General features: G+C 72.9%; 50 protein-coding genes and 2 pseudogenes (1 of these 52 running past the window's edge). 21 read left to right on the top strand and 31 right to left on the bottom strand.

Going from position 1 to position 55658, the window contains the following annotated elements; all coding sequences use genetic code 11:
* Nucleotides 1-691, bottom strand: the 5' portion of a protein-coding gene (locus J7E94_RS05490) for a PAS domain-containing protein (protein WP_215012825.1). It extends 620 nt beyond the left edge of the window; only the first 691 of its 1311 coding nucleotides appear in the window; it begins with the start codon at nt 689-691; the stop codon falls past the left edge of the window.
* A gap of 397 nt (nt 692-1088) precedes the next feature.
* Complete coding sequence (gene pdxH / locus J7E94_RS05485; RefSeq protein ID WP_215012824.1) at nt 1089-1751, bottom strand: pyridoxamine 5'-phosphate oxidase; 663 nt, start codon at nt 1749-1751, stop codon at nt 1089-1091.
* Between the two features lie 200 nt (nt 1752-1951).
* On the opposite strand from pdxH, the gene J7E94_RS05480 reads away from it, so the two are divergent.
* Nucleotides 1952-3058 (top strand): citrate synthase 2, encoded by a 1107-nt coding sequence (locus tag J7E94_RS05480; RefSeq protein ID WP_215012822.1) that lies wholly within the window; start codon nt 1952-1954, stop codon nt 3056-3058.
* A gap of 73 nt (nt 3059-3131) precedes the next feature.
* Here J7E94_RS05480 and J7E94_RS05475 read toward each other — a convergent pair whose 3' ends face one another.
* A complete protein-coding gene (locus J7E94_RS05475) occupies nt 3132-3713 on the bottom strand; it encodes a TetR/AcrR family transcriptional regulator (protein WP_215012820.1) in 582 nt (193 codons plus the stop codon).
* A gap of 144 nt (nt 3714-3857) precedes the next feature.
* On the opposite strand from J7E94_RS05475, the gene J7E94_RS05470 reads away from it, so the two are divergent.
* A complete protein-coding gene (locus tag J7E94_RS05470; protein WP_215012818.1) occupies nt 3858-4592 on the top strand; it encodes a zinc ribbon domain-containing protein in 735 nt (244 codons plus the stop codon).
* Nucleotides 4593-4643: 51 nt separating this feature from the next.
* Here J7E94_RS05470 and J7E94_RS05465 read toward each other — a convergent pair whose 3' ends face one another.
* From J7E94_RS05465 to J7E94_RS05440, 6 genes are all read right to left on the bottom strand, one after another.
* Nucleotides 4644-5381 (bottom strand): enoyl-CoA hydratase family protein, encoded by a 738-nt coding sequence (locus J7E94_RS05465; RefSeq protein WP_215012816.1) that lies wholly within the window; start codon nt 5379-5381, stop codon nt 4644-4646.
* Nucleotides 5382-5543: 162 nt separating this feature from the next.
* Nucleotides 5544-6704, bottom strand: a complete 1161-nt coding sequence (locus J7E94_RS05460; protein WP_215012815.1) for an acyl-CoA dehydrogenase family protein — start codon at nt 6702-6704, stop codon at nt 5544-5546.
* Nucleotides 6701-8641 carry a biotin carboxylase N-terminal domain-containing protein gene (locus J7E94_RS05455; protein WP_215012814.1) on the bottom strand — a complete coding sequence of 647 codons (1941 nt, stop codon included), beginning with the start codon at nt 8639-8641 and terminating at the stop codon, nt 6701-6703. The genes J7E94_RS05460 and J7E94_RS05455 overlap by 4 nt, the downstream gene beginning before the upstream one ends.
* A gap of 8 nt (nt 8642-8649) precedes the next feature.
* A complete protein-coding gene (locus J7E94_RS05450) occupies nt 8650-10248 on the bottom strand; it encodes an acyl-CoA carboxylase subunit beta (protein ID WP_215012813.1) in 1599 nt (532 codons plus the stop codon).
* Entirely contained in the window at nt 10245-12068 is a 1824-nt protein-coding gene (locus tag J7E94_RS05445; RefSeq protein WP_251056184.1) for an acyclic terpene utilization AtuA family protein, read from the bottom strand. Before J7E94_RS05445 ends, J7E94_RS05450 begins: the two co-directional genes overlap by 4 nt.
* A gap of 68 nt (nt 12069-12136) precedes the next feature.
* The gene (locus J7E94_RS05440) at nt 12137-12961 is read right to left on the bottom strand and encodes a TIGR03084 family metal-binding protein (protein ID WP_308344588.1); all 825 of its coding nucleotides are present in this window, start codon (nt 12959-12961) and stop codon (nt 12137-12139) included.
* Nucleotides 12962-13215: 254 nt separating this feature from the next.
* Here J7E94_RS05440 and J7E94_RS05435 point away from each other — a divergent pair, with 254 nt between their 5' ends.
* On the top strand, nt 13216-13557 hold the full coding sequence (locus tag J7E94_RS05435; RefSeq protein WP_215012811.1) for a DoxX family protein: 342 nt from the start codon (nt 13216-13218) through the stop codon (nt 13555-13557).
* Nucleotides 13558-13602: 45 nt separating this feature from the next.
* Here J7E94_RS05435 and J7E94_RS05430 read toward each other — a convergent pair whose 3' ends face one another.
* Together J7E94_RS05430 and J7E94_RS05425 are read right to left on the bottom strand one after the other, a co-directional pair.
* The gene (locus J7E94_RS05430) at nt 13603-14598 is read right to left on the bottom strand and encodes a DMT family transporter (RefSeq protein ID WP_215012810.1); all 996 of its coding nucleotides are present in this window, start codon (nt 14596-14598) and stop codon (nt 13603-13605) included.
* 61 nt (nt 14599-14659) lie between these two features.
* Entirely contained in the window at nt 14660-17536 is a 2877-nt protein-coding gene (locus J7E94_RS05425) for an FAD-binding and (Fe-S)-binding domain-containing protein (RefSeq protein WP_215012866.1), read from the bottom strand.
* Nucleotides 17537-17641: 105 nt separating this feature from the next.
* Between J7E94_RS05425 and serC the strand changes: the two genes are divergently transcribed.
* Together serC and J7E94_RS05415 are read left to right on the top strand one after the other, a co-directional pair.
* Nucleotides 17642-18760 (top strand): phosphoserine transaminase, encoded by a 1119-nt coding sequence (gene serC / locus J7E94_RS05420; RefSeq protein ID WP_215012809.1) that lies wholly within the window; start codon nt 17642-17644, stop codon nt 18758-18760.
* Nucleotides 18761-18963: 203 nt separating this feature from the next.
* Nucleotides 18964-22167, top strand: a complete 3204-nt coding sequence (locus J7E94_RS05415) for a molecular chaperone Hsp90 (protein ID WP_215012807.1) — start codon at nt 18964-18966, stop codon at nt 22165-22167.
* On the opposite strand, the gene J7E94_RS05410 is transcribed toward J7E94_RS05415, so the two are convergent.
* The 6 genes and pseudogenes from J7E94_RS05410 to J7E94_RS05385 form a co-directional block, all read right to left on the bottom strand.
* Complete coding sequence (locus tag J7E94_RS05410; RefSeq protein WP_215012805.1) at nt 22164-22472, bottom strand: hypothetical protein; 309 nt, start codon at nt 22470-22472, stop codon at nt 22164-22166. The two genes, J7E94_RS05415 and J7E94_RS05410, sit on opposite strands and share 4 nt — an antisense overlap.
* 67 nt (nt 22473-22539) lie before the next feature.
* Nucleotides 22540-22728: pseudogene (locus J7E94_RS05405) on the bottom strand (IS5/IS1182 family transposase); the annotation flags it as partial.
* 125 nt (nt 22729-22853) lie between these two features.
* On the bottom strand, nt 22854-23249 hold the full coding sequence (locus J7E94_RS05400) for a hypothetical protein (RefSeq protein WP_308344587.1): 396 nt from the start codon (nt 23247-23249) through the stop codon (nt 22854-22856).
* Nucleotides 23250-23293: 44 nt separating this feature from the next.
* The gene (locus J7E94_RS05395; protein ID WP_215012802.1) at nt 23294-23581 is read right to left on the bottom strand and encodes a hypothetical protein; all 288 of its coding nucleotides are present in this window, start codon (nt 23579-23581) and stop codon (nt 23294-23296) included.
* A 67-nt stretch (nt 23582-23648) separates the two neighbouring features.
* Nucleotides 23649-26186, bottom strand: coding sequence for a cation-translocating P-type ATPase (locus J7E94_RS05390; protein WP_251056176.1), 2538 nt, complete (start codon nt 26184-26186; stop codon nt 23649-23651).
* Between the two features lie 125 nt (nt 26187-26311).
* Entirely contained in the window at nt 26312-26689 is a 378-nt protein-coding gene (locus J7E94_RS05385) for a DUF2530 domain-containing protein (protein WP_251056175.1), read from the bottom strand.
* A gap of 127 nt (nt 26690-26816) precedes the next feature.
* On the opposite strand from J7E94_RS05385, the gene J7E94_RS05380 reads away from it, so the two are divergent.
* Entirely contained in the window at nt 26817-28277 is a 1461-nt protein-coding gene (locus tag J7E94_RS05380) for an NCS2 family permease (RefSeq protein ID WP_215012801.1), read from the top strand.
* Nucleotides 28278-28317: 40 nt separating this feature from the next.
* Here the strand turns inward: J7E94_RS05380 and J7E94_RS05375 are convergent, their stop codons facing one another.
* On the bottom strand, nt 28318-28500 hold the full coding sequence (locus tag J7E94_RS05375; RefSeq protein ID WP_030156886.1) for a hypothetical protein: 183 nt from the start codon (nt 28498-28500) through the stop codon (nt 28318-28320).
* A gap of 133 nt (nt 28501-28633) precedes the next feature.
* Here J7E94_RS05375 and J7E94_RS05370 point away from each other — a divergent pair, with 133 nt between their 5' ends.
* The 3 genes from J7E94_RS05370 (at nt 28634) to thpR (ending at nt 31194) form a co-directional block, all read left to right on the top strand.
* On the top strand, nt 28634-29071 hold the full coding sequence (locus J7E94_RS05370; RefSeq protein WP_215012800.1) for a MarR family winged helix-turn-helix transcriptional regulator: 438 nt from the start codon (nt 28634-28636) through the stop codon (nt 29069-29071).
* 26 nt (nt 29072-29097) lie between these two features.
* Nucleotides 29098-30501 (top strand): MFS transporter, encoded by a 1404-nt coding sequence (locus tag J7E94_RS05365; protein WP_215012799.1) that lies wholly within the window; start codon nt 29098-29100, stop codon nt 30499-30501.
* Between the two features lie 138 nt (nt 30502-30639).
* Entirely contained in the window at nt 30640-31194 is a 555-nt protein-coding gene (thpR, locus tag J7E94_RS05360; protein WP_215012798.1) for an RNA 2',3'-cyclic phosphodiesterase, read from the top strand.
* Between the two features lie 166 nt (nt 31195-31360).
* Here the strand turns inward: thpR and J7E94_RS05355 are convergent, their stop codons facing one another.
* On the bottom strand, nt 31361-32350 hold the full coding sequence (locus J7E94_RS05355; protein ID WP_215012797.1) for an aldo/keto reductase: 990 nt from the start codon (nt 32348-32350) through the stop codon (nt 31361-31363).
* Nucleotides 32351-32405: 55 nt separating this feature from the next.
* Nucleotides 32406-33089: a GDSL-type esterase/lipase family protein gene (locus J7E94_RS05350; RefSeq protein ID WP_215012796.1), complete on the bottom strand. Its 684-nt coding sequence runs from the start codon at nt 33087-33089 to the stop codon at nt 32406-32408.
* A 76-nt stretch (nt 33090-33165) separates the two neighbouring features.
* Here J7E94_RS05350 and J7E94_RS05345 point away from each other — a divergent pair, with 76 nt between their 5' ends.
* The gene (locus J7E94_RS05345) at nt 33166-34179 is read left to right on the top strand and encodes a WD40 repeat domain-containing protein (protein ID WP_215012794.1); all 1014 of its coding nucleotides are present in this window, start codon (nt 33166-33168) and stop codon (nt 34177-34179) included.
* 428 nt (nt 34180-34607) lie between these two features.
* On the opposite strand, the gene J7E94_RS05340 is transcribed toward J7E94_RS05345, so the two are convergent.
* The 3 genes from J7E94_RS05340 to J7E94_RS05330 form a co-directional block, all read right to left on the bottom strand.
* Nucleotides 34608-36068, bottom strand: a complete 1461-nt coding sequence (locus J7E94_RS05340; RefSeq protein ID WP_251056174.1) for a flotillin family protein — start codon at nt 36066-36068, stop codon at nt 34608-34610.
* Between the two features lie 123 nt (nt 36069-36191).
* Nucleotides 36192-36413 carry a hypothetical protein gene (locus J7E94_RS05335; RefSeq protein ID WP_215012790.1) on the bottom strand — a complete coding sequence of 74 codons (222 nt, stop codon included), beginning with the start codon at nt 36411-36413 and terminating at the stop codon, nt 36192-36194.
* A gap of 147 nt (nt 36414-36560) precedes the next feature.
* Nucleotides 36561-37493 carry a DUF3027 domain-containing protein gene (locus tag J7E94_RS05330; RefSeq protein ID WP_215012789.1) on the bottom strand — a complete coding sequence of 311 codons (933 nt, stop codon included), beginning with the start codon at nt 37491-37493 and terminating at the stop codon, nt 36561-36563.
* Nucleotides 37494-37819: 326 nt separating this feature from the next.
* Between J7E94_RS05330 and J7E94_RS05325 the strand changes: the two genes are divergently transcribed.
* From J7E94_RS05325 to J7E94_RS05310, 4 genes are all read left to right on the top strand, one after another.
* Nucleotides 37820-39193, top strand: coding sequence for an MFS transporter (locus J7E94_RS05325; RefSeq protein ID WP_215012788.1), 1374 nt, complete (start codon nt 37820-37822; stop codon nt 39191-39193).
* 510 nt (nt 39194-39703) lie between these two features.
* Nucleotides 39704-40192 carry a DUF2771 domain-containing protein gene (locus J7E94_RS05320; RefSeq protein ID WP_215012787.1) on the top strand — a complete coding sequence of 163 codons (489 nt, stop codon included), beginning with the start codon at nt 39704-39706 and terminating at the stop codon, nt 40190-40192.
* Nucleotides 40193-40205: 13 nt separating this feature from the next.
* On the top strand, nt 40206-40937 hold the full coding sequence (locus J7E94_RS05315) for a futalosine hydrolase (RefSeq protein ID WP_215012786.1): 732 nt from the start codon (nt 40206-40208) through the stop codon (nt 40935-40937).
* The gene (locus J7E94_RS05310; protein ID WP_215012785.1) at nt 40927-41820 is read left to right on the top strand and encodes a 1,4-dihydroxy-6-naphthoate synthase; all 894 of its coding nucleotides are present in this window, start codon (nt 40927-40929) and stop codon (nt 41818-41820) included. The genes J7E94_RS05315 and J7E94_RS05310 overlap by 11 nt, the downstream gene beginning before the upstream one ends.
* A 220-nt stretch (nt 41821-42040) precedes the next feature.
* On the opposite strand, the gene J7E94_RS35335 is transcribed toward J7E94_RS05310, so the two are convergent.
* From J7E94_RS35335 to J7E94_RS34215, 3 genes and pseudogenes are all read right to left on the bottom strand, one after another.
* On the bottom strand, nt 42041-42424 hold the full coding sequence (locus tag J7E94_RS35335) for a cold-shock protein (RefSeq protein ID WP_215012862.1): 384 nt from the start codon (nt 42422-42424) through the stop codon (nt 42041-42043).
* A gap of 287 nt (nt 42425-42711) precedes the next feature.
* The gene (locus J7E94_RS34220; protein ID WP_251056177.1) at nt 42712-43620 is read right to left on the bottom strand and encodes a zinc ribbon domain-containing protein; all 909 of its coding nucleotides are present in this window, start codon (nt 43618-43620) and stop codon (nt 42712-42714) included.
* Nucleotides 43621-44001: 381 nt separating this feature from the next.
* Nucleotides 44002-44304: pseudogene (locus tag J7E94_RS34215) on the bottom strand (recombinase family protein); the annotation flags it as partial.
* A 79-nt stretch (nt 44305-44383) separates the two neighbouring features.
* On the opposite strand from J7E94_RS34215, the gene J7E94_RS05295 reads away from it, so the two are divergent.
* Complete coding sequence (locus J7E94_RS05295) at nt 44384-44650, top strand: hypothetical protein (RefSeq protein WP_215012783.1); 267 nt, start codon at nt 44384-44386, stop codon at nt 44648-44650.
* Here J7E94_RS05295 and J7E94_RS05290 read toward each other — a convergent pair.
* Nucleotides 44647-45291 (bottom strand): HAD family hydrolase, encoded by a 645-nt coding sequence (locus tag J7E94_RS05290; protein WP_215012781.1) that lies wholly within the window; start codon nt 45289-45291, stop codon nt 44647-44649. The genes J7E94_RS05295 and J7E94_RS05290 overlap by 4 nt on opposite strands.
* A 232-nt stretch (nt 45292-45523) precedes the next feature.
* Between J7E94_RS05290 and J7E94_RS05285 the strand changes: the two genes are divergently transcribed.
* Nucleotides 45524-46036 carry a SigE family RNA polymerase sigma factor gene (locus tag J7E94_RS05285; protein ID WP_215012779.1) on the top strand — a complete coding sequence of 171 codons (513 nt, stop codon included), beginning with the start codon at nt 45524-45526 and terminating at the stop codon, nt 46034-46036.
* Nucleotides 46037-46054: 18 nt separating this feature from the next.
* Nucleotides 46055-46870: a hypothetical protein gene (locus tag J7E94_RS05280; protein ID WP_215012777.1), complete on the top strand. Its 816-nt coding sequence runs from the start codon at nt 46055-46057 to the stop codon at nt 46868-46870.
* Between the two features lies 1 nt (nt 46871).
* On the opposite strand, the gene J7E94_RS05275 is transcribed toward J7E94_RS05280, so the two are convergent.
* Complete coding sequence (locus J7E94_RS05275; RefSeq protein ID WP_215012775.1) at nt 46872-47876, bottom strand: hypothetical protein; 1005 nt, start codon at nt 47874-47876, stop codon at nt 46872-46874.
* A gap of 86 nt (nt 47877-47962) precedes the next feature.
* On the opposite strand from J7E94_RS05275, the gene J7E94_RS05270 reads away from it, so the two are divergent.
* Nucleotides 47963-50446 (top strand): helicase C-terminal domain-containing protein, encoded by a 2484-nt coding sequence (locus J7E94_RS05270; protein WP_215012772.1) that lies wholly within the window; start codon nt 47963-47965, stop codon nt 50444-50446.
* 53 nt (nt 50447-50499) lie between these two features.
* Nucleotides 50500-51153 (top strand): DUF4291 domain-containing protein, encoded by a 654-nt coding sequence (locus J7E94_RS05265; protein WP_215012770.1) that lies wholly within the window; start codon nt 50500-50502, stop codon nt 51151-51153.
* Here the strand turns inward: J7E94_RS05265 and J7E94_RS05260 are convergent.
* Nucleotides 51138-51602: an N-acetyltransferase gene (locus J7E94_RS05260; protein WP_215012768.1), complete on the bottom strand. Its 465-nt coding sequence runs from the start codon at nt 51600-51602 to the stop codon at nt 51138-51140. The two genes, J7E94_RS05265 and J7E94_RS05260, sit on opposite strands and share 16 nt — an antisense overlap.
* Nucleotides 51599-52174 carry a peroxiredoxin-like family protein gene (locus J7E94_RS05255; protein ID WP_215012766.1) on the bottom strand — a complete coding sequence of 192 codons (576 nt, stop codon included), beginning with the start codon at nt 52172-52174 and terminating at the stop codon, nt 51599-51601. Before J7E94_RS05255 ends, J7E94_RS05260 begins: the two co-directional genes overlap by 4 nt.
* 102 nt (nt 52175-52276) lie before the next feature.
* Between J7E94_RS05255 and J7E94_RS05250 the strand changes: the two genes are divergently transcribed.
* Nucleotides 52277-52891: a TetR/AcrR family transcriptional regulator gene (locus J7E94_RS05250; protein WP_215012764.1), complete on the top strand. Its 615-nt coding sequence runs from the start codon at nt 52277-52279 to the stop codon at nt 52889-52891.
* Nucleotides 52892-53030: 139 nt separating this feature from the next.
* Nucleotides 53031-54674 carry a DNA repair helicase XPB gene (locus tag J7E94_RS05245; protein ID WP_215012762.1) on the top strand — a complete coding sequence of 548 codons (1644 nt, stop codon included), beginning with the start codon at nt 53031-53033 and terminating at the stop codon, nt 54672-54674.
* Here the strand turns inward: J7E94_RS05245 and J7E94_RS05240 are convergent.
* Nucleotides 54640-55377 carry a glycosyltransferase family 87 protein gene (locus tag J7E94_RS05240; protein ID WP_215012760.1) on the bottom strand — a complete coding sequence of 246 codons (738 nt, stop codon included), beginning with the start codon at nt 55375-55377 and terminating at the stop codon, nt 54640-54642. The genes J7E94_RS05245 and J7E94_RS05240 overlap by 35 nt on opposite strands.
* Nucleotides 55378-55658 lie beyond the last annotated feature (281 nt).

Here is a 55658-nt window from a genome sequence, read left to right as displayed (position 1 = left end):
GGAACCCGCACCGCCAGCACCTGCGCCGCACCCCCTCCGGCGTGCGCACCGACACCCACAGCTCCACCGGCGCCGGCGGGGCCCCCTCGGCGAGCACGTGCTGGAGGGCGCCCTCCAGCTCCTCCACGCCCTGGGTCAGCAGCTCCCCGAGCGGGCGGCCGAGGAGGGCGGTGCGGCCCGAGCCGAAGGCGCGGGCCGCATGCGCGTTGACGACGGCCGGGCGCAGGTCCACGTCGACGAGGACGACGCCCCACGAGGCGTCGTCCAGCAGGGCCTCGCTCAGCGCGATGGACCGCTCCAGGTCGATCTGGGCGTGCACCTCGCTGAAGGCGCAGTACACCCCGGCGGGATTCCCGTCGGCCCCCGGCACCCCGGCCGACTGGGTCCGTACGAGGACGCGCCCGCCGTCCTTGGTCAGCAGTGCGAACTCGTGCACCTGCCGCCCGGGCACGTCCTGGGCGGCCATGAGCCTGTCCTGCACGTCCTGCGCGTCGGCGGCCCGCACCGCCCATCCCTCGAACCCCTTGCGCCCCACGGCCTCGGCCGCGGACCAGCCCAGGATCCGCTCGGCCTCGCGGTTCCAGTGGGTGATCACGCCGTCGGAGTCGAACGCGCACAGGGCGGCGTCCATCCCGTCCAGCAGCGCTGCGAGCAGATCGTCGGCGGTCTCGCTACGTCCGGAAGCACTCACCTGGCACCCCCTGCAGGTGTTCGCGTGTGCGGCACGTCAGATCATTCAACTGGAACGTGACGCAGCCCACACCGCTTTCCGTGGATTCGGCACACGGAAATAAATGGTTGTGGCGGCCCAGGCAGGTGCCTAGGCTCTGACGTACACGAGAAGGGAGGTGGTTCCCGAAATGTACGGAAACCGGACGCGTGAGGTGGCTGCGGGCTAAGCGCCCGTCGTCGCACGCACCCAGTGCGGTGCCCGGCGGATCGCCTGGCGCCAATCCACAGCAGTCACCCGACCCGCGGGCTCGCCGGTACGTCCGGCCGGCCTCTCCCACTGCAGGGGAGAGACCCGAGCCCGCGGGTCGCCTGCTTTTCCGGCGTTTTCAGCCGCCGCGGGCGGACCGCGGGCAGGACTACGGACAGAGGCGTTCGACGCGCCACTTGTCCGCGTCCAGGACGTAGCGCAGGCGGTCGTGGAGGCGGTTCTCGTGGCCCTGCCAGAACTCGACCTCTTCCGGGGTGACCCGGTAGCCGCCCCACTGGGGCGGGACCGGGACCTGTTCGCCCTCCGGGTAGCGGGCGGCGAGCTCGGCGTAGCGCCGGTCCAGTTCCGCGCGGGAGCCGATCACGCTGGACTGCTCGCTCGCCCAGGCGCCCAGCTGCGAGCCGTGGGGGCGGGAGCGGAAGTACGCGGCCGTTTCGTCGCGGCCGATACGGGCCGCCGTGCCGGTGACGACGACCTGGCGGGCGATCGGGTGCCAGGGGAAGAGCAGGGCGATGTGCGGGTTCTGGTCGAGTTCCCGGCCCTTGCGGGACGCGTAGTTCGTGAAGAAGACGAAGCCGCGCTCGTCGAACTGCTTCAGCAGCACCGTGCGGGAGCTGGGGCGGCCGTCGGCGGTCGCCGTCGAGACGATCATCGCGTTCGGTTCGAAGACCTGCGCGTCGGCGGCCTGCTGGAACCACCGGGCGAACTGCCGCATCGGGTCCCCGGCGAGGCTCTCCTCGTCGACGATCTGCGAGCGGTACTGCTTGCGCATGGTGGCGGGATCAAGGTCCTGGTCGGTCACGCGGGCCATCCTGCCGCAGGAACCCCGCCGGGGGTGTGCCGTATGTCACGCTTCCACAGTTCATCGGGAACGGACAAAATCTTGGGGCCGGTCCGAGGGTTCCCACACGGGTGACCATCGGCCGTGCCGGGCATCAACGGGGATGACCGCGCCGGACCGCGAATCACGCCGGGAGCCGCGCGTGTTCGCACTATTTGAGGAGCCGCCTGATGTCCGACTTCGTACCCGGGCTCGAAGGGGTCGTCGCGTTCGAGACGGAGATCGCCGAACCCGACAAGGAAGGCGGTGCGCTCCGCTACCGCGGGGTCGACATCGAGGACCTCGTCGGTCACGTGTCCTTCGGGAACGTGTGGGGCCTGCTGGTCGACGGTGCGTTCAACCCCGGCCTGCCGGCCGCCGAGCCGTTCCCCATCCCGGTCCACTCCGGTGACATCCGCGTCGACGTGCAGTCGGCGCTCGCCATGCTCGCCCCCGTGTGGGGTCTGAAACCGCTGCTCGACATCGACGCCCAGACCGCCCGCGACGACCTCGCGCGCGCGGCCGTGATGGCGCTGTCGTACGTCGCCCAGTCCGCCCGCGGCCAGGGCCTGCCGATGGTGCCGCAGAGGGAGATCGACAAGGCCGAGTCCGTCGTCGAGCGGTTCATGATCCGCTGGCGGGGCGAGCCGGACCCCAAGCACGTCAAGGCCGTCGACGCGTACTGGACCTCGGCCGCCGAACACGGGATGAACGCCTCCACCTTCACCGCGCGGGTGATCGCCTCCACCGGGGCGGACGTGGCCGCCGCGCTCTCCGGGGCCGTCGGCGCGATGTCCGGGCCGCTGCACGGCGGGGCGCCGTCCCGCGTGCTCGGCATGATCGAGGAGATCGAGCGCACCGGCGACGCCGTGGCGTACGTGAAGAAGGCCCTCGACAAGGGCGAGCGGCTGATGGGCTTCGGGCACCGCGTCTACCGTGCCGAGGACCCGCGCGCCCGCGTGCTGCGGCGCACGGCCAAGGAGCTGGACGCGCCGCGCTACGAGGTCGCCGCCGCCCTGGAGAAGGCCGCGCTGGAGGAGCTGCACGCGCGGCGCCCCGACCGGGTGCTCGCCACGAACGTGGAGTTCTGGGCCGCGATCATGCTGGACTTCGCGGAGGTCCCGGCGCACATGTTCACCTCGATGTTCAGCTGCGCCCGTACCGCCGGCTGGTCGGCGCACATCCTGGAGCAGAAGCGCACCGGCCGCCTGGTACGGCCGTCGGCCCGCTACATCGGGCCGGGGCGCCGCAGCCCCCAGGAGATCGAGGGCTACGCGGACATCGCGGAGACCGCCTGATCCCGCCGCCTGCGCTGCCGGCACCTGCTGGGCGCCGTATCCCGTCGTTCCGGGGTGCGGCGCCCTCGCGCGTTCAGGGGGTCAGCGTCGCCTCGACGATGCGGGACCACTGGGCGACGACGCGGGCCCGGCGGGCCGTGTCGTCGGTCAGGACATTGGCCAGGCCCAGGCCGCGGGCCATGTCCAGGAGCCCCTGCACGGTCTCCCGTACGCCGGGCACGGACTCGTCGGCGCCCAGCAGTTCCACGGCGATGCGGTGGGTCTCGCGGCCGACCCGGGTCTCCAGCTCGGAGACGCGGGGGCGCAGCTGCTCCTCGTTGGAGGCGGCGACCCAGAGCTGGAGCGCGGCCCGGAAGAGGGTGCCCGTGTACAGGTCGACCAGCGCTTCCACGACGGCGGGGCGGGCGGCCGGGCCGGCCTGGAAGAGCTCGCGCAGGGCCGTGGAGCGTTCCTCGGCGACGTACTCGACGGCGGCGGTGAACAGGTCCTCGCGGGTGGGGAAGTGGTGCTGGGCCGCGCCCCGGGACACGCCGGCCCGTTCGGCGACCACGGCGACGGTGGAGCCGGCCCAGCCGTGTTCGGCCAGGCAGGAGACGGCCGCCTCCAAGAGGTGGCGGCGGGTGACGCGGCTGCGGGCCTGCTTGGGGCCGGTCACCTGATTTCTCCCAGGAGGCCCCGGCCTTCGGGCCGGGGAGGAATGGGTCCTCGGGGCGGAGCCGCGAAGCGGCGGAGTTCTCTGCACATCTGCTGTGACCGGTACTTTCTGTCGTTGTCAGTGGTGGCGGGTACGTTGAGCTTCATGACGGCGCCGACGCAGACGGCGCAGGGAACCGGGCAGGCCCGGTACACCTACCGGTTGCGCGTGTCGTCCACGGCGCTCGCCGCCCTCGATGCGGAGTGGGCGCGGTGCCGGTGGGTGTGGAACGAGTGCGTGGCGATGTCCCGCAAGGTCCACGGCCTGAACAAGGGAGCCATCGAAAAGTTCACGTGCGGTCCGGCACAGCTCGACAAGTTGCTGACGGGGGCCCGCCGTTCGATGGCGTGGCTGCGTGAGGGCGCGTCGGTGCCGCAGCAGCAGGTCATCCGGGACTTCGCCAAGTCCCGCGCCCTGGCGGCGAAGGTGTCGAAGAAGATCGCCCGGCAGCGGCAGGACACCGGCCGCAAATGGGCCAAGAAGGTCGTGCGGGACCATGACGCCCTCGCGGTCGAGGATTTCCGCCCGAAGTTCCTGGCCAAGTCGACCATGGCCCGTAAGGCCGCTGACGCCGCGATCGGTGCGACGAAGGCCGCGCTGATCGAGATGGGCCGCAAGCACGGGCGCACCCTGCACCTGGTGCACCCCGCGCACACCACCATGGACTGCGCACAGTGCGGAGCGAGAACCAAGCACGCACTCCCCCTCTCCGAGAGAACGTATACCTGCACCGCGTGCGGAATCGTGTCCCCCAGGGACAAGAACTCCGCACGCGTGATGCTGGTCCGGGCGGGTCTCAACCCGGCTAGTGCTGATCTTGTAAGCCCCGCCACCTGCTAGGTGTCAGGCGAAGTGAGCTAGGAATCCCCGTCCTTCAAGACGGGGAGGATGTCAAAGTGCCCATGACGGCTCCCGGCGTTCGAAGCGGGCGGTGATGCCTTCGCGGGCCTCGGCGGAGGCGAAGAGTCCTGCGGACAGCTCGGTGAGGCGGGAGCCGTCGCGGGCGAGGGCCTCGCGTACGGCGGCGGAGGTCAGCGCCTTTGTCGCGGCCAGGCCCTGGGGGGAGGCGGCCCGGAGACCGGCGAAGACGGGCGCCAGCGCCTCGTCCACGTCCTCCGCGTGCAGGGTGAGCAGGCCGATGCGGGCGGCCTCGGCGGCGTCGAAACGCTCGGCAGTGAGGAAGTAGCGGGCGGCGGCGCGCGGGTCGAGGCGCGGGAGCAGCGGCATGGAGATCACCGCGGGGGCGAGACCGAGGTGGGTCTCGGTGAAGGCGTACGAGGACTGCGGCCCGGCGGCGGCGATGTCGCAGACGCCGAGCAGCCCGAGGCCGCCGGCCCGGACGTGTCCGGTGACGCGGGCGATGACCGGCTTGGTCAGCTCGGCGATCTCGCGGAGGAGGGCGACGAAGTCGGCGGGGTCGCAGGGGGATGTGAGGTCGGCGCCGGCGCAGAAGGTGCTGCCGGTGTGGGTGAGGACGACGGCCCGGACCGCCGGGTCCGCCCCCGCGTCGGCGAGGGCCGCGCGGAGCTCGCCGACGAGGGCGGCGGAGAGGGCGTTGCGGTTGGCCGGGGAGTCGAGGGTGAGGCCGGCAATACCGGTCGCCTTGGCGGCGTGCACGACGGGGGGCATGTCTCCTCCGGAGGGGGTGGGGGTCCTCCCGAGGGAGGCTATGCGGTACCGGCTGCGCCGGGCTTGGCGGGGGCTCGGCGGTGCACGGCTCCAGCCGGCAGCCTGCCGGCCGCCCCGGGGCTCCGCCCCGGACCCCGCGCCTCAGGTGGGGCAGAGCCGCGGCTAATAGGACTTGGGCAGGCCCAGGGTTTGGTGGGAGATGAAGTTGAGGATCATCTCGCGGCTGACCGGGGCGATGCGCGCCACGCGCGAGGCGGTGATCAGGGAGGCCAGCCCGTACTCGCGGGTGAGGCCGTTGCCGCCGAGGGTGTGGACCGACTGGTCCACCGCTCGGACGCAGGCCTCGCCCGCCGCGTACTTGGCCATGTTCGCCGCCTCGCCCGCCCCCATGTCGTCTCCCGAGTCGTACAGCAGCGCAGCCTTCCGCATCATCAGGCCGGCCAGTTCCAGCTCGACGTGGGCTGCCGCCAGCGGGTGCGCGATCGCCTGGTGGGCGCCGATCGGGTCCTTCCACACCTGCCGGGTCTTCGCGTAGTCCACGGCCTTGGCCAGCGCGTACCGGCCCATCCCGATGGCGAAGGCGGCCGTCATGATGCGCTCGGGGTTGAGGCCCGCGAAGAGCTGGAGCAACCCCGCGTCCTCGTCGCCGACCAGCGCCTCCGCCGGCAGCCGCACCTCGTCCAGCACGAGTTCGAACTGCTTCTCCGCCGCCTGGAGTTCCATGTCGATGACCGTGCGGGAGAAGCCCGGCGCATCCCGCGGGACGATGAACAGGCACGGCTTGAGGCGCCCCGACCGGGCGTCCTCGGTGCGGCCGACGATGAGGGTGGCGTCGGCGATGTCTACACCGGAGATGAAGACCTTGCGGCCGGTGAGGATCCAGTCGTCGCCGTCACGGCGGGCCGTGGTGGTGATGCGGTGGGAGTTGGAACCGGCGTCGGGTTCGGTGATGCCGAAGGCCATGGTGCGGCTGCCGTCGGCGAGGCCGGGCAGCCAGGCCCGCTTCTGGGCCTCGGTGCCGAAGCGGGCGATGACCGTGCCGCAGATGGCGGGCGAGACGACCATCATGAGGAGGGGGCAGCCGGCGGCGCCCAGTTCCTCCAGGACGATCGAGAGTTCGGTGATGCCGCCGCCTCCGCCGCCGTACTCCTCGGGCAGGTTGACCCCGAGGTAGCCGAGCTGGGCGGCGTCGGCCCACAGCTCGTCGGGGTGGCCGCCCGCGCGGGCGACGCGGGCGAGGTACTCGCGGCCGTACTTCTGGCCGAGGGCGGCGACCGCCGTGCGCAGCGCCTTGTGTTCCTGGGATTCGATGACGGAGCTCATGCTTGCGGTTCCTCCTGGACTACGGCGAGCAGGGCGCCGAACTCGACCTGTTGGCCGGTGGCGGCGTGGAGCGCGGTGAGCGTGCCGGAGGCGGGCGCGAGGATGCGGTGTTCCATCTTCATGGCCTCCAGCCAGAGCAGGGGCTGCCCGGCGGTGACGGGAATGCCGGGGGCCAGGCCCTCGGCGACACGGACGACGGTGCCGGGCATGGGGGCGAGCAGGGAGCCTGGTTCGGTGCGGTCAGCCCTGTCGGCGGGGCTCGCGAACCGGGGGACGGGGGTGAGGGTGTGGGCGCCGAGCGCGGAGTCGACGTAGACCTCCGGCTTGTTCGAATTTTGTTTCACGTGGAACATCCGTCGGATTCCCTCGGCTTCGAGCGTGACGAGGGTGGGTTCGACGGACAGGACCCGGACTCCGGGGTGGTTCACGGGGTGGTACTGGACCTCGTACTCGGCCCCGGCCGCGGTGTAGCGCCGGGTGTGCGGCTGGGAGCGGACGTTGCGCCAGCCGCCGAGGCGGGCGGCGAGCGGGGCGTCCGGAGCCGGGGCGGCTGCGGCGAGGGCGGCGGCGAGGGCGGACAGGGTGGCGTCCGGGGCGGCTGCGGTGAGGGCGGTGAGGGCGGTGAGGTGGCGTTCGTAGAAGCCGGTGTCGAGCTGCCCGGCGGTGAACTCCGGGTGCCGCAGGGAGCGTACGAGCAGCTCGCGGTTGGTGGTCAGGCCGTGGATCCGGGCTCCGGACAGGGCGTGGGCGAGGACGCGGACGGCCTCGGCGCGGGTGGGGGCGTGGGCGATGACCTTGGCGAGCATGGGGTCGTAGTGGATGCCGACGGTGTCCCCGTCGGCGAAGCCGGTGTCCACGCGGACCGCGCCGGGGATGGCGAGGGTGTGCAGGACGCCGGTCTGGGGGCGCCAGTCCTGGGCGGGGTCCTCGGCGTAGAGGCGGGCCTCGACGGCGTGGCCGGTGGGCTGCGGGGGTGTCAGGGGCAGGGCGGCGCCCGCGGCGATGCGCAGCTGGAGGGCGACGAGGTCGAGGCCGAAGACGGCTTCGGTGACGGGGTGTTCCACCTGCAGGCGCGTGTTCATCTCCAGGAAGTACGGGCGCCCGTCGGCGGTGACGAGGAACTCGACCGTGCCCGCGCCCTCGTACGAGACCGCGCGGGCCGCGGCGACGGCGGCCTCGTGGAGGGTGGTGCGCAGGGCCTCGGGGAGGCCGGGCGCGGGGGCTTCCTCGATGACCTTCTGGTGGCGCCGCTGGAGGGAGCAGTCGCGGGTGCCGAGCGTCCATACGGTGCCGTGCGCGTCGGCGAGGATCTGGACCTCGACGTGGCGGGCGCGCTCCACGTAGGGCTCGGCGAAGACCTCTGCGTCGCCGAAGGCGGAGCGGGCCTCGGCGGAGGCCGCGTCGAGGGCCTCCTTGAGGCCGTCGAGCTCGCGGACCACACGCATGCCCCGGCCGCCTCCCCCGGCGGCGGCCTTGAGGAGGAGGGGCAGGTCGGCGGCGGTGGCGGTGGCCGGGTCGACGGGTTCGAGGAGCGGGACCCCGGCGGCGCGCATCAGCTCCTTGGCCCGGGTCTTGGAGGCCATGGCCTCGATGGCCTCGGGCGGCGGGCCGATCCAGGCGAGGCCGGCGGCGCGTACCTCGCGGGCGAAGGCGGCGTTCTCGGAGAGGAAGCCGTAGCCGGGGTGGACGGCGTCGGCCCCGGCCGCGAGGGCGGCCTTGATGATCAGGTCGCCGCGCAGGTAGGTGTCGGCGGGGGCGGCGCCGGGCAGGCGTACGGCCGCGTCGGCCTCGCGGACGTGCAGCGCGTCGGCGTCGGGGTCGGAGTGGACGGCGACCGTGTCCAGGCCCATGGCGCGGGCGGTCCGGAAGACGCGGACGGCGATCTCGCCGCGGTTGGCGACGAGCACGGCCGACAGGAGTGTGCTGGGCAGGGTCATGTGCGGGCTCACATCCGGAAGACGCCGAAGCCGCCACGGGCGCCCTCGACGGGGGCGTTGTGGACGGCCGACAGGCACAGGCCGAGGACGGTACGGGTGTCGCGCGGGTCGATGACCCCGTCGTCGTACAGCCGCCCGGACAGGAACATCGGCAGGGACTCGGACTCGATCTGCGCCTCGACGAAGGCGCGCATCCCGGCATCGGCCTCCTCGTCGTAGGGCTGCCCCTTGGCCGCGGCGGACTGCCGGGACACGATCGAGAGCACGCCGGCGAGCTGGGCCGGGCCCATGACGGCGGACTTGGCGCTGGGCCAGGCGAAGAGGAAGCGGGGCTCGTAGGCGCGGCCGCACATGCCGTAGTGGCCGGCGCCGTAGGAGGCGCCGATCAGGACGGAGAGGTGCGGGACGCGGGAGTTCGCGACCGCGTTGATCATCATCGAGCCGTGCTTGATGATGCCGCCCTGCTCGTACTCCTTGCCGACCATGTAGCCGGTGGTGTTGTGGAGGAAGAGGAGCGGGATGTCGCGCTGGTTGGCGAGCTGGATGAACTGGGCGGCCTTCTGCGACTCGGCGCTGAACAGCACCCCTTGGGCGTTGGCGAGGATGCCGACCGGGTAGCCGTGGAGGGTGGCCCAGCCGGTGACGAGGCTGGTGCCGTAGAGCGGCTTGAACTCGTCGAAGTCGGAGGCGTCGACGATGCGGGCGATGACCTCGCGGGGGTCGAAGGGGGTCTTCAGGTCGGGCGGGACGATGCCGAGGAGTTCCTCGGGGTCGTACAGGGGCTCGTCGGCCTTCGGCGGGTCCGCGTACGGCTTGCGGTGGCACAGGCGGGCGACCACCCGGCGGGCCTGGCGGATCGCGTCGTGCTCGTCGAGGGCGTAGTAGTCCGCCAGTCCGGAGGTGCGGGCGTGCATGTCGGCTCCGCCGAGGGACTCGTCGTCGCTCTCCTCGCCGGTGGCCATCTTGACCAGGGGCGGCCCGCCGAGGAACACCTTGGAGCGGTCTTTGATCATGATGGTGTGGTCCGACATGCCGGGGATGTACGCGCCTCCGGCGGTGGAGTTGCCGAAGACGACGGCGATGGTCGGGATCCCGTCGGCCGACAGCCGGGTGATGTCGCGGAAGATCGCGCCGCCCGGGATGAAGATCTCCTTCTGGGAGGGCAGGTCGGCGCCGCCGGACTCCACGAGGCTGATGCAGGGGAGCCGGTTCTGGCGGGCGATCTCGTTGGCCCGCAGGGCCTTCTTCAGGGTCCAGGGGTTGCTGGCACCGCCGCGGACGGTGGGGTCGTTGGCGGTGACCAGGCACTCGACGCCCTCGACCGTGCCGATGCCGGTGACCATGGAGGCGCCGACGGGGTAGTCGCTGCCCCAGGCGGCGAGCGGGGACAGCTCCAGGAAGGGCGTGTCCGGATCGAGGAGCAGCTCGATGCGCTCGCGGGCGAGCAGCTTGCCGCGGGCCTTGTGGCGGGCGGTGTACTTCTCGCCGCCGCCGGCGAGGGCCTTGGCGTGCTCGGCGTCGAGGGCGGCGAGGCGTTCGAGGGCGGCGGTACGGGCCTGCGCGTGCCCGGGGGCGTGGGGGTCGACGGTGGTGGCGAGGCGGGTCATGGGCGGTTCCCCTCCGGGGCGGGCGGCAGGAGGCGGGTCGGTATGTCGAGGTGGCGGGCGCGGAGCCATTCGCCGAGGGCCTTGGCCTGGGGGTCGAAGCGGTGACCTGAGGCGGCGCCGTCGCCGAGGATGCCGGTGATCGTGAAGTTGAGGGCGCGGAGGTTCGGGAGCTCGTGGCGGGCCACCGCGTGGGCCGCGGTCTCGGGGAGCAGGGCCGTGAAGGCCTCGGTCGTGAGGATGTGGCGCAGCCAGTGCCAGGCGGCGTCGGTCTGCACCCAGACCCCGACGTTGGCGTCGCCGCCCTTGTCGCCGCTGCGGGCCCCGGCCACCGCCCCCAGGGGAGCGCGCGTGACCCCCGCGGGGCCGTCCTCCCGGGGCTCCGCCCCGGACCCGGCGGGGGTTCCGCCCCCGGGCCCTCTCCCGGCTACCGCTGGGGGTGCCCCCAGCGCCTCACACGCCGGCGCGGCCGGCTGTGCCGTTTCAGCCCCGCCGGCGTGTGAGGCGCGGGTCCGGGCAGAGCCCGGTGGGGGGCCCGGGGCGGGGCCCCGAGGGCGGCGGCCGGGGTCGCAAGCCCCGGTTTCGGGAAGGGGCGGGGCGGGGGGAAGGATCCGTGCAGCGGGGATCGGTACCCGGGTGCCGTCCGGGAGGGTCGCCGTGTGGGGGACCGAATCCGACGGGACGAGGGCTGAGGTGAAGACCCCGTACGGCTGGGCCGGGCCCGGCGGGGAGGTGACGTGGAAGCCCGGGTAGCTGCCCAGGGCGAGTTCGATGGCCGCCGAGGTCAGGACGCGGCCCACCCGGTCCGGGGAGGGGTCGCGGACCACCAGGCGCAGGAGGGCGCTGGCCGTCTCCTCCGTCGGGGCGTCCTCGTGGTCCGTTCGGGACAAGGTCCAGGCGGCGTCGGCCACGCCCTCCAGGGCCTCGGAGAGCTGCGCACGGACGAGCTCCGCCTTGGCCTCGACGTCCAGGCCGGTCAGGACGAAGACCACCTCGTTGCGCCAGCCGCCGATGCGGGTGACGCCCACCTTGAGGCAGGGCGGGGGAGCCTCGCCCCGCACGCCCGAGACGCGGACGCGGTCCGCTCCCTCCTCGGACAGCCGGACCGTGTCCAGCCGGGCCGTCACGTCCGGGCCGAGATAGCGCAGGCCCTGGGTCTCATAGAGGAGTTGGGCCGTCACCGTGCCCACCGACACCACCCCGCCCGTGCCCGGATGCTTGGTGATCACCGCCGAGCCGTCCTGCGAGACCTCGGCCAGCGGAAACCCCGGCCGCCGGACGTCGTGCGCAGTGAAGAAGGAGTAGTTCCCGCCGGTGGCCTGCGTTCCGCACTCCAGGACGTGGCCCGCAACCACCGCCCCCGCCAGCCGGTCGTAGTCGTCCGGCGCCCAGTCGAACCACCAGGCCGCCGGGCCGCTGACCAGCGCCGCGTCCGTGACCCGGCCGGTCACGACCACGTCCGCGCCCGCCCGCAGGCAGGCGGTGATCCCGGCACCGCCGAGGTAGGCGTTGGCCGTCAGCGCCCCCTCCTCGTACGGCATCAGGTCGTCGCCCTCGACGTGCGCGACCGTCACCGGCACGCCCGCCTTGGCCGCCAACGCCCGTACGGCATCGGCGAGCCCCGCCGGGTTCAGGCCGCCGGCGTTCGCGACGATCCGTACGCCCCGCTCGTGCGCGAGCCCGAGGCCCTCCTCCAGCTGGCGCAGGAAGGTCTTGGCATAGCCGAGGTCCGGGTTCTTCAGGCGGTCGCGGCCGAGGATCAGCATGGTCAGCTCGGCCAGGTAGTCCCCGGTCACCACGTCCAGCGGGCCGCCGGTCAGCATCTCGCGCAGGGCGTCGAAGCGGTCCCCGTAGAAGCCGGAGGCATTGCCGATGCGCAACGGGCGGCGGGTCACCGCGCGGCCCCCGGCTCGCGGCCCGGGCCGGCCGGGCCCGCGAAGGCCTGGGCGATGTCGAGCCAGCGGTCGGCGTCGGGGCCGGTGGCGGTGAGGGCGAGATCGGCGCGGTGGGCGCGCTGCGTCACCAGCAGGCAGAAGTCGAGCGCCGGGCCCGTGACGCGCTGCGGGGCCTGCGCCGGGCCGTACTGCCAGCTCTCCGAGCCGTCGGGCGCCGTGAGCTCCACCCGGAACTCCCCCTCCGGCGCGGGCAGCCCGCGTACGGCGTAGGCGTAGTCGCGGGCCCGTACGCCGATGCGCGCCACGTGCCGCAGCCGCGCGGTCGGCGTGCGGCGTACGCCGAGCGCGTCGGCGACGTCCTGGCCGTGCGCCCAGGTCTCCATCAGCCGGGCACTGGCCATCGAGGCGGCCTTCATCGGCGGCCCGTACCAGGGGAAGCGGGCGTCGGGCGAGGCGGCGGCGAGCGCCGCGTCGAGGGCGGCTCGCCCGGCCCGCCAGCGGGCGAGCAGCTCGACGGGCGGCAGTTTCGCCCCCTCCTCGGCGCCTTCGTCGACGAAGGAGTCGGGGGCCTTGAGGGCTTCCTCGACCATGCGGCCGAAGCCGGCGGCGTCGGTGAGGGAGAGGTGGGCGGCCCGGTCGGTCCAGTGCAGGTGGGCGATCTGGTGGGCGATGCTCCAGCGGGGCGCGGGGGTGGGCCGGGCCCAGTCGGGGCCGGACAATCCCGCGACCAGGCAGTCCAGTTCGCGCCCCTCCTCCCGCAGATCGACGAAGACGGCGGCGGCAGCCAGGGCATCCGCAGCGGCGGTGGACGGATCGGGCACGGGGTGCTCCCCTCTCGGCGTGAGGGGAAGACTGGCAGCCTCCGCAAAAACAATCAAGCATGCTTGCATGATTTGGCGGGAAGGCGGCACGTTCCCGCCCCGCACCGCAACCGCGGGGCACCACAAGGGTGTTGTCGCGCCACCGGCCGGACGCAGAAACAATTTTTTCGCCGGGCGGTCACATTCCCCGTCCGCGGCGGGTCAGAGAAGCAAGAGCAACTCGTCAGCCCAGCCGCCCGACAGGAGCACGCGCCATGTCCACCACCGCCACCGTCGTCACCCTCATCGCCGCCTTCATGGCCGGCTTCTCCGGAGCTTCGATCTTCTTCCGCGCCACGTTCGTCGTCGAGCCCCTGGCCGAGTACGGCGTCCCCCGCACCTGGTGGAACCGGCTCGGCGCCGCCAAGCTCGCCGGCTCGGCAGGCCTCGTCGTCGGCCTCTTCGTCCCGGCCATCGGCATCGCCGCCGCCATCGGCCTCATCCTCTACTTCACCGGCGCCGTCATCACCGTCCTGCGGGCCCGCTCCTACGCCCACGTCCCCTTCCCGCTCCTCTACGCCGCCCCCGTCATCGGCGCCCTTGCCCTCGGCTTCTGAACCCCCGGCGGCCCCCGCCTCACAGGCGGCAGGTGCCGGCGTCCGTCAGGCCGGCTGCTTTCGGGTCTGGGAGCGGACCGCCCCCATGCTGGCCGCGATCACGAGGGCGATGGCCAGGGCGTCCGGGGCGGACAGCGCCTGGTTCAGGACGAGGAAGCCGGCGGTGGCCGCGATGGCCGGCTCCAGGCTCATCAGGATCGCGAAGGTCGGGGCCGGAAGCCGGCGCAGGGCGAGCAGTTCGAGGGTGTACGGGAGTACGGAGGACAGTACGGCCACTCCGACGCCCAGGGCGAGGGTGCTCGGCACGATGAGGGCCGAGCCCGCCTGGACCACGCCCAGCGGGAGGGAGATCACCGCGGCCACCGCCATCGCCAGGGCCAGGCCGTCTGCCTGCGGGAAGCGGCGGCCGGTACGGGCGCTGAAGACGATGTACGCCGCCCACATCGCGCCCGCTCCGAGCGCGAAGGCGGCGCCCGCCGGGTCGAGGGCGCCGAAGCCGAAACCGCCACCGCCACCACCGCCGTGCCCGGAGAGGAGGACCACGCCGGCCAGGGCGAGGCCGGCCCAGAGCAGGTTCACCAGGCGGCGGGAGACGAAGACGGACAGGGCGAGCGGGCCGAGGACCTCCAGGGTGACGGCCGGGCCGAGCGGGATGCGGTCCACGGCCTGGTAGAAGAGGCCGTTCATCCCGGCCAGGGTGACGCCGAAGGCGAGCACCGTGCCCCAGTCCGCGCGGGAGTAGCCGCGCACCTTGGGGCGGCACAGGAGCAGCAGCACGAGGGCGGCGGCCGCGAGGCGCAGCGTGACCACGCCTGCCGCGCCCGCCTTCGGCATGACCATGACCGCGAGGGCGGCGCCGAACTGCACCGAGATGCCCGCCGAGATCACCAGGGCCACCGGGCCGAACCGGGCGCCGGGTCCGCGTCCCGCGGGGGTGGCGGGAGCGGGCACGGCCGTCGGTGACGAGGTGGCGGCGGAGGCGGCGGCGGGGGCGGGTGCCGGGGTGGGCGGGGGAGTGGGCGCGGGAGTGGACGCGGTCATTCCTCCAGACTAGGGGGTCGTAAGGAGTGTGGCTGCAGGTCTTGCCTTACAGCGAGCTGCCTCACAGCCCCTCCGCCAGGAGTTCGGCCAGGTGGCGGCCCCGGATCCCGCCGCCCAGCTGGGCGATCTGCGTACGGCAGGAGAAGCCGTCCGCCTGGACCAGCGCGTCCTGCGGGGCTTCGCGGAGGGACGGCAGCAACTGCTCCTCGGCGCATGCCACGGACACGGCGTGGTGGCCCGGCTCGAAGCCGAAGTTCCCGGCGAGCCCGCAACAGCCGCCGCTGAGCGCGCCGGTCAGGCCGGCGCGCTCGCGCAGGCGCCGGTCGGCGGCGTCGCCGAGAACCGCGTGCTGGTGGCAGTGGGTCTGGCCGACGACCGGCCGGTCGATTCGGGGCGGCTGCCAGGAGGGGGCGTACTCCTCCAGCGTCTCGGCGAAGGTCCGGACGGCGGCGGCCAGGCGGGGCGCGCGGGGGTCGTCGGGGAGCAGCGCGGGAAGGTCGGTGCGCAGGGCGGCGGCGCAGCTGGGTTCGAGGACGAGCACGGGAGCCCGTACGTCCCCGATGGCGTCCAGGGTGCGGCGCAGGACCTTGCGGGCGCGGTCGAGGCGGCCGGTGGAGAGATGGGTCAGGCCGCAGCACACGCGCCCCCGGGGCAGGCCCACGGTCAGGCCGGCAGCCTCCAGCACGTGCACCGCTGCGCGGCCGGTCCGGGGGGACAGGTACTCGGTGAAGGTGTCGGGCCAGAGCGTGACCGCGGGGGCGGAGGCGGAGGCGGAGGCGGGGCCCTGCGGGCGGCTTCCCCCGCCCCGCCCCTTCCCGAAACCGGGGCTCCGCCCCAGACCCCGCGCCTCGAACGCCGGCGCGGCCGGATCCTCCGGTGCCCCCGGGACCCGGCGAGCCTGCTCTGCCGCCGCCTCCCCCCGGCGTCGGCTGCGCCACCACCGGGTGAACGGCTCCGACGCCAGGGCAGGCAAGGGCCGGTCCCGTGTCAGACCCGGCACCCCCACCCACCGGGCCGCCGCGTTCGCCGCGGCCGGCAGGCGGAGGGCGGCGATCAGGCGGAGCCAGGACGGGAGGCCGCCCAGGGTGTAGTGGGACAGGGGGCGGATGCGGCCCGCCCAGTGGTGGTGCAGGAATTCCGATTTGTAGGTGGCCATGTCCACGCCCACCGGGCAGTCGCTGAGGCATCCCTTGCAGCCCAGGCACAGGTCCAGCGCCTCCGCGACCTCCGGCGAGCGCCAGCCGCCGGTGATCACCTCGCCCGCCAGCATCTCGTGCAGCAGCCGGGCCCGCCCCCGCGTGGAGTGCTGCTCCTCCCCCGTGGCCCGGTACGACGGGCACATGACCGCAGGTCCGCCGGCCACCTGCGTCGACCGGCACTTCGCGACGCCGACGCATTTCGCCACCTCCCCCGCCAGAGAGGAGTCCGGCAGCACCTCGAAGCGGAGGTTCTCGTCGAGCCGCCCCGGCCGGACCAGCATCCCCGGGTTCATCCCGCCCGCCGGGTCCCACACGTCCTTGTACGCGCCGAAGAGGGCGATGACCGACGGTCGGTACATCCGCGGCAGCAGCTCCGCCCGCGCCTGGCCGTCCCCGTGCTCCCCCGACAGCGAGCCCCCGTGGGCGACGACCAGGTCCGCCAGCTCCGAGGAGAACGCGCGGAAGCCCGCCACGCCCTTCGCCGACGCCAGGTCGAAGTCGATCCGTACGTGCACGCAGCCCTCGCCGAAGTGCCCGTACGGTGTCCCCCGCAGCCCGTGCGCCGCCAGCAGGGCGCGGAAATCCCGCAGGTACGCCCCCAGCCGGGCCGGCGGCACCGCGCAGTCCTCCCACCCCGGCCAGGCCATCCCCCCTTCCGGCATCCGCGTCGCCGTGCCCGCCGCGTCCTCGCGGATCCGCCACAGCGCCCGCTGCCCCGCCGGGTCCGTGACCACCACCGCGTCGAGCGCGTCGGCGGCCCGTACGAGCGCGCGCGCACCGCCCTCCTCCGGCATCTCCACGAACAGCCAGGCCCGGCCCCGCGGCAGCCCGGCGGCGGCTGTGGCCGCGCCTGTGGCCGTGGCCGTCGTCCTGACCAGGTCCTCCGCCATGCCCTCCACCGTCAGCGGGCCGTACGGAAGCAGCCCCGCCGCCGCGTCCGCCGCCGCGCTCTCGTCCGCATACCCGAGGACGGCCAGGACCGGCGCGGGCGGCAGCTCGACCAGGCGCACCACCGCCTCCGTCACCACGCCGAGCGTGCCCTCGCTCCCGCAGAACGCCCGGGCGAGCTGCACCCCGCGCTCGGGCAGCAGCGCGTCCAGTGCTCCGTAGCCCGAGATCCGCCGCGAGAAGGCGGGAGGCATCCCGGTCCGCAGCACCGCCAGGTTAGCCGCCACCAGCTCCCCCAGCCCGTCCGGCGCCCCCGACCAGCCCGTCCCGATCCGGTGGACGCCGCCCCCGTACGCCGTCACCGCCAGCTCCGCCACGTTGTCCGCGGTGGTCCCCCAGGCCACCGAGTGCGCCCCGCACGCGTTGTTGCCGATCATGCCGCCGAGGGTGCAGCGGGAGTGCGTGGAAGGGTCCGGGCCGAAGGTCAGCCCGTACGGGCGCACCGCGTCCCGCAGCCGGTCCAAGACCAGCCCCGGCTGGACGACGGCGGTGCGGGCGGCCGGGTCCACGGACACCAGGGCGTTCATGTGCCGGGTGAGGTCGAGGACCACGCCCACCCCGGTCGCCTGGCCCGCGATGGAGGTCCCGCCGCCCCGGGGCACGACCGGGACCCCGGCCCCGGCGCACACGCGCAGCGCGGCCGCCACGTCCTCGGCGTCGCGCGGGGCGACGACCCCGACCGGGACGCGCCGGTAGTTCGAGGCGTCCATGGTCACCAGCGCCCGCGCCGCGGCGCCGAAATCCACCTCCCCGCGCAGCTCCGCCCGCAAGGTCCGTTCGAGTTCGCGCAGGGATGCCCCGGATGACGTCACGCGACCACCCTGCCACCACCCGTAGGCGTCTCATCGGGTGGACGCGGGTCCAAAGCACGGACCGCGACCGGATACGCTCCGCTCGTGGCTGAGATCCAGATTCCCGCTGACATCAAGCCCGCCGACGGACGCTTCGGCGCGGGCCCCTCCAAGGTGCGGACCGAGGCGCTGGACGCCCTCGCCGCCACCGGAACCTCCCTGCTCGGAACCTCGCACCGCCAGGCCCCGGTCAAGAACCTGGTCGGCTCGGTGCGCCAGGGTCTCCGGGACCTCTTCTCCCTCCCCGAGGGCTACGAGGTGATCCTGGGCAACGGCGGCTCCACCGCCTTCTGGGACATCGCGACCCACGGGCTGATCGAGCAGAAGTCCCAGCACCTGACCTTCGGCGAGTTCTCTTCCAAGTTCGCCAAGGCCGCGAAGCTCGCACCGTGGCTGGAAGCGCCCTCCGTGATCTCCTCCGAGCCGGGCACGCACCCCGAGCCGGTGGCCGAGGCGGGCGTGGACGTGTACGCGTACACCCACAACGAGACCTCGACGGGTGTCGCGGCGCCGATCAAGCGCGTCGCGGGCGCCGACGACGGGTCCCTCGTCCTGGTGGACGCGACCTCGGGCGCCGGCGGTCTGCCGGTGGACATCACCGAGACCGACGTCTACTACTTCGCCCCGCAGAAGTCCTTCGCCTCGGACGGCGGCCTGTGGCTGGCCGCGTTCTCCCCGGCCGCCCTGGAGCGCGCGCAGCGCGTGCACGACTCCGGCCGGCACATCCCGGAGTTCTTCTCGCTGCCGACGGCGATCGACAACTCGCTGAAGAACCAGACGTACAACACCCCGGCGCTGGCCACCCTCTTCCTGCTGAACGAGCAGCTGGAGTGGATGAACAGCCAGGGCGGCCTGGAGTTCACGACCGGCCGTACGGCGGCCAGCGCGCGCAACCTGTACGGCTGGGCGGAGGCGTCGAAGTACGCGACTCCGTTCGTCGCGGACGCCGACAAGCGCTCCGCCGTCATCGGCACGATCGACTTCTCGGACGACATCGACGCGGCGGCGGTCGCCAAGGTGCTGCGCGCCAACGGCATCGTGGACACCGAGCCGTACCGCAAGCTCGGCCGCAACCAGCTCCGTATCGCGATGTTCCCGGCGATCGACCCGGCGGACGTGCAGGCGCTGACGGCCTGCGTCGACTACGTGATCGAGAAGCTCTGACCGTCGTAACCCCTCGGATGCACAGCCCCCGGTGACTTGCCGTCACCGGGGGCTTTCTCGTGCTCCGCCCCTGACCGCCGGCCGCGGCGGCCGGGCGCGCTGGAGCGGCTGCGGCGCACCGGCCGGGCTCCGCGGGTCCGGCCGCGATACCTTCGGGAGTTCAGGGCCGCGTTCCAGGCCCGGCACTTCTTGGAGGCAGCGGCGTGAACGTGCGAGTGACGGCGGCCCAGAGCGGCGTGGACCCCTTCGGCACGGCCCGGCTGCGGCGCGGGGTGCTCGACGCGTGGGGGGCGGGCCCGTCGCGGTTCCGCGAGGACGCCAACGCCGAGGAGGACCTGGCACTCGGCGGCTACCGCGACCGGCTGGTCGTCGAGCTGGCGCAGAACGCCGCCGACGCCGCCGCCCGGGCCCGGGTTCCGGGCCGGCTGCGGCTCACCCTGCACCCCGCCGACCCGGCGGACCGCGGCGCGGGCGGGCGGGCGGTGCTGGCCGTCGCCAACACCGGCGCTCCGCTGGACGCGACCGGCGTGGAGTCGCTGTCCACCCTGCGCGCCTCTGCCAAGCGGGACGCCTCGGGGGACGCCTCGCGGGACACCTCGGGGGACGCCACAGGGGGCTCCGGCTCCGGCTCCGGCTCCGGCGACACCGTCGGCCGCTTCGGCGTCGGCTTCGCCGCCGTCCTCGCGGTCTGCGACGAGCCCGCCGTCCTCGGCCGCCACGGCGGCGTCCGCTGGTCCCTCGCCGAGGCCCGCGAGCTGGCCCGGGGCGCCGCCGTCGGCAGCCCCGGCCTCGGCGACGAACTGCGCCGCCGCGACGGCCACGTACCGCTGCTGCGCCTCCCGCTGCCCGCCGAGGGCACGGCCCCCGAGGGCTACGACACCGTCGTGGTCCTCCCGCTGCGCGACGCCGCCGCCGAGGACCTCGTGGAACGGCTGCTGACCGGCATCGACGACGCCCTCCTCCTCACCCTCCCCGGGCTGCACGAGGTCATCGTGGACACCCCGGCGGGCGGCACCCGCACCCTCCACCGCAGCGACGAGGGCCCGTACACCGTCATCGAGGACTCCCGTACGGGCACCAACCGCTGGCGCACCGTCCGCCACGGCGGCCCCATCGCCCGCGCCCTGCTCGCCGACCGGCCCGTCGAGGAGCGCCTGCGGCCCGCCTGGTCGGTGTCCTGGGCCGTACCCGTCGACGCCGAAGGGGCTCCGCTGCGCCCGGCCACCGCGCCCGTGGTGCACGCGCCGACCCCCACCGACGAACCCCTCGGCATCCCGGCCCTGCTCATCGCGACCCTGCCGCTGGACACCACCCGCCGGCATCCCGCGCCGGGCCCGCTGACCGACTTCCTCGTGGAGCGCGCGGCCGACGCGTACGCCGAGCTGCTCGGCACCTGGGACCCGGTGAGCACCGCCCTCGTCGACCTGGTCCCCGGCCGGCTCGGCAAGGGCGCACTGGACGGCGCCCTGCGCGCCGCCGTCCTCGACCGCCTCCCCCGTACGGCCTTCCTGGCCCCCGCCGCCCCGCCCGAGCACGCCGAGGAGCGCAGCGCCCTGCGCCCCTTCGAGGCCGAGGTGGTGGAGGGCGCCGGCGCCGACACCGTACGGGTCCTCTCCGAGGTCCTGCCGACCCTGCTCCCGGCCGGCCTGGAGCGCCGCGCCGAGCTGCGCACCCTGGGCGTGGGCCGGCTGCCGCTGGGCGATGCCATCGAGCGGATCGCGGGCATCGAGCGGACCCCCGAGTGGTGGTACCGGCTCTACGACAGCCTCGCCGGGGTCGACCCCGACCGGCTGTCCGGCCTCCCCGTACCGCTGGCCGACGGCCGCACGACGATCGGCCCGCGCCACATCCTCCTCCCCTACGCGGACACCCCCGAGAGCCTGGCCCGGCTGGGGCTGAAGGTGGCCCACCCGGAGGCGGCGCACCCGCTGCTGGAGAAGCTCGGAGCCCTGCCGGCCACGCCGCGGGCGGTGCTGACCACCCCGCAGGTGCGGGCCGCCGTCGCCGCCTCCCTCGACGCCGGGGAGATCTGGGACGAGGACGCCGACACCCTGGACGCCGACGAGCTGGCCGAGGTGGTCCTCGGCCTGGTCCGCGACGCGGGCCTGGCACCGGGCGACGAACCCTGGCTGGGCGCGCTCGCCCTCCCCGACGAGGACGGCGAGCTGACCCCGGCGGGCGAACTCCTCCTGCCGGGCAGCCCCCTGGCCTCGGTGGTCCGCGAGGACGAGATCCCCTACCTGGACGCCGAGCTGGCCTCCCGCTGGGACGCCGACACCCTCACCGCCTGCGGGGTCCTGGCCACCTTCCAGCTGGTCCGCGCCACGGACCTGGTCCTCGACCCGGACGAACTGGAGCCCCGCGAGGGCGACTTCGCCGAGCCGGACGACGCGGGCCTGCTGGACGCGGTGGACGTCTGGTGCGAAGACGTACTGGACCAGCTGCCGGACCTGCCCGTCCCCCCGGTGGCCACGGAACTGGTCGCCGTCCGCGACCTCGACCTCGTCGACGACGACTGCTGGCCCCAGGCCCTGGCGATGCTGGCCCAGCCCCCGCTCCGGGACGCCCTGACCCAGCCCGTACGGATCCTGCTCCCGGACGGCACCACCCAGTCCGTGCGCCCGTACACCGCCTGGTGGCTGCGCGACCACCCGGTCCTCGACGGCCGCCGCCCGGCGGGCCTGCGCGCGGCGGGCGGCGACCCGCTGCTGGAGGGCCTCTACACCTCGGCGGACGCCACGGGCTTCGAGGACGAGCAGGTCCTGCGGGCCCTGGGCGTACGGACCACCGTGCCGGCCCTCCTGGACGAACCCGGCGGCGCCGCCGAGCTCCTGGCCCGCCTCGCCGACCCGGACCGCGAGGTGACGGGCCGTCAACTGCACGGCCTGTACACCGCCCTGGCCGACCTGGACCCCGAGCAGGTCACCCTCCCGGACGAGCTGCGCGCGGTGGTGGACGGCGAGGTCCTGGTGGTGGACGCGGCCGACGCGGTCATCGCCGACGCCCCCGACCTCCTCCCCCTCACGGCCGGCCTCCCCCTCCTCCCGGTCACCCCGTCCCGGGCGGCGGACCTGGCGGACCTCCTCCAAGTCCGCCGCCTCTCGGAGACGGTCCCGGCGGCGGTCACCACCCCGGGTGAGGAGCACGACGTACCCGAGTCCGTCCTCCTCCTGCTGGGCCCGTCGACCCCCCGGACCTACATCGAGCACGAGGAACTGATCGCGGGCGGCACCGAACTCGACTGGCGCCACACCCCCGACGGCACCCTCCACGCCTCCACCCTGGAAGGCGTAGCGGCAGGCCTGGCCTGGGCCGCATCCCAGTGGCCCCGCCGCTTCGAGGTAGCCGCCCTCCTGGAAGACCCGTCCCGCACGGCGGAACTGGCCCGCGACCGCTGGTTCGACTAGGCCGTGTTTTGGAAGTCGCGGGCGGCTAGCCATTTGGTGAGGTCGCCCGCGATGCGGTCACTGCCGCTCTCGACGGTGACGTCGTGCTCGCGGCGGGTGGTATCGCGGCGGACGACCTCGTATCCGCCCTCGTCCAGGACGGTGACGGAGGCGAACCAGAGGGGGTCGTCCTCGTCGGGCTGGATGACGACGAAGGTGTTGTCACTGTCGTTGAGATCGCCGACCAGCATGAACAGGGCGTCCTCCGACGGGTCCTCGACGTGGTCGCCGTTCTCGCTGTCGGCGCAGTAGTACCTGGCGGCCACCGTTTCCCCCTGAGAGCTGCTGAATACCGGTGGCCAGCATGGCACGGCCGGGCCGATGGCCGGTGGTTCAAAGCCACTGGTGGATCGCCGCGATTTGAACGGCGGCCTCGAGGCGGACGGCGAGTTTGTCATAACGAGTGGCCACCGCCCGGTGCTGCTTGAGCCGGCTGATCCCGCACTCGACCGCATGCCGGGCCTTGTAGTCCTCCCGGCCGAAGGCCGGCGGCCGGCCGCCCAAGTTCCCGCGCCGCTTGCGCCCCGTCCCGCCACCGGCAACAACGACTCCAACACCGACCACTGCTCGTCAGAAAGATCCCCTCGCCCCACACCGTGATCATCACGGCATAAGGCGAGATCCGACAGCCAGTTCTAAAACACGGCCTAGACGGGTTCGATGCTGATGGGGTGCGCGCCAAGGAGGCGCTTCATGTCGTCCACATCAGAGGTAAGGACATTCACCATGTTGCCTCGCCGCGAGGCGACGAAAGCGGTGGCTGCCAATACGGCATCGATCGCGTATTTGTGGCCGTGCAGGCCCGCTTTCTTCAGAAGGGAGCGGGCCACCCCGATGATCTCGTCGTTAGGGTGAACGATGTCCACGCTCGACAAAGCCCAGTCCCATGCCTCCTGACGAACACCGGCCCTCGGGTCCCATGCCTCCAGCGTCGTGAGCGACGAGGTGACCACTCGCATGTGGCGGTTGGGCGACCGCCTGATCATTGCCCGCACGTCGTGGTCGCCGCGAACAGCCAGGGACAGCGCCTCACAATCGAGCACGAGAGTCCGCGGCCTCGGAATCGGACCTGGCGGGGTTCGCGGAGTCATGCAGCCGCCTTCCCCGCGAGCGGGTCCACCTCGCCTTCGTGTCTGCGTTCGGCGTGCCAAGCGTCCATGGCGTCGAAGCGAGCGTCCGCAGCGCGGAGCTCCTCGTCGGTAAGCGGCCCGTACTCCTCGTCCAGGAAGTCCGACAGCCCGCACAACTTGTCCATCGCGACCTTGTGCTCTACAGCCGCTGTCACGTAAGCGGAAACGCCGCGGGCGTCCACATGCCCCTTGATGTACTCCATCACCTCGTCAGGCAAGGTGATCGTGACCTTTTTGGTTCCCATAATTCGAGTATGGATTCCTCTGAGTCGTCTGTCGATGCCCTCAAGGGTGAACCTGCCAGCTCAGCGGCTACGCCGGGAACTTGTGGTCCACCCATCGGAAGGTGAACTCGATCAGGGTCGCGGCGGCCGCAGCTATGGCGACCGCGATCCACGGCATCGTGACGCCCTCCAGCCTGAGCTGGAAGAAGTCCTGGAGCCAGGGGACCACGAGGACGATCAGGAAGGCGCCGGCCATGGCGCCGACCAGGCCGACGCGCCACCACGTGTACGGGCGGGCGATGATCACCAGGACCCACATCGAGGTGAGGAAGAGGGCCAGGGTGGCGGCGCTGGTCTCGGCCTTGAGGGAGTCGGGGCCGGTGTAGTGGGCGCGGGCGATCAGGTAGGTGATGAAGGTGGCCGTCGCCGCGATGACGCCGCCGGGGATGGCGTAGCGCATCACCCGTTTCACGAAGTGCGGCTTCGCGCGCTCCTTGTTCGGGGCCAGGGCGAGGAAGAAGGCCGGGATGCCGATGGTGAGCGTGGAGAGGAGGGTCAGGTGGCGGGGCAGGAAGGGGTATTCGACCTGAGAGCAGACCACCAGGACGGCCAGCAGCACCGAGTAGACCGTCTTCGTGAGGAAGAGGGTGGCCACCCGGGTGATGTTGCCGATGACCCGGCGGCCCTCGGCGACGACCGAGGGGAGGGTCGAGAAGCTGTTGTTGAGGAGGACGATCTGGGCGACGGCGCGGGTGGCCTCCGAGCCGGAGCCCATCGAGACGCCGATGTCGGCGTCCTTGAGGGCGAGCACGTCGTTGACGCCGTCGCCGGTCATCGCGACCGTGTGGCCCTTGGACTGGAGGGCTCCGACCATGTCCCGCTTCTGCCGCGGGGTGACGCGGCCGAAGACGGAGTTGTCGTCGAGGGCGCCCGCCATGTCGCTCTGTTCGGCGGGGAGCTTGCGGGCGTCGACGGTGTTCTCCGCGCCCGGCAGGCCCAGCTTGCCGGCGACCGCGCCGACGGAGACCGCGTTGTCACCGGAGATGACCTTCGCCCTCACGTTCTGGTCCTCGAAGTAGCGCAGGGTGTCGGCGGCGTCGGCGCGCAGCCGCTGCTCCAGGACGACCAGGGCGGTGGGCCGGACGCCGGTGGCGACGGCCGCGTCGTCCAGTTCGCGGGCGGAGCGGGCCAGCAGGAGGACCCGTAGGCCCTGCTCGTTCAGGTCGTTGATCTCCTCCAGGGCCGGGTCCCCGGCGGGGAGGAGGACGTCGGGGGCGCCGAGCAGCCAGGTGTTGTTCTCGCCGTCGCCCTCGCTGAAGCTGGCGCCGCTGTACTTGCGGGCGGAGGAGAAGGGCAGCGACTCGGTGCAGCGCCACTCCGCGCTGTCGGGATAGGCGTCGATGATCGCCTGGAGGCTCGCGTTGGGGCGCGGGTCGGACTCCCCGAGGGCGCCGAGCACCCTCTCGACGTACGAGGCTTCCGCGCCTCCGAGCGGACGCAGCTCGGTGACATCCATGCCGCCCTCGGTGAGGGTGCCCGTCTTGTCGAGACAGACGACGTCGACGCGGGCGAGGCCCTCGATGGCGGGGAGTTCCTGGACCAGGCACTGCTTGCGGCCGAGGCGGATGACGCCGATCGCGAAGGCCACGGAGGTGAGGAGGACGAGGCCCTCGGGGATCATCGGCACGATGCCGCCGACGGTGCGGGCGAGGGAGTCCTTGAGGTTGGAGTCCTTGACGACCAGCTGGCTGATGACGAGGCCGATGGAGGTCGGGATCATCATCCAGGTGACGTACTTGAGGATGGTGGAGATGCCGGAGCGCAACTCGGAGTGGACGAGCGTGAAGCGGGAGGCCTCTTCCGCCAACTGTGCGGCGTAGGCCGCGCGGCCGACCTTGGTGGCGGTGAACGCGCCGCCGCCGGCGACCACGAAGGAGCCGGACATGACCTGGTCGCCGGGCTTCTTCAGGACGGGGTCCGCCTCGCCGGTGAGCAGGGACTCGTCGATCTCCAGGCCGTCGGCCTCGCCGACGGAGCCGTCGACGACGACCTTGTCGCCCGGTCCCAGTTCGATGACGTCGCCGAGGACGATCTCGGAGGTGGAGATCTCGGCGGTGCGGCCGTCGCGGCGGACGCTGGGTTTGGCCTCGCCGATGACGGCGAGGCCGTCGAGGGTCTTCTTGGCGCGCAGTTCCTGGATGATGCCGATGCCGGTGTTCGCGATGATCACGAAGCCGAAGAGGCTGTCCTGGATCGGCGCGACGAAGAGCATGATCACCCAGAGGATGCCGATGATGGCGTTGAAGCGGGTGAAGACGTTGGCGCGGACGATGTCGGCGGTGGAGCGGCTGCTGCGGACGGGGACGTCGTTGACGTCGCCGCGCGCGACGCGCTCGGCGACCTCGGCGGTGGTCAGGCCACCCGGCTTGAACAGCGGGGCCGGCGGTTTCACCGGGTGCACCGGATCCAGCTCGGCCCCTGCGTCGATGGCGGCGCCGGAGTCGGTGTCGGTTCCGGTGCCGCTACCGGTGCCGCTACCGGTGCCGGTGCCGGTGCCGGTGCCGGTGCCGGTGCCGGTGCCGGGCGGCTCTGGCCCGTCGTGGTCGATCCTCGCCCGCTGCGTCATGCTTTCGACGGTAAAGGGCGTTCCGGGGCTTCACCCGCCGAAAAGTCGGAAGATCCGAGTTCGGGATGACCCGGATCGTCCCCTGGTAGGGAGCTCCCGCGCAAAGCCGGCCCCGTCGGCTGAGGCTAGGGCTGGTCCGGCTGCGCCGCTCGGGCTTCGGCATCGGCATCGGCATCGGCATCGACCCCGGCGCCGGCCCCGGCCCCGGCCCCGGCCCCGGCCCCGGCCCCGGCCTCGGCGTTGGCCTCGGCGTTGGCCTCCGCCGCATGCCGCTTGAGGGCCGCGTCGCGCCCGCGGACGTACCAGATGCCGATCAGGCCGAGGAAGCCGCCGGCCGCGCAGGTCCAGACCCACCACAGCAGGTCCCGGTCGGCGAACCAGCCGTAGAAGGGAAGCTGGACCACGAACAGGGCGAACCACAGGATCGTGCCGCCGGTGACGGTGGCGACGATCGGGCCCTCCAGGGGCTCGGGCGCCTCGTGCTTGGGGGTCCATTTGGCCATGCCCCAAGTCTAGGTGCGCGGTTCCCAGGTCTACGCGCGGAGATGGACGCCCTTTCGTTCATGTGTTCATACTGAAACGACTTGGGCGAGGCCCTTTTCTTCGTATGAACCACCCAATGAGGACCGTATGAGCACTCCGGCCCCCGCCTCCACGCCCACCCTCCCGGACCCTTCCCCCAAGGAAGCCTCCGGAGGACTGGACCGCTACTTCAAGATCTCCGAGCGCGGCTCGACCATCGCCCGCGAGGTCCGCGGCGGCTTCGCGACCTTCTTCGCGATGGCCTACATCATCGTGCTGAACCCGATCATCCTCGGCAGCGCGAAGGACATGTACGGGCACCAGCTCGACGGCGGCCAGCTCGTCACCGCGACCGTCCTGACGGCCGCCTTCTCCACCCTCCTCATGGGTGTCATCGGCAACGTCCCGATCGCGCTCGCCGCCGGCCTCGGCGTCAACACCGTCGTCGCTCTCCAGCTCGCCCCCCGCATGAGCTGGGCCGACGCCATGGGCATGGTGGTCCTGGCCGGCTTCGTCGTGATGCTGCTGGTCGCCACCGGTCTGCGCGAGCGGGTCATGAACGCCGTCCCGCTCGGCCTGCGCAAGGGCATCGCCATCGGCATCGGCCTGTTCATCATGCTGATCGGCCTGGTGGACTCGGGCTTCGTCACCCGCATCCCCGACCTCGCGCACACCACCGTCCCGCTCCAGCTCGGCACGGGGGGCCACCTGCTCGGCTGGCCCGTACTGATCTTCGTCGTCGGCGTGCTGCTGACCCTCGCCCTGCTGATCCGCAAGACGCCGGGCGCGATCCTGATCTCCATCGTGGTGATGACCGTCATCGCGGTCGCCGTCCAGCTGATCACGCAGCTGCCCGCCACCGCCTGGGGCCTGACCGTCCCCGAGTGGCCCGGCAACCCGGTGGCCGCGCCCGACTTCGGGCTCGTCGGCCAGGTCAGCCTGTTCGGCGGCTTCGGGAAGGTGGGGATGCTGACCGGCGTCCTCTTCGTCTTCACCGTGCTGCTGTCCTGCTTCTTCGACGCCATGGGCACGATCCTGGGTGTCGGTGACGAGGCGAAGCTGATCGACAAGAAGACCGGCGAATTCCCCGGGATCAACCGGGTCCTGCTGGTCGACGGCCTGGCCGTCGCCTCGGGCGGCGCGACCTCCTCCTCGGCCACCACCTGCTTCGTGGAGTCCACGGCAGGGGTCGGCGAGGGCGCCCGCACCGGCCTGGCGAACGTCGTGACGGGCGGCCTCTTCGCCGTGGCGCTGTTCCTGACCCCGCTCGCCACCGTGGTCCCGTCCCAGGCGGCCACCCCCGCCCTGGTGGCGGTCGGCTTCCTGATCCTGGCGGGCTCGGTCAAGGACATCGACTGGAGCGACTTCACCATCGCCGTCCCGGCCTTCCTGGCCATGGTGATGATGCCCTTCACCTACTCGATCACCAACGGCATCGGCATCGGCTTCGTGAGCTTCTGCGCGCTGCGCCTGGCGACCGGCCGGGGACGCGAGGTCCCGGTGGCCATGTACATCGTGTCGGCGGTGTTCGTCTTCTACTACGCGATGCCGGCCCTCGGCCTCACGTAGGAACCCGCGCCGCCGCCGCGCGGGCACGCACCTCGCGGGCTTACGTCAGCCCGTAGAACTTCTCCGTCTCGTCGACGGCCGCCTTGAAGCGCTCGTCGAAGTCATCGCGAATGAGCGTCCGGACCACATAGTCCTGGACGCTCATTCCGCGTTTGGCGGCATGAGTCCGGAGCCTGTCGAGGAGCTCCCCGTCTATGCGCATGCTCAGCACATGTGTCCCCATGTCGGAAAGAGTCGGGGCAGACGGTGTGGACGCGTGTCGCTTTTCGCGCCCAACTCACCCGTACGAGTGACGCCGACCCGTGGCCCCCTTTAACGCGTTTTCCTTAGCTAGAGTAATGAGTTATTCTAAAGACATGCATGACCTCTCCCATGGCGACGACGCTGCCGCCGTGAACGATCTCCGCTCCGCCGTCATGCGACTGGGCCGGCGCCTGAAGCACCAGCGCGTCGACGAGTCGCTGAGCCCGACCGAGATGTCGGTCCTCGGCACCCTCGCCCGCTGCGGCCAGGCCACGCCCGGCGAGCTGGCCCGCCGGGAGCACGTCCAGCCGCCGTCGATGACACGCATCGTCGCGCTGCTGGAGGCCAAGGGATTGGTCACGCTGGAGCCGCACCCCGACGACCGCCGCCAGAAGGTGGTCCGCCAGACGGAGACAGCCGAGGCGATGCTCGAAGAGAGCCGCCGCAAGCGCAATGCCTTCCTGGCCGGGCTCGCGGCCGAGCTGACCGAGGACGAGTGGGCCAAGCTGCGCGACGCCGCGCCCGTCCTGGAGAAGCTCGCGCACTTGTAAGGAACGACGCCAGGAGGCGAACGCTTTTGAGTACGGGAACCGGAGCAGACTCCGCACCCGGCCACACATCCACCACCACTACCGCGGCATCCGCCGCAACCGCTGCAACCGCTGCAACCGCTGGATCCGCTGGATCCGCTGGATCCGCTGGATCCGCGGGCAAGAACTCGATGTTCAGCTCGCTGAAGATCCGGAACTACCGGCTCTTCGCGACCGGCCAGGTCGTCTCGAACACCGGGACCTGGATGCAGCGCATCGCCCAGGACTGGCTGGTCCTCTCCCTGACCGGCTCCGCCTCCGCGGTCGGCATCACCATCGCGCTGCAGTTCCTGCCGATGCTGCTGTTCGGCCTCTACGGAGGCGTACTCGCCGACCGGCTGCCCAAGCGGCCGCTGCTGATCGCCACCCAGAGCGCGATGGGCCTGACGGGCGTCGCACTGGCCGTGCTCACCCTGGCGGGACACGTCCAGGTCTGGCACGTCTACCTCGCCGCCTTCCTGCTCGGCCTGGTCACCGTCGTGGACAACCCGGCCCGGCAGACCTTCGTCTCCGAGATGGTCGGCAAGGACCAGGTCGCCAACGCCGTCAGCCTGAACTCGGCCAACTTCCAGTCCGCGCGGCTGGTCGGCCCGGCGATCGCCGGTGTGCTGATCACCGCCGTCGGCTCCGGCTGGGCCTTCCTGCTGAACGGGCTGTCCTTCGCGGCGCCCATCGCCGGCCTGCTGCTGATGCGGGCGCACGAGCTGCACCCGGTCGAGCCGCAGCCGCGGGCCAAGGGACAGCTGCGCGAGGGCCTGCGCTACGTCGCCGGCCGGCCGGAGCTGGTCTGGCCGATCGTGCTGGTCGGCTTCATCGGGACCTTCGGGTTCAACTTCCCGATCTGGCTGTCGGCGTTCGTGAGCGACGTGTTCCACGGGGACGCGGGCACCTACGGGCTCTTCAACACCCTGATCGCGGCCGGCTCCCTGGCGGGCGCCCTGCTCGCGGCCCGGCGCGGACTGTCCCGCCTGCGGCTGCTGGTGGCGGCGGCCGTGCTGTTCTCGGTGCTGCTGCTCGTGACCGCCCTCGCGCCCGGCTTCTGGCTGTTCGCGGCGCTGCTGGTGCCGATCGGGATCTTCGGCCTGACGGTCAACGTCACGGCCAACTCCAGCGTGCAGATGGCGACCGACCCCGAGATGCGGGGGCGGGTCATGGCGCTGTTCATGATGGTCTTCACCGGCGGTACCCCGCTGGGTGCCCCGCTGATGGGCTGGATCACGGACACGTACGGCGCGCGGATCGGCATGGCCGCGGGCGGCGTGGTCTCCCTGGCCGCCGGGGTCGCCATCGCGGTGGTCCTGGCCCGGGTGGGCAACCTCCGGGTGCGGGTGAACCGGCGCGGGGTGGCCTTCGTACCGGCTGCCCGGCGGCAGCTGGTGACTGCCGCGTAGCCACCCCCGCTGCCGTTCCCGCTGCGCGGGGCCCCGCGGAACTCGTGTGCGGCGCCGCTGCCGTTCCCGCTGCGCGGGGCCCGGGGCGGGGGCGCGAGGGGGACTGCTCGCGGGCGGCGGCGCCGCTAGGCTCGGGGGATGAGACTGTTCGCCGCCGTTCTGCCGCCCGAGGCGGCCGTGGCCGAGTTGCGGGAAGCGGTGCGGCCGCTGCGGGACGACCGGTTGACGTGGGCCGCGGAGGCCGCCTGGCACTTCACGCTCGCCTTCATGGGCGAGGTACGGGACGACGTGCTCCCCGAACTCCACACCCGGCTCGCCCGCGCCGCCCACCACACCGCCCCCTTCACGCTGCGCCTGCACGGCTCCGGGCACTTCGGGGAACGCGCCCTGTGGACCGGGGCCGCCGGGGACCTCCCCGCCCTGCGGATGCTCGCCGAGCGGGCCGACGCCGCCGCCCGGCGGGCCGGGGTGCCGATGGACCAGCACCGCCGGTACACCCCGCACGTCACCCTGGCCCGCAGCCACGACGCCTCCACCCACCTGCGCCCGTACCTGGAGGCCCTCGCCGGCTTCGAGGGCACGCCCTGGCAGGTCGGCACGCTCAGCCTCGTCCGCAGCCACCTGCCCGTCAGCGGTGTGCCCCGCGAACAGCCCCGCTACGAGACCGTCGGGTCCTGGCCCCTGGAGGGCTGAGGGGGCGGTGCTCGGGTGTCCGGCGGCCGCGTTAGGCTCGACGGGTGGATCCCAAGACCAGAAACCGTGTGATGGCCGGTGTGCTCGTGCTGATGTTCGTCGTCGTGGCCGTGGCGGCCGCCGTCGGGCAGTAGGCGGCCGCCGCTAGCCGCTCACCGCTAGCCGCTCACCAGGCGAAGGCCTCCGGGGACGGTCCCGGACCGGGGAAGATCTCGTCCAGGGCCGTCAGCAGCTCGTCGCCCAGCTCCAGCTCCAAGGCCCGCAGCGCGCTCTCCAACTGCTCGGCCGTGCGCGGCCCGACGATCGGGCCGGTCACCCCGGGCCGGGTCAGCAGCCAGGCCAGCGCGGTCTCTCCCGGCTCCAGGCCGTGCTTGTCCAGCAGGTCCTCGTACGCCTGCACCTGCGCCCGTACCGCACTGTTGGCCAGCGCGTCCGCGGACCGGCCCTCGGCCCGGCGGCCGCCCGCGGTCTCCTTCCTGATGACCCCGCCGAGCAGGCCGCCGTGGAGCGGGGACCAGGGGATGACCCCGAGGCCGTACTCCTGGGCGGCCGGGATGACCTCCATCTCCGCGCGCCGCTCGGCCAGGTTGTAGAGGCACTGCTCGCTGACGAGGCCGACGCCGCCGCGCCGGGCGGCCGCCTCGTTGGCCTGGGCGATCTTGTAGCCGGGGAAGTTGGAGGATCCGGCGTAGAGGATCTTGCCCTGCTGGATGAGTACGTCGACGGCCTGCCAGATCTCCTCGAAGGGGGTCCGGCGGTCGATGTGGTGGAACTGGTAGACGTCGATGTGGTCGGTGTGGAGCCGCTTGAGGCTCGCCTCGACGGCCCGTCGGATGTTCAGCGCCGAGAGCCGGTCGTCGTTGGGCCAGGTCTCGCCCTCGCGGGACATGGAGCCGTAGACCTTCGTCGCGAGCACGGTCTTGTCGCGGCGGCCGCCGCCCTGGGCGAACCAGGTGCCGATGATCTCCTCGGTGCGGCCCTTGTTCTCGCCCCACCCGTAGACGTTGGCGGTGTCGAAGAAGTTCAGGCCCGCGCCGAGCGCGGCATCCATGATCGAGTGGCTGGTGGGTTCGTCGGTCTGCGGACCGAAGTTCATCGTGCCGAGGACGAGTCGGCTGACCTTGAGTCCGGTGCGTCCGAGCTGCGTGTACTTCATGGGCCCCAAGCCAACTGCTTCGAGTGCACTCGAAGCAAGAGCCTCCTGCCGGTCGTCACCGGCGGCGGTAGGGCCCGCCGATCCCCCACGCCTGGTGCAGGACCGCGGCGAACTCCCCCGCCAGCCGGTGCTCGCCGGAGGCGTTGGGGTGGGTGCCGTCGTAGGTGTCCTGGTGGATGTCGTACGCGTCCGGGCGCGCGGCCAGCAGGATCGGCGAGGCGGCGGTCGTCAGGTCGGCGACTGCCTTCGCCAGCAGTTCGTTGAACCGGGCCACCTCGGCCGCGAAGGGGGCGTCCTCCTCGGCCCGGACGTTCGGGATGACGGGGAGGAGGACCATCCGGACGGCCGGGCGGGCCTCCCTCGCGGCCGCGATGAAACGGCGGGCGTTGGCGGCGGTCTCGTCGGCGGCGGTGTAGAAGCCGAGGTCTATCAGGCCGAGGGAGACGAGCAGGACGTCGGCCCGGCCCGCGCGGGCGGCGGGGCCGATGAGGGGGGCCATGTGCTGCCAGCCCTCGCCCCAGCCCGCCAGGTGCCGGCGGGCGTCCGGCGGGAAGCCGGGGTCGGCGTAGGCGTGGCTGGTGGGCGCGTCCGCGGAGGTGTCGTACAGCTCGCTGCGCGGGCCGACGATCTCGTAGGGGCCGCCGGGGGTGGAGTTCAGGTGCTGCCACATCCGATAGCGCCAGGTGTAGTCGCCGGCGCGTCCGATGGTCATGGAGTCACCGACGAACATGAAACGCATCCGGTCATCATCGCGGATGACGCGACAGGCACCGTTGTGATGCCGGACACGCCGCACGGGCTGGCAGGCTGGGGGGATGCGCCTGCTGCCGTCCTCCGCCGCCCTTGCCGCCGGCCCCGCCGCCGTGCTTGCCGCCGTCCTCGTCGTCCTGTCGCCGGAGGGAGCGGCCTTCGCGGCCGGGGCGCCGGCGCCCGCGGCCTCGTCCTTCACCATCACCGACCCGCGGATCAAGGAGTCGAGCGGGCTGGCGGCCAGCCGGATCCACCCGGGGGTCTACTGGACGCACAACGACAGCGACGACGGCCCGTACGTGTACGCGGTGGACTCGGCGACGGGCAAGACGGTGGCCCGGGTGACGCTGACGGGGATCGGAAAGCCGCGGGACATCGAGGCGATCTCGCTGGGGCCGGACGGACAGCTGTACGTCGGGGACATCGGCGACAACCGGGACGGCACCTGGGACCACGTCTGGATCTACCGCTTCCCGGAGCCGAAGGAACTGGCCGATGCCACCATCAAGGCGGTGCAGTTCACGGTGCGGTACGCCGACGGGCCGCGGAATGCGGAGGCGTTGATGGTGCATCCGGTGACGGGGCGGGTGTACATCGCGAGCAAGAACGAGAGCAAGGGCGGGCTGTACGAGGGCCCTGAGCAGCTTTCGGCGTCCGGGGCGAACGTGTTCCGGCGGGTCGCGGACGTGCCGTGGGTGACGGACGGGGCGTTCTCGCCGGACGGGAGCCGGCTGACGCTGCGGGGGTACTTCACGGCCCGTACGTACGGGTGGAAGGACGGGCGGCCGGAGGGGGAAGGCGAGCGGGTGGACGCGCCGTGGCAGGGGCAGGCGGAGTCGGTGACGTACGCGGCGGACGGGTCGGCGCTGATGTTCGGCGCGGAGGGCGAGGCGAGCCCGGTCATCGCGGTCCCGCTGACCCCGCAGGGCGCGACCTCGGCGGCCCCGCAGCCGGGCGCTCCGGCCGCGGTCGCGCCGGGCGGGGAGGGGAGCTTTACGAAGGGGGCGCTTGTTCTGGCGGGGGGGTTGGCACTGGTGGTCGTCGCCAGGCGACTGTTCCGCCGCCGGACCCCGAAGTAGCCCGGCCCGCCCGCCCGCCCCCAGCACCCGGGACTCCGCCCGGCCCCCGCTCCGCAGCAACCTGCGGCCCGCGTCCTGGGGCTCCGCCCCAGACCCCGCGCCTCAAACGCCGGCGAGGCTGAATGTGCCCGGCGAAGCCGGCTGTCTGCGGCTCAAAGCCCGGGGCTCCGCCCCGCACCCCGCTCCTCAAACGCCGGAGGGGCTGGATGTGGCTGCTGCCGTCCGCCTGGCTGGGGCAATTCCAGCCTCGCCGGCGTTGAGGAGCGGGATCCGGGGCGGAGCCCCGGCAGCGGCGCCGCACCCTCCACACCGCAAAGGGCCGGAGGGGTTGGTGCGGCTGCTGCCCGCACGGCAACTTCAGCCCCGCCGGCGATTGAGGCGCGGGGTCCGGGGCTGAGCCCCGGCAACGGCGCCACGCCGGGTAGGGGTTACTCCTCGCGGATGGGGATGCGGCCGTTCGCCGTGCCGCCGGCAGGGGCGGCGGCGGGGGGCGGGGACATCGTGGAGAGGAGCTGGCGGGCCAGGCCGAGGCCCGTGCCGCCCATCGTCAGCGCCTTCGCGAACATCTCCGACATGCCCTCCGCCCCGTTCAGCAGGATCATGTGCTCCACGTTCCCGAACGCACCCGCACCCGCCTCCACGATCGCCGGCCAGTTCTCGGCCAGCTGCTGCGCGACCACTGCCTCCTGGTTCTCCGCCAGCGCCGCCGCCCGGGCCTTGATCGCTTCCGCCTCCGCGAGACCCTTCGCCTTCGCCGACTCGGCCGCCGCCAGGCCCTTCGCCTGCGTCGCCGCCGCCTCCGCCTCGCCCGTCGCCCGGGTCGCGGTCGCCGCCGCCAGGCCACGGGCCTCCGTGGCCTTCGCGTCGGCCGCCGCCGCCGTCGTCACCCGCGTCGCCTCGGCGGCAGCCGCCAGTTCCGTCTCCTTCGCCTTCGCCTGCGCCGCCGAGATCCGCGCGTCGCGCTCCGCCTCCGCCCGGGTCCGGGTCTCATAGGCCGCCGCGTCCGCCGGCTTGCGTACGTCCGCCTGGAGCTGCTGCTCGCGCCGGTGCGCCTCCAGCTCCGCGACCCGGGTCTCCTGGACCACGACCTCCTGGCGGGCAGCGGCTTCGGAGAGCGGGCCCGCCTGCCGGGCGGTCGCCGCCGCCTTGTCCCGTTCCGCCTGGTAGCCGGCCTGGAGGATCTCGCTGTCGCGCGTCGCCTCCGCCATCCGCGCCGAGGCGGCCTGCTCGGCCTCCGTCGCCAGCCGGTTTGCCTCCGCCTGCGCGATCCGCGCGTCCCGCTGCACCGCGGCCGCGTGCGGCATCGCCAGGTTCTTGATGTAGCCGGTCGGGTCCTCGATCTCGTGGATCTGGAGCGAGTCGACGATCAGGCCGAGCTTCTCCATCTCCGTACCGCACGCCATCCGGGTCTGCCCGGTCAGCTTCTCCCGGTCGCGGATCATGTCCTCGACCGTCAATCCACCCACGATGGACCGCAGATGGCCGGCGAAGACGATGTGCACCCGCTCGGGCATCATCTTCTGCTGGTCCAGGAAGCGGCGCGCCGCGTTGGCTATGGAGACGAGGTCGTCGCCGACCTTGAAGATCACCACGCCCTTGACGCGCAGCGGGATGCCCTGGTGCGTGACGCAGTCCACCGACAGCTGGGTCTCGTTGAGGTCCAGGGACAGTTTGCGCACCGCCTGTACGCCCGGCAGTACGAGCGTCCCGCGCCCGGTGACGATCCGGAACCCCATGCCCTCGCCGATGCCCTCGGTCTTGTGCGCGGACCCGGAGATGACGAGTGCCTCATTCGGTTCGGCCACCCGCCACATGAGCTTGAACAGGCCGATCAAAGCCACGATTGCGGCGAGAACGATTCCCGCCACGACGCCGATAGTCACCGGCAACGCCCCCTTATCGCGGTGCCGTTCGACACCGCCGAGGGCGAGTGTGCGCCTGTACCGGCCCCCGGGAGAAGTGGCCGGATCAGTCTTGTCGCCATCTTGATACGGACGCCCCGCCGGTCAGGGTCAGTTGTCGTAGGCGGCCATCACGTACACCGTGCGCGGCGGCAGGTACTCGACCACCGTCACCACCGTCCCGACGGCCAGCCGTCCGGTCCCCGCGACCGGGTGCGCGAGGAAGTGCTCGGCCCCGCCGCGGATCCGGACGATGACCTCGCCGACGAGTCCCGGGCCGACCGTCCCGGTCACCCGGCCGGTCATTCCCACCATGTCCGTGTCGTCCCCCATGGGCCGAGCGTACGCGCTCTGCGGGCCGGTGTACGGGGGTGCGCCGGCGATCCCGTCCCCGGCCAGCCATCCGCACCACACCCCAGCCCCGCCGGCGCTTGAGGCGCGGGGGCCGGGCCGGGGGCGGAGGCAGGGCAGCGGGGGCGGCTACGAGTGGCCGAGGTCCTCCGCCGGGAGGTCCGAGACGGGGACGGAGCCCGTGTCCGGGGTCTGGACGGCGGGGCGCAGGGGGAAGTCGTCCGAGGCCATCGAATCGAGGACCGGCGGGGCCGGCCGCAGCGGCTTCGGCATGACCGCGGCCTCCGAGTGGCCTCCGCAGCCGTACGACAGGGACACCAGCCGGCCGTCGGCCGGCGAGAACTCGTTCGCGCAGACACCGAAGGCCTGGCCGAGCGAGCCGCCGATCGCGACCAGGAAGCCGCACGACACGCACGACGCCGGCGCCGCCTGGGCCATCGGGGTCTTCGCGCCGAAGGAGTCGTCCCAGCGGTCGGCCGCGCTGTGCAGCCCGTAGCGGGAGAGCACCCGCCTGCGCCGCATGCCCAGTTCCTCGGCGACTGAGGTGATGGAGCCGCGCGCCGGGACGACCACGCGGTCGGTGACGTCGGCGTCCTCCGCCTCGACCAGTTCGGCCATCTCCTCGGAGACCACCGAGTTCGGCGGCGGCGCGTCCTCGTCCGACCAGCCCGGCTCCAGCCGCAGGTCGTCGGCGTCGGTGGGCAGCAGGTCGCCGGGGCCCATGTCGCCGGGGCGCAGCCGCTCGCTCCACGGCACCCACTCGGGGGCCAGGAGGGCGTCCTCGCCGGGCAGCAGCACCGTTTCGTCGAGGGTGACGTTCTTCGCGCGGGAGGCGCGGGTCACGGTGACGGCCCAGCGCCAGCCCCGGTAGCCCGGTTCCTTGGCCTCGAAGAAATGGGTGACGACCCGGTCGCCCTCCGCCACGGCGGAGACGTGCTCGCCCACCACGCCGGGGAAGGCGGCCTCCTCGGCCGCCGCTCGGGCGAGTTCTACCGCCTCGGCGCACAGGCGGTCGGGGGCGGGGGTACGCGGGGTACGGCTTCGCGTCGTCGCAGCACTCACTGGTCTCGTTCTCTCCTACGCCGTCTCACGAGTGCGCCGTCCGTACTGTCGTCCACAACGACCCGCCGGTGCTGTCCGTACGAAGCGCGGGCGGAGCGGACCAGAGGGCCGCGTCGACGTCCGCACCCGATCGGACTCCGGGCGCACCTACCTGCTATCCATTCTGCGGGATCGCGAAGAGGCGCGCGGCCAAGAGCAACCGCCGGTGGCGCGCTACGCACGCTACCTCCTCCGGCGCCCTGGGCCCACATGCAAGGTCCGATTCGCGGACAAGCGGGCGGGCCGCGACGCGCCGGGAGGGGTCCCGGAGGGCCCGGTGGGGCAGTATGGCGAGTGTGGCACCCGTACGGTCGTCCGCCGGCGGCTCGGGACCGGCCAAGCGGGCCGGCCGGGCCCTGGGGCGTGCCCTGCACCTGCCCATCACCGGCACGGCGCGCGGGATCCGGCGGGCGACGCACGCGCACGGGGCCGGTGAGTCGGGCCTCGGCAGACTGATCGAGCTGCACGCCATCAACGGCGCCGGCGATGTGATGATCACGGTGGCGCTGGCCTCGACGGTGTTCTTCTCCGTTCCGACGGACGAGGCGCGGGGCCGGGTGGCCCTGTACCTGGCGATCACGATGGCCCCCTTCACCCTGCTGGCCCCGGTGATCGGTCCGCTGCTGGACCGGCTGCCGCACGGGCGGCGGGCCGCGATGGCGGCCGCGATGCTGGCCCGGGCGCTGCTGGCGCTGATGATGTCGGGCGCGGTGGCCTCGGGCGGGCTGGAGCTGTATCCGGCGGCGCTGGGTGTGCTGGTCGCCTCGAAGGCGTACGGGGTCGTGCGCAGCGCGGTGGTCCCGCGGCTGCTCCCGCCCAAGTTCTCACTCGTCAAGGCGAACTCCCGGGTCACGCTGGCCGGCCTGCTGGCCACGGGCGCGGCGGCGCCGTTGGGGGCCGCCCTGCACACGATCGGTCCGCCGTGGCCGCTGTACGGGGCCTGCGCGATCTTCATCTGGGGGACCTTCGCGGCGTTCTCGCTGCCGCACAAGGTGGACGAGGCGAAGGGCGAGCGCCGGGCCCGGCTGTCGACGCACGAGGCGCACTCGCGGCGGCCGGGACTGCGTACGGTGACGCCGTCGGTGCTGTGCGGGCTGCTGGCGAACGCCTCAATGCGCGGGCTGTCCGGGTTCCTGATCTTCTTCCTGGCGTTCCTGCTGCGGGAGCATCCCCTGTCGGGGCAGAGCGCGGCCGTGTCGCTGGGCATCGTGGCGGTCTCGGCGGGCGTGGGGAACGCGTGCGGGACGGCGGTGGGGGCGTGGCTGCGGGCGCGGGCGCCGGAGGGGATCATCGCGGCGGTCCTGTGCCTGACGCTGGCGGCGGCGCTGTTCGCGGCGGTCTTCTTCAGCGGGTTCCTGATGGCGGTGCTGGGTGCCACGGCGGGCTTCTGCCAGGCCCTCGCGAAGCTCTCGCTGGACGCGATGATCCAGCGGGACATTCCCGAGGCGGTCCGGACCTCGGCGTTCGCCCGTTCGGAGACGCTGCTTCAGGTGGCGTGGGTGCTGGGCGGCGCGATCGGCATCGCACTGCCGCTGAACGGGGTCCTGGGCATGTCGGTCGCGGCGGCCACGGTCGCGCTGGGCGTGACGATGGCCATCCGCGGCGTCGTCACGGGCCCGCGCCACCAGCAGCAGGGCACGTCCCGCCCCCGCGTGGCGTAACCGCCACGCCGCTGCCCCCGCCGACCCCGGGTGCGGCGCACCAACACGGCTCCGCCACGCCCGGGCGAGCCGGCCGCCCCGCCCCGCCCGGCACTCCCTCCCGCACCCGCGCCTCAATCGCCGGCGGGCTGCATGGTGCAACGGGCCCGGCCCGAACTCGGCGGCTCCGCCCCAGGACGCCCTCAAACGCCGGGCAGGCTGCAATTGCGCTCCGCGCAACCAGCCCCACCACATCCAGCCCCGCGGGTAGGCCCGCCCCACCCCGGCCATATCCAGCCCCACCGCCGCCTGAGGCGCGGGGGCCGTATCCAGCCCCGCCGGCGTTTGAGGCGCGGGGTCCGGGGCGGAGCCCCGGTCTTTGAGCCGCACGGGCCCACTCGGCCGCACCCCATCCAGCCCCGTCGGCGATGGGAGCGGAGGGCCGCGGCGTCGGCAGGCGGCGCCGCGCCGCAGGCCGGGGGTGGGACCCCGTGCTGCGGCGCGGGCGACGGGCCCGATAGCCTTCGGCTCATGACCGCACCGCTTTTCTCGGGTAGGGCCCGCCGCAGCGTCGCGGCCCTCGGAGCCGTGTCCGCCGGCCTCCTCCTCCTCTCGGCCTGCGACAAGCCGACACCTCTGGCGACCGTGACGGTCGGCAGCTCCTCGGTGTCCGTCGAAGCCGCCTGCCACGGCGGCAAGGAGCCGCTCTCCATGGACAAGGTCCAGGAGTGCCTCACCAACCTCAAGGGCGCCAAGACCGTCGAGTACGCCCGCGGCGACACCCTGCGCCTCGGGGTCGAGCCCGACGTCGTCGAAGACGGCAAGAAGTGGCAGGCGGTCCTGGACGGCCAGCCCATCACCGAGCCGTCCGAGAACACCTACCGCAGCTTCCCCGGCGCCGACGTCTTCGCGACCGGCGGTCAGGGCGAGGCCCCGGCCTCCAAGAAGCTCGCCTTCGTCCAGGTCGCCGAGGACGGCAAGCCGCTCTCCGTCTGGACCTTCAACCTCAAGCTCAAGTAGCCGGACGGCACCGGTGCGCGCGCTCGTCGTGACCGCGGTGGCGGCGGAGGCAGACTCCGTCGTCAGCGGCCTGACCGGTCACACCCCTCATCCGGACCTCCCCGGTCCCGAGCCGCGCACCCTGCCCGGGGGCTACCCGATCACCCGGCGGGACCTCCCCGGCATCGCCTTCGACGTGGTCGTCGCGGGCGTCGGGCCGGCCGCGGCCGCAGCCGGCACCGCGACCGCACTCGCCTTGGGCGAGTACGGCCTCGTCGTCTCCGCGGGCATCGGCGGCGGGTTCCAGCCCGCCGCGCCGCCCGGCTCGCTCGTCGTGGCGGACGCGATCGTCGCCGCTGACCTGGGGGCCGAGACTCCCGACGGCTTCCTCGACGTACAGGCGCTCGGCTTCGGGCACAGCGTGCACCTGCCGCCCGCCGAGCTGGCCGCCCGCGCCGCCGAGGCGACCGGGGCGCTGCTCGCGCCCGTGCTCACCGTCTCCACCGTCACCGGCACTGCCGCCGGCACGGCCCGGCTCGCCGCCCGGCACCCGCTGGCCGGGGCCGAGGCCATGGAGGGCTTCGGGGTCGCGGAGGCGGCCGCCGCGCACGGGCTGCCCGTACTGGAGATCCGCGCCGTGTCCAACGCCGTGGGCCCGCGTGACCGTGCCGCCTGGCGGATCGGGGACGCGCTCGCCGCCCTCGCCGACGGCTTCCGCGCGCTGGGGCCCGTACTCGCGAACTGGGGAGAACGCCATGACCGGTAAGGCCGGCAACGCCGTGCAGATCGCCTACTCGCCCTGCCCGAACGACACCTTCGTCTTCGACGCCTGGGCGCACGGCCGCGTCCCCGGCGCGCCCGCCCTCGACGTCACCTTCGCCGACATCGACCTCACCAACGGCATGGCCGAGCGGTGCGAGCTGGACGTGCTGAAGGTGTCGTACGCCGTCCTCCCGTGGGTGTTGGAGCAGTACGCGCTGCTCCCCTGCGGCGGGGCCCTGGGGCGTGGCTGCGGACCGCTTGTGCTTGTGAAAGATCCCAGCCTGACCCGCGAGCCGGGCGTGGAGGGGATGGAGGGCGTGGACCTGGCCGGCAAGACCGTCGCCGTGCCGAGCGAACGCTCCACCGCCTACCTGCTGTTCCGGCTGTGGGCGGCGGACGTGCTGCCCGACGGCGTCGGCAAGGTGGTCGTGCTGCCGTTCAACGAGATCATGCCGGCGGTGCGCGACGGCCGGGTGGACGCCGGACTGGTCATCCACGAGGCCCGGTTCACCTATCAGGACTACGGGCTGCACTGCCTGGCCGACATGGGCGAGCACTGGGAGTCCACGACCGGGCTGCCGATCCCGCTGGGCGCGATCATCGCCAAGCGCTCGCTGGGCGAGGAGCGGCTGCGCGAACTCGCCGCGTGCGCCCGTACGTCGGTCCTGATGGCCTGGGAGGACCCGGAGGTCTCGCGCCCGTACGTACGCGCTCACGCGCAGGAGCTGGACCCGGCCGTCGCCGACCAGCACATCGGGCTCTACGTCAACGAGTTCACCGCCGACCTCGGCGAGGCCGGGTACGCGGCCGTGCGCGGGCTGCTGACGCGGGCCGCGGCCGAGGGTCTGGTACCGGCCATTGCCTCGGGAGCGCTGAACTTCCCCTAGTGCTGTGGCCGGCAAGGTTTGCCGGGGCGCGGCGTCCGGTGCGGTGCATCGCAAGGCGGAGGGCCGCGGCTCGTACTGGACGTACACGCGCGGTCCGACAACGCGGCGAGGTGCCGTGCCGGACGTCGCGACCCGGTGAACCTTTCCGGTCACAGCACTAGCCGTGGGACGGCTGTGCCCCGCCGCTCTTTCGAGGGGCGGGGCACAGGTCGCGCGAGGATCAGACGTCGAGCTGGTCGGCCACCGCGCGCAGCAGTCCGGCGATCTTCGTGCCGTGCACCTTGTCGGGGTAACGGCCCCGCTCCAGCATCGGCGTGATGTTCTCGAGCAGCGTCGTGAGGTCCTGCACGATCGAGGCCAGCTCGTCGGGCTTGCGGCGCTGCGCCGCCGCGACGGACGGCGCCGGGTCCAGGACCGTTAGGGAAAGCGCCTGGTCACCGCGCTGGCCGGCGACGACACCGAACTCGACGCGCTGGCCGGGCTTGAGGGAGTCGACCCCGGCAGGGAGCACCGACGAGTGGACGAAGACGTCGCCGCCGTCGTCGCGGGAGAGAAAGCCGAAGCCCTTCTCACTGTTGAACCACTTGACCTTGCCGGTAGGCAAAGCACGCACCCCATTCCACCAGTCAGCCGAACCACTGTCGTTGCAGGTCAGGCTATCTAGCGCTTGCTCGCCTGCCGTGCCGCCTGGAAGCCTCCCCAGCTCTGTACCCCCCGTCAAGCCGGTCCATCCATGTCAGCCACCGAGAGTGGCCGACTTCGATCGCCGCGCGCTCGGGGACGGGAGAGGCACGCACATCACAGCACATACAGAGGAGGTACCGACACCCCGTTCACCTGGACATACAAGGAACCCCCCGACACATTCACCGCGTCGGGGGTTGCAAGTGATCAACTAGCGGTCCGCTCGGCCTCCTCGCGCTCCTTCTTGTAGTTGTCCAGGCACTGTTGGAGTGTCTTGGGCAGCGCGATCGCCCCGTAGGTCTTGACCAGGATCTCGCGTGCCTCGGGGTTCTTGAGGAGGTGCGGGGATGCCCAGTGCTGGGGGACGTTCCAGCCGTGCCAGAGCCAGTCCACCTGTTCCGGCATGACGAGCTTCTGCTCCTCCGCGATCCTGCCGATCTCGCCGAGGTCGAGCACGGCCCCGGAGCGGTTCCCTCGCACCATGTCCGGCAGGCAGTCACGCCAGACCCACATGGTCACCTTGTACTCGTTGAGGAAGGCTCGGCGGTCGTCCTGGTCCTTCTCCGCCCAGACCTCGCCGTACCGGCGGCCGGTCGCCTTGATCTCGGGGTTCTTGCGCTCATTCTCCTGCTTCTTGAGATTCTGCACCTTCCCGGACAGGGACTTGTGCATCCGCCAGTAGGACTCCTCCTGGCCTTCGCCGTCGTACTTCCCTGCGAGGAAGTCGGCTTCCAGTTTGGTGAGCCGGGCCTCAGCCGCTTCGAGTTCCTTCTTGTTCGAGGGGCCGGCGCCCGCCCGTTCGTACTGCTCCCACTGCCCAACACTGTTGATGACAATGTCCTCGGCGACCTGGTCCAGCTCCTCACACTCGATGTAGGCGCCCTTCTTGCAGGAGCCGCCGCGGAATCGGCTGGTGCACCGATAGAAGTACTTCGACGGAGATCGGGTGCCGTCCTTCCGCTTGGCACCGGATGTCGAGACTCGGGCCAGCGGGGCGCCGCATTCTCCGCACTTGGCGATTCCGGCGAGGAGGCTCTTGGCTGCTCGGGTCTCGGGCTCGCCATCGTTCTTCCCGTGCGGGGCGATGCTCTCGACCAGGTCGAACCACTCGTTCATTTCAGCGTGGGGCTGGTCCGGCATGATGTACGGCTCACCGTCGTCATCGAGGACGGCCTCGCCCTTGTACGTATAGATGCCGGGGAACCAGTTGGATCGCACCATCTTGTTGATGATGGTGGCCTGCCACATGACGCCCTTCGGCTCCAGGCCCTTCAGCACCCGCTGGTGATCACTCCACGTGAGGATGCCCTTCTCGTTGAACTCCTTGGCGATCTTGTGGGTGGTCTGCCGCTTCTCGCTGATCCGCTTCTTGATGTCTTCGATGACATCCCAGTAGGTCTCATCTCGCGCGAGAACCTTCCGGCGTTCACCCTCGACGGAGATGATCTTGTATCCGGCTGGAGGTGCACCCACGAGCCAGGACTTGTTTTCGAGGCGGGCCTGAACGCCGCTGAGGATGCGGGCCTGGATGGTGTCCCATTCGGCTTCGGCGAAGACGGCGGTGATCTGGGCCATCATCTTTCCGGGGCCGGTGGAAAGATCGAAGCCCTCTTCGACGCAAACGATGAACTTGCCGTTGTCCTGGCACCACTTCAGCAGCTCGTTGAAGTGGAGGGCTCGACGAGTGAAGCGGTCGAGTTTGGAGGCGATGAGCACGTCGAACTCGCCGTAGCGGTGGTTGAGCCAACGGCCGAGCTTGGGTCGCTTGAAGGGGGAGAGGCCGCCGGACACATCAGTGTCCTCGGCGGGGGCCGTGTGACAAGACGTTCCCCGGCCCCACGCCGTCGGCTGCTTGAGGCAGGGGAACTACCCTGGTGAGGTGACTGTTACTCCTCATTCCGACGAAGCGCGGCCCGGCGACGCATTGGTCCGGACCGGCGGCATCGTGTTCATCGCGGGCGCCGTGGCCACGCTCGTGACGATGGCCCCGCTGTTCCTGGACATGGACCCGTTCCCGTCGTACGCATGGGCCGTGTGCATGCTGATGGGCGTCGGCTTCGCCATCTCCGCGGCGGGCGTGCTCCGCTCGGCCGCGGCGCAGCGGCGCGAGGCCCGGGCCTCACAGGCCCAGGCCTCACAGGCCTAGGCTTCGGCCGGCTGGGCGCTCCGGGCCGGCTGCTGCTCCGCTACGTACCGCGCGAGCCACTGCGGCAGCTCGGTGAGGTCACTCAGCACCACATCGGCGCCCGCCTCCCGCAGTTCCCGCTCGGGGCACGGGCCCGTCGGCACCACCACCGACAGCGCGCCCGCCGTGCGGGCCCCGCGGACGTCGCCGACGTGGTCGCCGACGTAGACCTGGGCCCCGTACTCGCGTAGCGCACCGGCCTTGGCCTCCGCCCAGAGCCAGCCGATGACCGCGTCCGGCTCGATGCCCAGGTGCTTCAGGTGCAGGCGGGCGTTGGGCTCGTGCTTGGCGGTGACGACGATCGCGCGGCCGCCGAGCGCCCGGACCGCCTCGATCGCCTCGCGCGCGCCCGGCATCGCCGGGGTCGGCTCGATGGCGTATGCGGGATAGATCTCCCGGTAGCGGTCCGCCCTGGCGGGGATCTCGGCCTCCGGGAACCAGTACGCCAGCTCCTGGTCCAGCGGCGGCCCGATCCGCGTGACCGCCGCGTCGGCGTCGATGAACGTACCCGTCTCGGCCGACAGGGCCTGGAGGGCGGCCTTGATGCCCGGCCGGGAGTCGATGAGGGTCATGTCGAGGTCGAAGCCGACGGTGAGGTTCATACGGCCATTGTGCCGAGGCGGGTGGCCCGCCGTATCCGTGTGCGCCGCCGCTGCCGGGGGCCAGCCCCCGGACCCCCGTGCCTCAAACGCCCGCGGGGCTGGAATTGCCCCGCGGGCAATCCAGCCCCGCCGGCGTTTGAACACGGGCAGGGCGGTTGGATTTCGGGGTCAACCTTTTGGGGTCGGGGGGACTCAGGACAGGGGTGAGAGACACATGTGAAGGGGAGGCAAAATGCCGCCAGGCACCGCGATTGACTCCGGGCACGACTTCGAGGCCTTTGCCCGCGCCAGTCAGCGCAAGCTCTACCGGACCGCGTACCTGCTCTGCGGCAACGCCGACGGCGCGCGCGATCTGACTCAGACCACGCTCGCGAAGCTGTTCCAGCACTGGCGGCGGGTCTCCGCCGCCGACCATCCCGACGCGTACGCCAGAACCGTGCTCACCCGCACTTTCCTCGCCGAGCGGCGACGCCGGCTGCGGGACCTGCTGGCGCACACGAAGGCCGGGCCGCCGCCCCCGCCCGAGCACGCCGAGCTGCGCGTCACCCTGCTCGCCGCACTGGCCGAACTGCCGCCGCGGGCCCGGGCCATGGTCGTCCTGCGCTACTGGGACGACCTGAGCGTCACGACCGTCGCCGAACTGCTGCGCTGCAGCGAGGGGACGGTCAAGAGCCAGTGCTCGCGCGCCCTCGCCAAGCTGCGCACACAGCTCGGCGAGGTCCACCTCTACGCCACCGAGAACTGACCGAAGGAGACAGAGCTCATGGGTATCGACGAAGACCTCGTCCGGGACGCGATGGAGCGGACGACCACGGACCTGCCCCCGCTGCCGGACCTGGCGGGCGCGGCCCGCGCCCAGGGCCGGCGCCGCAAGGCCCGCGCCCGGGCGGCGATGGGCGGTGCGGTGCTGGCCGTCGCCGCGCTCGGCGTCGCCGGGGGCCTCGCCCTGCCGGGCGGCGGCGGCGCGGACGGCGCCCAGGGCGCGGCCGGCGTGGGGGTGGCCGCGGCGCCCCCGGACGCCGCGAAGCCGCAGCCGCCCGTCCACTTGGAACCGACGCCCGGCGAGACGCCGATGTCCGCCCTGCCGCCCGCCGAGCGCGCACGGCAGGAGAACTTCCAGAACCAGGCCGTCGGCGTGCTCCAGGGTCTGCTGCCCGAGGCACTCGGCACCCTGCAGCGGACCGATCTCCACGTGTATCTCTACCAGGCCGCCAAGGACGGCAAGACGTTCACCGTCGTCTTCTCGGTACGGCCCTCGGGGTCGGGCGCGGCGGACAAGCCATGCCTCGAGATCAAGGGCCAGACCTGCGCGAAGGCCACCCTGCCCGACGGCACCGAGGTCCACGCGGCGACCGCGCCGGTCAACTCCGGCACCGTCACCGAGTCCCGGGTCTTCTTCCACTACGGCAACAGCGACGTCCGGCTGACCGTCAACCCGCACGACGCCTCGAACACCTCGGCGCCCGTCACCAAGGAGCAGCTGCTGGAGGTCGCCAAGGCGCCCGCCTTCCTCGACCTGGTCAAGGACGCCGACCGTCAGCCGGTGCAGGAGAAGCAGAAGACCGTTCCCCTCGGCTGAGTCAGCGCCGGCGGGCCCGCCACACCAGGTAGAGCACGGAGGCCAGCGCGGCGCCCCGCAGCAGCCACGGCCACATCCCGTGCAGGACCCCGCTCAGCTGGTCCTCGGCGAGGGACTCGCCCCACTTGCCGTTCATCCGGCCCCACAGCCACACCACCGCCCCCGCGAGGACCACGCCCGGCGGGCCGAGGACGGCCCACTTGCGCTCGGCGGGCCGCAGCACGCGGGAGGCGTACGGAAGGAGCCAGCCGACGACGAGCAGCAGCCAGTAGCCGGTGACCACGCCGACGACGAGGACGGCCGCGGCCAGCAACAGGAAGGCGTTCGGCCGGAGCCGGGGGGCGGCGGCCGCCTCCGGGGCTGCCGCCCCGGCCTCCGCCGCCGCCGCCTTCTTCGCACGCCGCCGCTCGCGCAGGAACCGTACGAGGGTCCGCCCGCGCCCCTCCGCCGGGCCGGGCGGCGGCGTCGCCGGCTCGGCGGTCTCCTCCTGCGGGCCCTCCTTGAACAGGTCCGGGATCTCGATGCCGCCCGCGAAGCCCTCGACCTGCGGGCCCGCCCCGTAAGCGGCCGGGGTCACCCGCCACCAGTCGGGCTCCTCCCCGCCGGAGGGGCCGAGTTCGTCGAGCCCGGCCAGGTGCGGCGGCACGTTCCGCGGCTCCGCCGCAGGGCGCGGCGGGGGCACCTGCTTGCGGCGCAGCAGGCCGGGAGCCCGCTGGGCGGGTACCACGGCGGGCGGTTCGGGCACCGCGGCGCGGGCACGGGCGGGCTCCGACGCCGAAAGGGTGCCGAGCGTGTCCAGGACCTCCTCCGGCGTGCCGATCCGCTCCAGGATGCGGCGCACGGCCGCCGGGGTCTCCGGCTCGTACCGGGCGCGCCGACGGTCGATCTCGTCCCGCAGCCCCGCCACCAGCCGCATGCGGTCGCCGGAGGGCAGCTGCCGCTGCTGCGCCAAGTCCCCTACGCGGCTCAGATATTCGTAGACCAGATGGTCGCTTTCGATCCCCATACCCCGGCTCCTCCCGTACCGCCTCCGGGAAAGGTAGCGCGTGCGCCCGTGGAGCTGCCGTGGGCGCAGCGGATACCGTTGGCCGGATGGGAACCGGCCGACTGACCGGCCGACGCGACCAGGAGGCGACTGTGCCCGAGGCAAGAACCGCGGGGGGATCCGGCGGAAACGGAGCCCCGCGCTCCCTCGCCGAGGCGCTGCGCGCCCGCGACGACGCGGCGCTCGCCGCCCTGTTGCGCGCCCGCCCCGACCTGCTCAATCCGGTGCCCGGCGATGTCACCCAGCTGGCCACGCGCGCCGGGACCCGGGCCTCGGTGGTGCGCGCGCTGGAGCGCCTGGACCGGTTCGCGCTGCAGACCGCCGAGGCGCTGGCGGTGGCCCCGGACCCGTGCCCGTACGAGGTGCTGGAGTCCCTGCTGACCGGCGAGGAGGGCACCACCGGAGAGGACAACGGGGCCCGCGCCGCGCTCCCCCGGGCCCTGGGCACCCTGCGCGACCAGGCCCTGGTGTGGGGCGGCGAGGACCGGCTGCGCCTGGTGCGCACCGCCCGCGAGCTGCTCGCGCCGTCCGCCCAGCGGCCCTCGGCGACCGGCCTGGGGCCCACGGTCGCCGAGGCCACGGCCGGGATGTCGCCGACCCGGATCCAGGAGATCGTGGCGGCCGTCGGGCTGCCGGCCACCCATGACCCGGTGTCCGCGGTGAACGCGCTGACCGGGCTGTTCACCGACCCGGAGCGGATGTCCGCCCTGCTCGACGAGGCCCCGGCGGAGGCCCACCAGGTGCTGGGGCGGCTCGTGTGGGGGCCGCCGTACGGGGAGGTGACCCCGAATCCGACCCCGCCGGTGCGCTGGCTGCGCGACCACGGGCTGCTGCTGCCGGCCTCCGCGCGGACCGTCGTACTGCCCCGCGAGGTGGCCCTGCACCTGCGCGGCGGCCTCGCCCACCGGGACACCGCTCCCGTGCCCCCGCCCGTGCCGGCGCACCGCGAGCACCGTCCACAGCTTGTGGACGCGAACGCCGCCGGGCAGGCGCTGGCCGCGCTGTCCACCATCGAGGAGCTGGTGAAGTCCTGGGAGCACACCGGTCCGCCGGTGCTGCGCGCGGGCGGGCTGTCCGTACGGGACCTGAAGCGGACCGCGGCCACCCTGGACACCCCCGAGCAGTCGGCGGCGTTCTGGATCGAACTGGCCTACGCGGCCGGGCTGCTGGCCGGTGACGGCGAGGTGGACGAGCGGTACTCGCCCACTCCCGCCTTCGACGACTGGTGCGAACTGCCGCCCGCCGAGCGGTGGTCGGTGCTGGCGTCGGCCTGGCTGCCCGCCACCCGTACCGCCGGTTTGGCCGGCGAGCAGGACGCCAAGGGCCGCACCCTCTCGGTGCTCGGCCCCGAACTCGACCGCTCCGCCGCCCCCGAGGTGCGCCGCCGTGTCCTGGAACTCCTCGCGGACCTGTCCGAGGGAGCCTCCCCCGACCCGGACGCCCTGCTGGACCGGCTCGCGTGGGAGCGCCCCGTACGCAATGCGAGCGATCTGCGGGCCCGCCTCGCGCACTGGACGCTGACCGATGCGGAGGTCCTCGGCGTCACCGGCCGGGGCGCGCTGAGCACCTTCGGCCGCGCCCTGCTGGAGCACCGCGACCCCGCGCCGCTGCTGGCGCCGCTGCTGCCGGAGCCGGTGGACCACGTCCTGCTCCAGGCCGACTTGACGGCCGTGGCCCCCGGCCCGCTGCGCCGCCCGCTCGGAGACACCCTGGCGGTGCTGGCCGACGTGGAGTCCAAGGGCGGGGCGACGGTGTACCGCTTCACGCCCGGGTCGGTGCGCCGGGCTCTGGACGCCGGGCACGCCGCCGCCGACCTGCATGCCTTCCTCAAGGAGCACAGCCGCACGCCGGTCCCGCAGCCGCTGGCCTACCTGATCGACGACGTCGCCCGGCGGCACGGGCACCTGCGGGTCGGCGCGGCCTCGTCGTACGTGCGCTGCGACGACGACGCCATGCTGGGCGAGATCCTGGCCGACAAGCGCTCGGCCGGCCTGCAGCTCCGCCGCCTCGCGCCGACCGTGCTGGCGGCGCAGGCCGAACCCACCGCCCTGCTGGAGGGGTTGCGGGCGATGGGCTACGCGCCGGCCGCGGAGTCCCTGACCGGCGACGTGCTGGTGGCCCGGGCCGACGCCCACCGCACCCCGCCCCGCTCGGCGCCCGTACCGGTGCCGGACGGGCCGCCGGTGCCGGACGAGACGCTGCTGGGGGCGGCCGTACGGGCCATCCGCGCGGGCGACCTGGCGGCGACGGCGGTACGCAAGGAGCCCGCTTCGGCCGCGGTCGTCCCGGGCGAACTCCCGCGTACGAGCGCGGCGGAAACCCTCGCGACGGTGCAGGCGGCCGCGCTGACGGGGTCGGCGGTGTGGATCGGCTACGTGAACGCGGACGGCGCGGCGAGCCAGCGGGTCATCGCCCCGGTGCGGGTGGAGGGCGGCTTCGTCACGGGCTACGACCACACGGCGGACGAGGTGCGGACGTACGCGCTGCACCGGATCACGGGCGTCGCGGAGCTGGCGGACGACCAGGTCTGAGCCGGGTACAAAAGCGGTGGCCGGGCGGGGCCCCGGCCCCGCACCCTGAACCCATGTCCGACGTAACGACCGCACTGAACGTACCGACCGCACCGCCCGCGCCGAGCGCACCGCCCGCGCCGAGCGCGGCGAACCGCCGGATCCGCGCGGCGCACACCGACACCACGATCACCGTCTACCAGGCGTACTCCCCGTCCCTGGGGCTGCCGGCGGCCCGCGACGGGCGCTTCCCGCCCGCCTGGAAGCGGGAGCGGATGACATGGATCAAACCGTCGTTCCTGTGGATGATGTACCGCTGCGGCTGGGCCTCCAAGCCCGACCAGGAGACGGTACTGGCGATCGAGATCAGCCGGTCCGGCTTCGACGAGGCGCTCCGCGGGGCCTGCCTGTCCCACTACGAGCCCGGGGTGCACGCGGACCGCGAGGCCTGGCAGCAGTCGCTGCGCGGGACGTCGGCCCGCGTCCAGTGGGACCCCGAGCGGGACCTGCACCTGAACCCGCTGCCGTACCGCTCGCTCCAGCTGGGCCTGTCGGGCCGGTCCTCCCGCGCGTACGCCGACGAGTGGACGCTCGCCATCCGCGACGTGACCCCGCTGGCCCGGGAGATCCACGGGCTGCTGCGCGCCGGGGAGGAGGACGCGGCGCGCGCCCTCCTCCCGGTCGAGACCCCGTATGCGTCAGGGCCGTTGCCTCACCTGGGCGCGTAGTCGATCCGCTCGGCGTCGAAGGGCCACACCTCGCGCAGCCAGCGGCTCACGGTTTCGTACAGCGGCACGTCGAGGTGGGCCCGGTCGGCCCGCACCCAGGAGCTGACGTGGACGCGGTCGGGCTGCTCCTTGGCGGGATAGACGTACAGGCACCCGATGACCTCCGCCTCTCCCTCCAGCACGCTGTACGTGAAGCCGCGCCGCTCGGCGAAGTCCTCCGCGTGGCGCACCAGATCGGCCAGATTCGCCTCGGCGGACATCCCCTCCAGGGGCGGCCAGTCCCGCCCGAAGCCGGGTGTGGCCCGGATGTGCCCGATGCTGCCGCTCCATGCGGCGAGGTCCCGCTCGTTGTGCTCGGCCCCGAGCGGCTCCAGCCGGAAACCGTCGCCGGCCAAGTTCTTGGGCGCCTCGAAGCCGTCGGGCACGAAGCGCTGCTGATCATCGCTCATGCCCCGACCGTACCTGCCCGCTTCGCGAGCTTCAGCAGCTTTTCCACCGGCCACTGGTCGTCCACGTGCTCCCCGTACCCGGCGGCCAGCACCCGCCCGTCCGGCGCGATCAGGAAGTCCGCCGGCAGCCCCAGGCGCCCGCCGTCCTGGACGCGCGCCGGCGTCTTCGCCCGCCCCCGCAGCAGCTCGACCGCGGCGACGGCGAGCGCGCGCAGTACGGGCCACCAGGCACGCGGGCTGAGCAGGGACCGGTAGGACGACTCGACGCCGAATTCCGCGTACAACCGCTTGCCGGGGTCCGCGATCACCACGAACGGCAGGGCGGCCACGTGCTCGCGCAGCTCTTCGGCGGTCGAGTGGAAGACGACGACCTCGCGCACGCCGGCCGCCTCGATCTCCGCGTGCCGCCGCACGACCGAGCGCAGGTGCAGGTGGCAGACCGGGCAGCCGGCGAAGCGGCGGAACTGCAGGTGGACCAGGCGCCCTTCGGGATCGGGGACGGGGACGGCCGCGCCGTCCATGACGGCCGTGAGCGCGCGGGGCCGGACGACGGAACCGGTGCTGAGCTGCATGGGAGAACCCCTTCGGCAGGCGGTGAGCAGCAGGCGTGGGCAGGTGTTAAGCGTATGCCGTACACCTACAGCGTAGGCGTATGCCGTACGCTGTCAACCGCCATGCCACGCCCCCGCTCCCTCACCCCGGACCGACTGGCCGCCGCCGCCCTCGCCGTCATCGACCGCGACGGGCTCCCGGGCCTGTCCATGCGCGCCGTCGCCGTCGAACTGGGCATCAGCACCATGGCCTTGTACCGCTACGTGCAGGACCGCGAGGAGCTCGAAGCCCTCGTCGTCGAGCTCGTCCTCAGCGCCATCGACAGCACACCGCCGCCCGCCGGCCCGTGGCGTGACCGGGTCACGCTCCTCGTCGGCCGGCTGCGCGACACGGTCGGCGCGCACCCCGCCGTCCTCCCGCTCACCTTCACCCACCGGCACCGCTCCCCCAGCGTGCTCCGGTGGGGCGAAGCCCTGCTCGGGGTCCTCACCGAGGCCGGGATCGAGCCCGAGGACCGGATCATCACCCTGCGTGCCGTGCTCGCGTACGTGATCGGCGCGATCCAGCAGGAGCACCTCGGCTCCCTCTCCGGCGCCGGCACCGCCGCGATCGCCGAACTCCCTGCGGACGAATTCCCGTACATGACCGAAGCCGCCCGCGGCGCCGGAACGCTCACCCCGGACCGCGAGTTCCACGGCGGCCTGACCGGCCTCCTGCGGGGTCTGGGATCGCGCTAGGGGGGCCGCCGGACACCCCCTGGGCCCCGGCCTGCCGCCCCCGCGCAGCGAGAAGCTCTCCGCCCGCGCGGCGATGCGGCAGACTGGAGGTTTGGCCGTCCGCGCCCGGGCGGTCACCCCACGCCGGAAAGGGACGTGTGTGAACGGGCCTCTCATCGTCCAGAGCGACAAGACCCTCCTTCTCGAGGTCGACCACGAGCTCTCCGGAGCCGCGCGGCGCGCCATCGCCCCCTTCGCCGAGCTGGAGCGCGCTCCCGAGCACATCCACACCTACCGGATCACCCCGCTCGGCCTGTGGAACGCCCGGGCCGCCGGGCACGACGCCGAGCAGGTCGTCGACGCGCTCGTCGAGTACTCCCGCTACCCCGTCCCGCACGCGCTGCTCGTCGACGTCGCCGAGACCATGGCCCGCTACGGCCGCCTCACCCTCTCCAAGCACCCCGTGCACGGCCTGGTCCTGACCAGCACCGACCGGCCCGTGCTGGAGGAGATCCTGCGCTCCAAGCGGATCGCCCCCCTCGTCGGGGCGCGGCTCGACCCCGACACCGTGGCCGTGCACCCCTCCGAGCGCGGTCAGATCAAACAGACGCTGCTCAAGCTGGGCTGGCCCGCCGAGGACCTTGCCGGGTACGTCGACGGCGAGGCGCACCCGATCGACCTGGCCGAGAACGGCTGGGCGCTGCGCCCGTACCAGCAGCAGGCCGTCGAGGGCTTCTGGCACGGCGGCTCGGGTGTGGTCGTGCTGCCCTGCGGCGCCGGAAAGACGCTGGTCGGCGCCGGGGCCATGGCGATGGCCAAGGCGACGACGCTGATCCTGGTCACGAACACCGTCTCGGCCCGCCAGTGGAAGCACGAGCTGGTCAAGCGGACCTCGCTGACGGAGGAGGAGATCGGCGAGTACTCCGGCACCCGCAAGGAGATCCGCCCCGTCACGATCGCCACGTACCAGGTACTGACGACGAAGCGGAAGGGCGTCTACCCGCACCTGGAGCTCTTCGACTCCCGCGACTGGGGCCTGATCGTCTACGACGAGGTGCACCTGCTGCCGGCGCCGGTCTTCAAGTTCACCGCCGACCTCCAGGCGCGGCGCCGCCTCGGCCTGACGGCCACCCTCGTACGGGAGGACGGGCGCGAGTCGGACGTCTTCTCCCTCATCGGGCCCAAGCGGTTCGACGCGCCGTGGAAGGAGATCGAGGCGCAGGGCTACATCGCCCCGGCGGACTGCGTCGAGGTCCGGGTCAACCTCACCGAGGCGGAGCGGCTGGCGTACGCGACCGCCGAGACGGAGGAGAAGTACCGCTTCTGCGCGACGACGGCGACGAAGCGGAAGGTGACGGAGGCGCTGGTGCGCAAGCACCAGGGCGAGCAGACACTCGTCATCGGGCAGTACATCGACCAGCTCGACGAGCTGGGCGAGCACCTGGACGCGCCCGTCATCAAGGGCGAGACCTCCAACGCGCAGCGCGAGAAGCTCTTCAACGCCTTCCGCGAGGGCGAGATCAGCGTGCTGGTCGTGTCGAAGGTCGCGAACTTCTCCATCGACCTGCCGGAGGCCACGGTCGCCATCCAGGTGTCGGGCACCTTCGGCTCCCGGCAGGAGGAGGCGCAGCGGCTGGGCCGCGTGCTGCGGCCGAAGGCGGACGGGCACGAGGCGCGGTTCTACTCGGTGGTCGCGCGCGACACCATCGACCAGGACTTCGCGGCGCACCGCCAGCGCTTCCTCGCCGAACAGGGTTACGCCTACCGGATCATGGACGCCGACGAGCTGCTGGCGAGCGACTGAGGAAGGCGAGCAGCGGGACGCACCACACCCACAGGTGCGGCCAGTGCAGGAGCAGGGCCCGGCCGGTGTCGGGGAAGTGCCGGGCCCAGAAGTCGGCGGAGGCCTGCGGGAGGACCAGCAGGCCGAGCAGGGCGGTGCCGGCGAAGGCGGCGAGGGCCGTCAGCCCGGCGCGGACGCGGCGGGTGAGCAGCAGGTACGGGATGAACAGCGCCGGGGTGAGGGTGATCCCGGCGGCGGTGCCGAGCGCGAAGCCCTTGCCGAGCGCGGCGGCCGGCCGGCCCAGGTCCCACACGGCCAGGCAGGCGAGGGCCAGGTTGACCTGCCCGGGGAGCGGGGCCTGGAAGAGGGGCTCCAGCCACAGCCCGCCGATGGTGGCGGCGAGCACGGGCCCGGGCCGGGCCCGGAGCCCTGCGAGGCGGCAGGACAGCAGGATGAGCAGGGCGAGCAGGCCGGCGTTGCCGAGGACGAGGACGGCCTTGAGCAGACCCGCCGGCAGCCAGGCGGCGGGCGTGAAGAGGATCGCCGCGAACGGCGGATACGCGGCGGGCGGCTGCCACTCGGCGGCGGAGAAACCCTGGACGAGGGCGTCGGCCATCGGCACGCGCAGAGCGATGCAGAGCACCCCCAGCACGAGCAACGACCCCGCGACCAGCGCACCGGTGAACGGCGACGGCGAGCGACCGGGAAGGGGACTGTGGGGCACGGGCGTGAATCTAGTGGATCAGCACCGCTGCGTATGCGCTGCGCGGCTGGCCGGTACATCGACTGGGCCGCCGGAGCCGATCCGATCCGCTGCCCGGCTCAGCGGCATCGCGACGTCCGCCGGACCTCGGAGCGGCTGCGGCCGGTGGCCTGGCGGGCCGAGGGCCTGGGGCCGGGGGCCGGCGGGCCGAGGGCCGGGGGCCGGGGGCCGAGGGCCGGGGGCCGGTGGCCTGGCGCGCCGGGCGGCCGGGCGGGCCTGGCGGGCCGGCGGCCGGGCGGGCC

This window comes from Streptomyces sp. ISL-94, from assembly GCF_018614075.1.
Taxonomy (GTDB): domain Bacteria; phylum Actinomycetota; class Actinomycetes; order Streptomycetales; family Streptomycetaceae; genus Streptomyces.
Note: the sequence above shows the minus strand (reverse complement) of the source record. Positions and strands in the feature narration are given on the sequence as shown.

What these genes read in the sequence shown, in the direction of transcription:
- J7E94_RS05435 (WP_215012811.1), top strand. Translation starts at nt 13,216, where the DNA reads ATGTCCACCACCGCCACCGTCGTCACCCTCATCGCCGCCTTCATGGCC.
- J7E94_RS05390 (WP_251056176.1), bottom strand. Translation starts at nt 26,186, where the DNA reads ATGACGCAGCGGGCGAGGATCGACCACGACGGGCCAGAGCCGCCCGGC.
- J7E94_RS05375 (WP_030156886.1), bottom strand. Translation starts at nt 28,500, where the DNA reads ATGGGGACACATGTGCTGAGCATGCGCATAGACGGGGAGCTCCTCGAC.
- J7E94_RS05480 (WP_215012822.1), top strand. Translation starts at nt 1,952, where the DNA reads ATGTCCGACTTCGTACCCGGGCTCGAAGGGGTCGTCGCGTTCGAGACG.
- J7E94_RS05270 (WP_215012772.1), top strand. Translation starts at nt 47,963, where the DNA reads ATGGGAACCGGCCGACTGACCGGCCGACGCGACCAGGAGGCGACTGTG.
- J7E94_RS05380 (WP_215012801.1), top strand. Translation starts at nt 26,817, where the DNA reads ATGAGCACTCCGGCCCCCGCCTCCACGCCCACCCTCCCGGACCCTTCC.
- J7E94_RS05385 (WP_251056175.1), bottom strand. Translation starts at nt 26,689, where the DNA reads ATGGCCAAATGGACCCCCAAGCACGAGGCGCCCGAGCCCCTGGAGGGC.
- J7E94_RS34220 (WP_251056177.1), bottom strand. Translation starts at nt 43,620, where the DNA reads ATGAACGAGTGGTTCGACCTGGTCGAGAGCATCGCCCCGCACGGGAAG.
- J7E94_RS05310 (WP_215012785.1), top strand. Translation starts at nt 40,927, where the DNA reads ATGACCGGTAAGGCCGGCAACGCCGTGCAGATCGCCTACTCGCCCTGC.
- J7E94_RS05450 (WP_215012813.1), bottom strand. Translation starts at nt 10,248, where the DNA reads ATGACCCGCCTCGCCACCACCGTCGACCCCCACGCCCCCGGGCACGCG.
- J7E94_RS05355 (WP_215012797.1), bottom strand. Translation starts at nt 32,350, where the DNA reads ATGAAGTACACGCAGCTCGGACGCACCGGACTCAAGGTCAGCCGACTC.
- J7E94_RS05470 (WP_215012818.1), top strand. Translation starts at nt 3,858, where the DNA reads ATGACGGCGCCGACGCAGACGGCGCAGGGAACCGGGCAGGCCCGGTAC.
- J7E94_RS05280 (WP_215012777.1), top strand. Translation starts at nt 46,055, where the DNA reads ATGGGTATCGACGAAGACCTCGTCCGGGACGCGATGGAGCGGACGACC.
- J7E94_RS05445 (WP_251056184.1), bottom strand. Translation starts at nt 12,068, where the DNA reads ATGCTGACCGGCGGCCCGCTGGACGTGGTGACCGGGGACTACCTGGCC.
- J7E94_RS05255 (WP_215012766.1), bottom strand. Translation starts at nt 52,174, where the DNA reads ATGCAGCTCAGCACCGGTTCCGTCGTCCGGCCCCGCGCGCTCACGGCC.
- J7E94_RS05430 (WP_215012810.1), bottom strand. Translation starts at nt 14,598, where the DNA reads ATGACCGCGTCCACTCCCGCGCCCACTCCCCCGCCCACCCCGGCACCC.
- J7E94_RS05325 (WP_215012788.1), top strand. Translation starts at nt 37,820, where the DNA reads ATGGCGAGTGTGGCACCCGTACGGTCGTCCGCCGGCGGCTCGGGACCG.
- J7E94_RS05345 (WP_215012794.1), top strand. Translation starts at nt 33,166, where the DNA reads ATGCGCCTGCTGCCGTCCTCCGCCGCCCTTGCCGCCGGCCCCGCCGCC.
- J7E94_RS05395 (WP_215012802.1), bottom strand. Translation starts at nt 23,581, where the DNA reads ATGGGAACCAAAAAGGTCACGATCACCTTGCCTGACGAGGTGATGGAG.
- J7E94_RS05465 (WP_215012816.1), bottom strand. Translation starts at nt 5,381, where the DNA reads ATGCCCCCCGTCGTGCACGCCGCCAAGGCGACCGGTATTGCCGGCCTC.
- J7E94_RS05290 (WP_215012781.1), bottom strand. Translation starts at nt 45,291, where the DNA reads ATGAACCTCACCGTCGGCTTCGACCTCGACATGACCCTCATCGACTCC.
- J7E94_RS05265 (WP_215012770.1), top strand. Translation starts at nt 50,500, where the DNA reads ATGTCCGACGTAACGACCGCACTGAACGTACCGACCGCACCGCCCGCG.
- J7E94_RS05275 (WP_215012775.1), bottom strand. Translation starts at nt 47,876, where the DNA reads ATGGGGATCGAAAGCGACCATCTGGTCTACGAATATCTGAGCCGCGTA.
- J7E94_RS05285 (WP_215012779.1), top strand. Translation starts at nt 45,524, where the DNA reads ATGCCGCCAGGCACCGCGATTGACTCCGGGCACGACTTCGAGGCCTTT.
- J7E94_RS05335 (WP_215012790.1), bottom strand. Translation starts at nt 36,413, where the DNA reads ATGGGGGACGACACGGACATGGTGGGAATGACCGGCCGGGTGACCGGG.
- J7E94_RS05350 (WP_215012796.1), bottom strand. Translation starts at nt 33,089, where the DNA reads ATGCGTTTCATGTTCGTCGGTGACTCCATGACCATCGGACGCGCCGGC.
- J7E94_RS05260 (WP_215012768.1), bottom strand. Translation starts at nt 51,602, where the DNA reads ATGAGCGATGATCAGCAGCGCTTCGTGCCCGACGGCTTCGAGGCGCCC.
- pdxH (WP_215012824.1), bottom strand. Translation starts at nt 1,751, where the DNA reads ATGGCCCGCGTGACCGACCAGGACCTTGATCCCGCCACCATGCGCAAG.
- J7E94_RS05460 (WP_215012815.1), bottom strand. Translation starts at nt 6,704, where the DNA reads ATGAGCTCCGTCATCGAATCCCAGGAACACAAGGCGCTGCGCACGGCG.
- J7E94_RS05455 (WP_215012814.1), bottom strand. Translation starts at nt 8,641, where the DNA reads ATGACCCTGCCCAGCACACTCCTGTCGGCCGTGCTCGTCGCCAACCGC.
- J7E94_RS05320 (WP_215012787.1), top strand. Translation starts at nt 39,704, where the DNA reads ATGACCGCACCGCTTTTCTCGGGTAGGGCCCGCCGCAGCGTCGCGGCC.
- J7E94_RS05250 (WP_215012764.1), top strand. Translation starts at nt 52,277, where the DNA reads ATGCCACGCCCCCGCTCCCTCACCCCGGACCGACTGGCCGCCGCCGCC.
- J7E94_RS05370 (WP_215012800.1), top strand. Translation starts at nt 28,634, where the DNA reads ATGCATGACCTCTCCCATGGCGACGACGCTGCCGCCGTGAACGATCTC.
- thpR (WP_215012798.1), top strand. Translation starts at nt 30,640, where the DNA reads ATGAGACTGTTCGCCGCCGTTCTGCCGCCCGAGGCGGCCGTGGCCGAG.